The sequence below is a fragment of the Streptomyces sp. genome (assembly GCF_036524955.1).
Classification (GTDB): Bacteria; Actinomycetota; Actinomycetes; order Streptomycetales; family Streptomycetaceae; genus Actinacidiphila.
The window spans coordinates 1-52,520 of record NZ_DATDBG010000237.1 but is presented as its reverse complement, the minus strand read 5'-3'; the positions used below and the strand labels follow the sequence as shown (position 1 = coordinate 52,520).

Here is a 52,520-nt window from a genome sequence, read left to right as displayed (position 1 = left end):
CGCCACCAGCAAACGCTGGCCGACCATTCCGTGACCGACCAGCACGATCGTCGTTTTCGGCGCGCTCGCACCCATGGTCAGAAACCTCCGTCGTCGGTGAGCAGATGAAGCAGTGGTGCGGAGGGCAGGGGCTCGTCGCCCTCCCAGGTGCGGGCGACCGCGCCGACAGCGGCGAGATCGCCCAGCAGGATGCCCCCGACCAGCCGGTCCCCGCGGACCACGACCTTGCGGTACGCGCCGCGGGTGGCGTCCGCGAGCCGCAGGACGTCGTCGCCGGGGACGGGGACGGGGTCGCCGAAGGCGGCGAGGTCGAAGGGGGTGCCTGCGGCGCTGGGCCGGGAGGCGTTTGCGGGGGCGGCCCCGCCGGCCGGGCGGGGGGCTGCCCCGGGCGTCGGCCCGGACTCGGTTCCGGACGTCGGCCCGGTTCCGGCCCCGGGCGCGTTCCGCGTGGGGCGGAGGGTCAGCCGGGTCACGGCGCGGGTGCCCAGGTAGCGGGGGGCGCCCGAGCCGGCGCCCGGGGCGGCGGGGACGCCGGCGGCGCCGGCCGGAAGGCCGGAAGCGGGGCGCGCCTTCGGTTCCCCCGGCGCCGGTTCGGAGGCCGGCTCGTACGCCAGGACGCGCGCGAGGACGTCGGCCTGGTCGCGGGCCGCACCCGCGAGGCCGTACACCGTGCCCGCGTGCTGCGCGCAGTCGCCGATCGCGAAGACGGCCGGGTCGCTGGTGCGCAGCTCGTCGTCGACGACGATGCCCCGGGCGACATCGAGGCCGGCCGCCCGGGCGAGTCCGGTGCGCGGACGTACTCCGCAGGCCAGCACCACCAGATCGGCGTCCAGGCAGTAGCCGTCGGCCAGTTCGACGGACTGTACGGCGCGGCCGGCCGGTCCCGGGTGGGGCCGGGTGCGCAGGCCGCGGACGCGGCACTCGGTGTGCACCTCGACGCCCTGCGCCTCCAGGTGGGTGCGGAGCAGCGCGGCGGCGGGCTCGTCCAGGTGCCGCTCCATCAGATGCTCGCCCTGCTGGGCGACCACCACCTGGGCGCCGCGGACGGCCAGCGCCTGGGCGGCCGAGACGCCGAGCAGTCCGCCGCCCACGACGACCACGCGCGCGCCGTCCCGCACGGCCTCCGACAGCGCGAGGCAGTCGTCCATGGTGCGGAAGGCATGCACACCGGCGGGCAGGTCGTCGGCGCCCTCCTCGAACAGGCCGCGCAGCGGCGGCAGTACGGGGTTGGAGCCGGTCGCCAGCACGAGGCGGTCGTAACGGATCACGGAACCGTCGTCGCAGATCACAACCTGCTCGGGGCGGTCCACGCGGACCGCCCGTGCGGGGTGCGGGGTGCCGGCGGCGGGCAGGGCGATCGTCTCCGGACCGTAGCGTCCGGCCAGCACCTCGGCGAGCAGGACGCGGTTGTACGCGGGGTGCGGTTCCTCGGTGACGAGGGTGAGGCGCGCCGCTTCGTACGGCGCGAGCTGCTGCGCGAGGCGGGCCCCCGCCATGCCGCCGCCGATCACCACGATCTCCATGCCCTTGAGCGTGCGTGGCCGCTGTTTCCCGTCCGCATCCCCGCCATTACCCGGGAGCAACGGTGCGCTCATCGTTGTGGGGAGCCGGGTGTGAGCCGATGGGCGGGTGGCGACCGGATCATTCCGGGGCGGGGCGCGTTCGTGTCTACCGGCGGGGCGCCAAGGCAGGCCAGGATCGGGGGCATGACCGAGAACACGAACGGCGACGCGTACGGCAGCGCGAACGGCGACTCGTACGGGAACGCGCCCGCCGACACGCGCCACCCCGCGCACAGCGCCTCCGCCCTGATCGTCATCGACGTGCAGGAGTCCTTCCGGCAGCGCGAGAGCTGGCAGGCCGCCTCCGACCCCGAGGTGGCCGTGCAGGTGGGGCGACTTGTCGACTTCGCCCGGGAACGCGGTGACCTGGTCGTGTGGGTGCTGCACGCCGAGCCCGGCACCGGGACCGTCTTCGACCCGGCCCTCGGCCATGTCCGGCTGATGGCGGGGCTCGTCGCGCGGGACGGGGAGCCGGTGCTCACCAAGACCTCGCACAACGCGTTCACCACCACCAACCTCCAGCAGATCCTCACCGGACGCGGCATCCGCTCGCTGATCACCTGCGGGGTGCGGACCGAGCAGTGCGTGGAGACCACCACGCGGCTCGCCTCCGACCTCGGGTACGACGTCACGTTCGTCGTCGACGCGACCGCCACGGAGCCGATCCCGCACCGGGACGCGCCCGCCGGGCGGCCTCTCGCCGAGGTGCTGGCCGATCCGCGCACCCTGCTGCCCGGCGACGTCATCGAGCGGACGCAGTACGCCCTGGCCGGACGCTTCGCCACCGTCACCACCGTCAAGGAACTGACCGGATCGTGACCGGGGTGGTCTTCCTGCTCGTCCCGCGGCTGCACCTGCTGGACCCTTGCCGGTCCGGCCCCGGTGTTCTCCACCGCGGCCGACCACGGTCTCGGCTACACGCTGCACCACGTGGCCGAGCGGGAGGACGTGCCCACCGCGCGGGGCGTCGCGCTGCGGGCGCGCGCCGAGCGGCCGGTGCTCGGCGCGGACGACCTGATCGTCGTCCCGGGCCGGCGGTCACCCACCCGCGGGACACCGGGGCGCTGGAGCCGGCCACCCCGCGGTGGCTGCGGGACCACCACGCCGGCGGTAGCACGGTCGCCAGCGTCTGCGCGGGCCCCGACGCGCTCGGCCGGGCCGGACTGCTCGACGGGCGGCGGTGCACCACGCACCACGACGCCAGGAGGAACCGGTCCAGCGGTTTCCGCGCGCGACGGTCGTACGGGACGTGCTGCACGTCGTCGACGGGCGGGTGGTCACCTCCGCCGGGATCGCCTCCTGCGTCCGCGTAGCGAGGGTACGCGGGGGGTGCACGCGGGGTGGGCGACCCAACCGCGCGTGCGCCCACCCGCGTGCCCGCACTATGCGGAAGGGGCAGGGGCGGCCAACGTCACGACTCCCTCGTGGTCCACCGGAAAGTTCACGGAGTTCGCGATGAAGCACACGTCATGGGCCTCGGCGTGCAGCGCGACCGCCTTCGCGACCATCTCCGGGGCGGCCACCTCGACCACCGGGTGCAGCGTCGCCCGGGTGAAGTGCCCGGAACCGCCGGGGGTCTCCTGCATCGTGCCGCTCGCACGGTCGGTGTACGCCGTCACGGTCACCCCGTTCACCGCGCACAGGTGCAGGTACGCCAGCATGTGGCACTGCGACAGCGCGGCCAGCAGCAACTGCTCGGGGTTCCAGCGGTCACGCTCGCCCCGGAAGGCGGGATCGGACGACCCCGGGATCGGGGGGACCCCGGGCGCCCTCACCTCGTGCGTGCGGCCGTAGGAGCGGTAGGTACTGGTCCCCGTCCCGAGGTTGCCCGTCCAGACGACCTCGGTCTCGTACGTGTGCTGCCCGGCTGCCGCCATGGTGGCGCGCTCCTCCTCCGACGTTCGGCGGTGCTCACTGCCCGCACCGCCACGGTACGCGCCGCGGGCCCGGGAAGGATCCCGGTACCCCGGCCGCGCGTCCTGTGCGGTACGGGACGCGGTGCGGGAGGATGAAAGCAGGGTGCGCGGAGAACCGCTTCCCCGGCCGGGGCGGTGCGCCGGCGGCACGACCGCGGCCCTGACGACGCCGGCGGTCGGCCCGAGTGCGGAACGAGGGAGGATGGACATCAAGAACGCGGCCCTCGCGGTTGCCGGGGCGATCCTGCTGGTGGCCGGAGTGGCGCTGCTGGTGCTTCCCGGCCCGGGTCTGCTCCTCGTCCTGGCCGGCATGATCGTGCTGGCTCGCGCTTTTCCCCGGCTGGAGCGCCATGTCGAGCCGGTCAGGGCGCGCGCGATTCAGGCGGCCGAGGACAGCGTCACCTCACGCTGGCGGCTCGCCGGTTCCGTACTCACCGGTGCGGTCCTGGTCGGCGCGGGTGTGGTGTGGGGCCTGATGCCCGATCTGCCCTCCGGCGGCTGGCCCACCGGTGCGGCGCTGATCCTGTCCGGCGTCCTCCTGTTCGCCCTGCTGGTCCAGAGCTATCGGCGGGTCCGAGGCCGGGCGGACGCACCGGACCGCTGACCGGCCTCGGCTCCCCCTCTTACGCCTTCTCCACCCGCACCGCGCACACCTTGAACTCCGGCATCCGCGACGCCGGGTCCAGCGCCGGGTTGGTCAGCGTGTTGGCCCGCCCCTCACCCGGCCAGTGGAACGGCATGAACACCGTGTCCTGCCGGATCGCCGCCGACACCCGCGCCGGGGCCACCGCCCGCCCGCGCCGGCTGGTCACCGCCACCGGCTCCCCGTCCGCGACGCGGAGCCGTGCGGCCAGCCGCGGGTGGAGCTGGACGAAGGGTCCGGGCGCGGCCTCGTTCAGCTCCCGCACCCGCCGCGTCTGCGCGCCCGACTGGTACTGGGCCAGCACCCGCCCGGTCGTCAGGTAGTACGGATAATCCGCCGTCGGCTCCTCCGCGGCCGGCCGGTGCTGCACGGGAGTGAACCGGGCCCGTCCGTCCGGCGTCGCGAACCGTTCGAGGAAGAGCCGGGGCGTGCCGTTCCGCCCGCCCACGCGGTCGTCCCGCTCCTCCGCCGGCCGAGGTTCCCGTCCCTCGTCCTCGCCGCACGGCCAGAACACCCCGTCCTCCGCGACGATCCGCTCGTACGTGATCCCGGAGTAGTCCGCCGGCCCGCCCGCCGACGCCCGCCGCAACTCCCCGAAGACCTCCTCGGGGTCCGCCGGGAAGCCCTTGTCCCAGCCCAGCCGCCCCGCCAGCGCCTCCAGCACCGCGAGGTCGGACCGCACCCCGGGCGGCGGGTCCACGGCTTTGCGCCGCAGGATCACCCGCCCCTCCAGGTTGGTGGTCGTACCCGTCTCCTCCGCCCACTGCGTGACCGGCAGCACCACATCCGCCATCGCGGCCGTCTCCGACAGCACCACATCGCACACCGCGAGGAAGTCCAGGGCCGCCAGCCGCTGCGCCACATGCCCGGCGCGCGGCGCGGACATCACCGGGTTCGACCCCATCACCAGCAGGGCGCGTATGTCGTGGCCGAGCGCGTCCAGCAGTTCGTACGCGCTGCGGCCCGGCCCCGGCAGCTCGTCCGGGTCCACCCCCCACACCGCGGCGACGTGCGCGCGGGCCGCCGGGTCGTCCAGCTTGCGGTAGCCCGGCAACTGGTCGGCCTTCTGGCCGTGTTCGCGTCCGCCCTGGCCGTTGCCCTGCCCGGTCAGGCACCCGTAACCGGAGAGCGGGCGCCCGGCCCGCCCGGTCGCCAGACACAGGTTGATCCAGGCACTGACCGTGTCCGTGCCCTTCGACTGCTGCTCGGGGCCGCGGGCGGTCAGCACCATCGACTCGGGCGCGTCGCAGAACATCGCCACCGCCTGCCGCAACTGCGGCACCGGCACCCCGGTGATCCGCTCCACCAGCTCCGGCCAGTGCGCCATCACGCCGGGCAGCGTCTGCTCCCACCCGCTGGTGCGGTCGGCGATGAAGCGCCGGTCGAGCCGGCCCTCGGCCACCACCAGGTGCAGCAGGCCGAGCGCCAGCGCCAGATCCGTACCCGGCCGGGGCTGGAGGTGCAGGTCCGCCTGCTCGGCGGTGCGCGTCCGGCGCGGATCGACCACGATCAGCGTGCCGCCGTTCTCCTTCAGCTCGGTGAGGTAGCGCAGCGCGGGCGGCATCGTGTCGGCGAGGTTGGAGCCGACGACGACGACGCAGCCGGTGCGGGCCACGTCCGCCAGCGGGAAGGGCAGCCCCCGGTCGAGCCCGAACGCCCTGTTGTGCGCCATCGCCGCGGACGACATGCAGAAACGGCCGTTGTAGTCGATCTGCGAGGTGCGCAGCACCACCCGGGCGAACTTGCCCAGCGCGTAGGCCTTCTCGTTCGTCAGCCCACCGCCGCCGAACACGCCGACCGCGTCCCGCCCGTACGTGGCCCCGGTTCGGCGCAGCCCTTCGGCGACCCGGTCCAGCGCCTCGCCCCAGCTCGCCGGCCGCAGCGTCCCGTCCTCGCCCCGCACCAACGGCTCCGTCAGCCGCACGGCCGGGTCCAGCACCTCCGCGGAGGCCCGCCCCTTCCCGCACAGCCCCCTTGTTCACCGGGAAGGCCGTCCGCTCCACCACCTCGGTCCGCCCGCCCGCGCCCGCCCGCAGCGTCATGCCGCACTGGAGCGCACAGTACGGGCAGTGGGTGTCCACGTCGGCGCGGGGTCCGGACGCCTGCGGGTCGGCGGTGGCCGCGGGTGAGCTCATGCGCCCAGCCTGCGCGGGGTCTGTTTCGGAGTACGGCCCGGAGGGTTACGCGGTGGGGACCGGGAGCTCAGCGGCCCGGAGCGCGCGGTGTGAGGACGTGCGGTGTGAGGACGTGCGGTGGGGCGGGGTGGGCGTGGGGGGCCAGAGGACGACCTTGCCCCGGGGCACGCCGTGCGCGCGTACGGGGAAGCCGTGGCGGGCGCAGCCGGACGCGCAGCCGCGCGGGCCAGGTCCTCCCGGTCGGCGTGCCCATCATGGTCCCCCTGCCTGTCGCGCTGCCGGATTCGCCTTCCGGCCGCCGGTCTCCTGTGATCGACTCTCCTGTGGCCGACGCGAGGGCGGCGCCGCGGTTGCCGTCCCCGCCGACGCCGTCGGCCCACGGTGTGAACCACCGCAGAACCCCCGCGGAGGGCTGACGCCCGAGCTCCCGGAGTGGGCGAGGAACGAGGCCACCCGCGCGGGGAGCGAGCAGGAAGACCGACCGACCACCACTGACAACGCGTCCCCGGAGGCCCCGTGACCCCCCGTCACCTGCCCGTCTTCGTCTACGGCACCCTGCTCCCCGGCGAGCGCAACCACCACCTGCTGCACGGCCGTACGGTCTCCTGGACGCCCGCCGTCCTGCCCGGCACGCTGCTCTTCCACGGACCCGGATACCCCTACGCGGTGCCCGACCCGGACGGTGCCGGAACCGTGCACGGAGAAGTCGCGGTGATCACCGAAGAGGTGTACGGGCAGGTGCTGGCGGAACTCGACAGGCTGGAGGACTACGTTCCCGGAAACGCGGCGAACCTTTACGAAAGGGTGGCCGTGCAGGTGCGTACGCCGGGCGGCGAGGTACATGCATGGGTCTATATCGCCGCCGACCGTATTACTCGTGAGCTGCTGGTTTCCGGTGTGCGAATAGAGGACGGGGACTGGCTGCGGCGCCCCGTGAAGTGATTCCTGGAATTCATAAAGGCGCCCCACCGGAAATTCCGGCAAGAACCCTCACAGTGCCTCCGTTCGGCGGTGAGTGCACCGACATGAGCCGTTATTCACCCGCAACTCCACCGCAATGTCGGCGCCGCAGGATCGCCGTATGGAAAGCCGAACGGAGGCCCGTATGGAAACGCCGGCGGTACCGCGGCCCACCCTGGTGGCGGTCGCGCACGGCAGCCGTGACCCGCGGGCCCTGTGGACCGTACAGGCGCTGCTGGACCGGGTACGGGCCCGGCGGCCCGAGCTCGACGTGCGCCTGGGCCATGTCGAGCTGAACGAGCCGCTGCTCGACGACACCCTGGCCGGCCTGCGCGGCGATGCGGTGCTGGTGCCGCTGCTGCTCGGTCGCGGGCACCACGTCAAGCGGGACCTGCCCGCGGCGCTGGCGGGCGCGCCGCACGTCAGGGGCGTGGTGGCGGCGCCGCTCGGCCCGCATCCGCTGCTCGCGGAGGCGCTGGACGCCCGGCTCGCGGAGGCCGGGTGGCAGGCGGGCGGCCAGGCGGTGGTGCTCGCCGCGGCCGGTTCCCGCGACCCCGACTCCGCCGTGGACACCGGCCGTACCGCGGCCCTGCTCAGCGCCCGGCTCGGCGGCGTCCCGGTACTGCCCGCGTACGCCTCCGCCGCCGCGCCGACCGTGCCCGAAGCGGTCGCCGCGCTGGCCGCCCGAGGGCTGCGCCGTGTCGCGGTCGCCTCGTACTTCACCGCGCCCGGTCTGTTCGCGACGCAGGCCGCGAGCGCCGCGCCGTGGATCGTCGCAGCGCCGCTCGGCGCCCACGAGGCGATGGCCCGGCTGGTGCTGCACCGCTATGACGAAGCGGCCGGGGCCGCCCGTGCCGCCCTCGGCCCGGGCGTCACCGCGTCGTACGGCGGCCCGGTGCGGCGACTGCTCGGTCGCCGGGCGTAGCTGACCCGTACATCGGGGTGTCACCGTACTGTCGGCGTGGCCGGTTACCGTCGTTGGCATGGAAGGGAACAACCACCAGCCGCCCCGCGCGGCATCCGCGCTCCCGGGACCGTACGAGCCGTACGGGCTCTACAGCGAAGCGGACGTGGAACGGTACGTGCCGGAGCCGGACAAGCGGCCCGGCCGTACGGCGTTCCAGCGCGACCGGGCGCGGGTGCTGCACTCGGCGGCGCTGCGCAGACTGGCCGGGAAGACGCAGGTGGTCGATCCGGGGGGCGCCGGGAGCGCGGTGACGGACACCAGCCCGCGGACCCGGCTGACGCACTCGCTGGAGTGCGCGCAGGTCGGGCGGGAGTTGGGCGCGGTGTTGGGCTGCGATCCGGACCTGGTGGAGAGCGCGTGCCTCGCGCACGACCTGGGGCATCCGCCGTTCGGGCACAACGGGGAGGTGGTGCTCGCCGAATTCGCCGAGGAATGCGGGGGGTTCGAGGGGAACGCGCAGTCGTTGCGGGTGCTGACCAGGCTCGAGCCGAAGCGGTTCGTGGACGCGGGGGGCGCCGCGGGCGGGGGAGAAGCCTCGGACCGGGCAGCCGCCCCGGACGAGAGGCTGGTGAGCGTCGGGCTCAACCTCACCCGGGCCGCGCTGGACGCCGCCACCAAGTACCCGTGGTCGCGCGGCGAGCACCCCACAGCACCCGGCAGCCCCAAGTTCGGGGTGTACGAGGACGACCTGCCGGTCTTCCGCTGGCTGCGCAAGGGCGCGCCGGACGGGCAGCGGTGCTTCGAGGCGCAGGTCATGGACTGGGCGGACGACGTCGCGTACTCCGTGCACGACGTGGAGGACGGGTTGCAGGCCGGGCACATCGACCCGCGGGCGCTGCTGGCCGGACCCGAACGGGCCGAGGTCTTCGGGTGTGCGGCGGCCCGTTACGCCCCGCCCGGCACGGACCCGGCCGAACTGGCTGCCGCACTCGACCGGTTGATCGCCCAGCCGTGGTGGCCGCGGCGGTACGACGGCTCCGCCCTCGACCAGGCCCGGCTCAAGGACGCCGCCTCCCAGCTCATCGGCCGCTTCTGTCTCGCCGCGGAGGGCGCCACCCGGCGGCGCCACGGTACGGCTGGGCTCACGCGGTACGGTGCGGAATTCGTCGTGCCGCGCGAGCAGCGTCTGGAGTGCGCGGTGCTCAAGGCGGTCGCCGACCGTTACGTCATGCAGCGCGCCGCGCAGGCCCGGCGGCGGGCCGAGCAGCGAGTGGTCATCGGCGAGCTGGCGCAGGAGCTGATCGCCCGCGCCCCGCACGGCCTCGACCCGCAGTTCCGGGCGATATTCGACGCGGCCGACGACGACCGGGCCCGGCGGCGGGCGGTGGTCGACCAGATCGCGTCCCTGACGGACGCGGCGGCGACAGCGCTGCACGCGCGGCTGATGGGGAGGGGTTGAGCGGTCGTACGGGTGGCTGTCTCCTCGCCGGGGGTGGCCCGGCGGCGGGCGGTGGTCGACGAGGTCGCGTGCTTGGCGGACGCGGCGGTGTCGGCGCTGCACGCGCGGCGGATGGGGAGGGGTTGAGCGGTCGTACGGGGTGGCTGTCTCCTGGCCGGGGGTGGGTCGGCGGCGCGGGCGGCCGCAGCGCGCGTCGGATCGGCCTGGTCGATGCCGGTGGCGTCGCCGATGTCGGTGCCGACATCGAGGTCGCGGTGACGATGTGTACCCGGAGCCGGTACGGGCGCGCGTCGGCCGGTTCACCGCCACCGCACCACTGGCCGGAACGGGCCGCCGCCCTGGTCTGGCGCGCGGTCGGCGGCACCGTACCCGCTGCCGGACCGGAAGCTGAACGCGACGCCCGGACCGGATTCCGGACCGGAAGCTGAACGCGACGCCCGCACCGGAATCCGGGCCGTAAGCTGAACGCGAGGCCGTGCTGGAATCCGGCCGGGAGCCGAACCGGAGCCCGCCCCCGGCGCCGATCGCGGGCCCGGACCCGCGGCCGAACCCGGGTCCGAACCCCAGGCGGAACCCGCTTCAGCCCCAGATTCCGCACCCCCGCCCCGTAACCCCACACCCCGCCCGAGCCGTTGAGCAGGCATAAAAGTCCGCTCAGCAGACGAGCGGTGGGACAACGGACCGGCGCGGCGCTCTTCCGGACGGCCCTGACGTGCGGGACGCTCGCGTATAACGAACGACCGGCAGGGGAGGCGCACCGTGGTGGACGCACACCAGACCTTCGTGATCGTCGGAGCAGGGCTCGCCGGGGCGAAAGCCGCGGAGACGCTGCGCTCCGAGGGATTCACCGGCCGGGTGATACTGATCGGCGACGAGCGCGACCATCCCTATGAACGCCCACCCTTGTCCAAGGCGTACCTGACCGGCAGCGCGGACCGCGACTCCGTCTTCGTGCAGCAGACCGGCTGGTACGCCGAGCACGACATCGAGCTGCACCTCGGCCAGCCCGTGGTCCACCTGGACCGGGCCGCCCGGACGGTACGGCTCGGCGACGGCACCGTCCTGCAGTACGACAAGCTGCTGCTGGCCACCGGTGCCGAGCCGCGCCGCCTGGACATCCCCGGCACCGACCTGGCCGGCGTGCACCACCTGCGCCGCCTCGCCCACGCGGAGCGGCTCAAGCGCGTACTGACCAGCCTCGGCCGGGAGAACGGCCACATCGTGATCGCGGGAGCCGGCTGGATCGGCCTGGAAGTGGCCGCGGCGGCCCGCGGCTACGGCGCGGAGGTCACCGTGGTGGAGGCCGCGCCGACCCCGCTGTACGGCGTGCTCGGCCCGGAGCTGGGTGCCGTCTTCACCGACCTGCACGCCGAGCACGGCGTCCGCTTCCGGTTCGGGACGAAGCTCACCGGGATCACCGGGCAGGACGGCATGGTGCTGGCCGCGGTGACGGACGACGGCGACGAGCACCCCGCGCACGACGTGCTCGCCGCCATCGGCGCCGCCCCGCGCACCGCCCTCGCCGAGATGGCCGGGCTCACCCTCGCCGATCCGGCCCTGGGCGGCGGCATCGCGGTGGACGCCTCGCTGCGCACCTCCGACCCCGACATCTTCGCCGCCGGCGACGTCGCCAACGCCCAGCACCCGCTGCTCGGCGTCCGGCTGCGCGTCGAGCACTGGGCGAACGCCCTCAACGGCGGTCCAGCGGCCGCCCGCGCCATGCTCGGCCGCCCGGTGTCGTACGACCGCATCCCGTACTTCTTCTCCGACCAGTACGACCTCGGCATGGAGTTCTCCGGGCACGCCGCCCCGGGCACGTACGACCAGGTGGTGGCCAGGGGCGATGTCGGCAAGCGGCAGTTCATCGCATTCTGGCTGCGCGAGGGCCGGGTGCTGGCGGGCATGAACGTCAACGTCTGGGACGTCACCGAGACCATCCAGCACCTGATCCGCGCCGGCCGTCCGGTGGACCCCGAGGCACTGTCGGATCCTTCGGTCCCCCTCACCTCTTTCCTGGACTGACGAGGACAACCCCAGGGCGGACATTCAGGACAGACCAGGACAGGCACCCCGCATGTGGACCGCTGCCGGGCCGGTGAGGAGATCCTCACCTTCCGGTGGGCGGTGCCGTGCACCGGGACGCCGCGCGAGGCCCCCGTCCATCCGGAGGACTCGCGCGGCGACACCTTCCCACAGCCGCTTCCCACCGCCGCGTACGACCGGCCGAACAGGTAGAACGCCGGCAGCCCCGGCGCGTTCATGTCCAGCGCCGGCTGGGGCCCCCGCTCGCCGGACACGCCCGAATACCCGGACGCCAGCCCGCCGCCATGCCCCGTCGATCCACCCCGTCGATCCACCCCGCCGTCCCTTCCCGGCCGTCCCTGTCCCACCCGAGCCGTACACTTCCCCCGTGGCCGGCAGGATCAGGGACGAAGACGTAAAGGCAGTACGGGACGCCGTCCCGATCGACGCCGTGGTCTCCGAATACCTCCAGCTCAAACCGGCCGGCGGCGGCAACCTCAAGGGCCTGTGCCCCTTCCACGACGAGAAGTCCCCCTCCTTCCAGGTCAGCCCCAGCAAGGGCCTCTACCACTGTTTCGGGTGCGGGGAAGGGGGTGACACGCTCGCGTTCGTGATGAAGGTGGACCACCTTTCGTTCACCGAGGCGGTGGAGCGGCTGGCCGGGCAGGCCGGGATCACGCTGCGGTACGAGGAGGGGAGCCATGTCGGGCGGCAGCAGGGGGAGCGGATCCGGCTGGTCGAGGCGCACCGGGCCGCCGCGCGGTTCTACGCGGAGCAACTGGGCGGTGCGGAGGCCGAGATCGGGCGGCAGTTCCTGGCGGGGCGCGGGTTCGACCAGGCGGCGGCCGAGCGGTTCGGGGTGGGGTACGCGCCGGCCGGGTGGGATCACCTGGTGCGGTACCTGCGCGGCCAGGGCTTCTCCGACAAGGAGCTGATCGTCTCGGGCCTGGCCTCGGAGAGCCGGCGCGGCGGCGCGATCGACCGGTTCCGGGGTCGGCTGATCTGGCCGATCCGCGACATCACCGGCGAGGTGATCGGCTTCGGAGCGCGCAAGCTGCGCGACGACGACCAGGGACCGAAGTACCTCAACACCCCGGAGACGCCGCTCTACAAGAAGTCGCAGGTGCTGTACGGGATCGATCTGGCCAAGAAGGAGATCGCCAGGACCGGGCGCGCGGTGGTCGTGGAGGGGTACACCGATGTGATGGCCTGCCACCTCGCCGGGGTGACGACCGCGATCGCGACCTGCGGGACCGCGTTCGGCGGGGAGCACATCAAGATCCTCCGGCGGCTGCTGATGGACAACTCCCGCTCCGAGGTGGTGTTCACCTTCGACGGCGACGCGGCCGGCCAGAAGGCGGCGCTGCGCGCCTTCGAGGACGACCAGAAGTTCGCCGCCCGCACGTCGATCGCCGTCACCCCGGACGGCATGGACCCCTGCGAACTGCGGCTGGCCAAGGGCGACTCGGCGGTGGAGCAGGTGGTCGAGGGCCGCACCCCGCTCTTCGAGTTCGCCATCCGGTCGGCCGTGGAGAGTTACGACAACGCCTCGCCGGAGGGGCAGGCCGCCGCGCTGGAGGCGTCCGCGCCGATCGTGGCCCGGATCAAGGACCAGGCGGTCCGCCACAAGTACGCGGTGATGCTGTCGGGCCTGCTGGGTTATGTGACCGACACGCAGTTCGTGGTCCGCCGGGTCTCCCAGCTCGCCCGGTGGGAGTACGACCGCAGGCAGGGTCAGAGCGGCGGCCAGGGCCGGGGCGAGGGAGTGCGTACGGGGAGCGTGCCGCCCGCGCGCGCCGCCGCCGGCTCGTACGGACCGCCCGGCGCCGCCCCCCGCGGCCCGCGCCTCGACCTGCGCAGCCCCGCCCACCGGGTGGAGCGCGAACTGCTCAAGCTCGCCCTCCAGCACCCGCACCTGGTCTCCCCGGCCTTCGACGCGTACGGCGAGGACGAGTTCACCGGGCCGCCGTACGCAGCCGTGCGGCGCGCGATCAACGAGGCGGGCGGCGTGGAGCGGGCGGACGAGGACTATCTGGTCCGGGTCCGCGAGGCCGCCCCGGACGACATCGTTCGGATGATGATCACCGAACTCGCCGTCGAACCGGTGATGCACAAACTCCCGGAGATCTACGCGGGCGAGGTCCTGGTCCGGGTGCGGCTGCTGGCGGTCGACCGCCGGGTCGCCCAGGTGCTCGCCACCCAGGCGCGGCTCACCGCTCAGGGCGTCTCCCCGGCAGCCCCGGAGATGTCGGCGGTCCAGGGCGAGGTGTGGGCGCTCCAGCAGTACGGTCAGCGGCTGCGCGAGCAGGGCGCGGCGGCGCTGTAGCCGCGCGGCGGGTGCGCCGGGACCGGACTGCGGCGCCGCGCTGAGCCCCGACCGCGAGGTCGCGCCGGGACCGGTCTCGGACCGCGCCGGCACCGGGCCGCAGGCCGGACCGGAACGCGCCGGGACGCGCTGAGCCCGGGCCGCAGGCCGGACCGGGAACGCGCCGGACCGCGAGGCCGCGCCGGGCCGCAGGCGGGACCGGGACCGGGCCGCAGGACGCGCTGAGCCCGGGCCGTGAGGCCGACCCGGGCCGCCGCGCCGGGACCGGGCCGCAGGCCGGACCGGAACGCGCCGGGACGCGCTGAGCCCGGACCGCGAGGCCGCGCCGGGCCGCAGGACGCGCTGAGCGCGGACCGCGAGGCCGCGCCGTACGCGCCGGGACCGGGTCCCGGCGCCCCCGATCGCCCGGGACCGGATCCCTGAGTGCCCGCGCCCGGACCGCATCCGCGTCCGGCAATTGCCATTGCGTCACCGGATGGCCCTCGATGGTGACGTGGCGTGAAAAATGGCCCGCACGACCCTCGTAGTGGGGGTACGTCGTGGGCCAGACTGGGTGACGGCGCCAGAGCCCTCTTGAGCCCAACGTCGCGCTCACCGCGGAGGTCGCTTCCGTGCAGACCCAGATCCAGCCGGACGTCCAGCCGTCCGGCACCCAGACCGGCATCCCGACCGACGTCCCCCCGCAGTTCCCGGCTCTTCCGGCCGTGGCCGACGTGGCGGCGGTGCGGCCCCCGTCGCAACCGCCGGGCCGGCTCGCCGGGCCCCGCGTGCCCGAACAGCGCCGGGACGGCCCGGGCGACCGCCCCGGCGACGCCGACGGACCAGCCGACGGACCAGCCGAGGGACCCGGCACCGTACCACCGGCACCGGCCGGGGCGGACGGGCCGGGCGCCCTCGTCGGCGAGCCCGCGTCCGTGGCCCCCGCCCTGGCCCCCGCCCTGGCCATCCCGGACGAACCCGAGGACGGGTTCCGGCCGTTGCGGGAGGAGGCGGTGGGGCCGTCCGCCGACCTGTTCCGGCAGTACCTGCGGGAGATCGGCCGCATACCGCTGCTCACCGCCGCGGAGGAGGTGGAGCTGGCGCGGCGGGTCGAGGCCGGGCTGTTCGCCGAGGAGAAGCTGACCGCCTTCCCGGACCTGGACTCGCAGCTCGCCGTCGACCTCGACCGCCTGGTGGTGCTCGGCAGGATGGCCAAACGCCGACTGATCGAGGCCAACCTCCGCCTGGTGGTCTCTGTGGCGAAACGTTACATCGGCCGCGGCCTGACCATGCTCGACCTGGTTCAGGAGGGCAACCTCGGCCTGATCCGCGCGGTCGAGAAGTTCGACTACGCCCGTGGCTACAAGTTCTCCACCTACGCGACCTGGTGGATCCGCCAGGCCATGACGCGCGCCCTTGCCGACCAGGCCCGTACCATCCGGGTGCCGGTCCACGTCGTGGAGCTGATCAACCGGGTGGTACGCGTCCAGCGCACCCTGCTCCAGGAGCGCGGGCACGAGCCCAGCACCGCGGATGTCGCCGCCCGGCTCGATCTGCCGGAGGAACGGGTCTGCGAGGTGCTGCGCCTCGCCCTGGAACCGGTATCGCTGCACGCGCCGGTCGGCGAGGAGGACGACGTGGCGCTCGGCGACCTCATCGAGGACGGCGACGCCGCGTCCCCGGTGGAATCCGCCGCGTTCCTGCTGCTGCGGGAGCACCTGGACGCGGTGCTGTCCACCCTCGGCGAGCGCGAATGCAAGGTCGTCCAGCTGCGGTACGGCCTGATGGACGGCCGCCCGCGCACCCTGGAGGAGATCGGCCGGATCTTCGGCGTGACCCGCGAACGCATCCGCCAGATCGAGTCCAAGACCCTCGACAAGCTGCGCGACCACGCCTTCGCCGAGCAGTTACGCGGCTATCTGGAGTGAGCGGGGACCCCGATCAGGCGCTGATCTGCTGAATCGCCGTCACCTCCGCATCGTCGTTACTCCGGAACCGCCGCCGGGCACCGCGCTGAGGGACCCTGTCCTGGCGATCACCGGCAGACCAGACCGCCAGAGGTGCCGGACGGCGTCGATGTCTTCGCGTCCGGGGAAGCCGTGCGGACGGCCTCTCCGAAGGGGATCGCTGCCTGGGGCCCGGCGACCTCCGCGGCGTTGGGGATCACGGGATTCGTCAGAGGCCGTCGGGCAGGAGCCGGAATGCCTGGTGGCCGGTGGGCCGGCGTAACGCTGGGAAGTCGCGCCGGTCCAGGGTGAGTGCCCATTCGGTTGCGTACGCTTCGGCAAGGGACCCCGCTCAGTCCACCTCCGCCACCGCCTGCGCGAACTGTGCCGCGTACAGCCGGGCGTACGCGCCGTCCGCCGCCAGGAGCTCGTCGTGCGTGCCCTGCTCCACGATCGACCCGGACTCCATGACGAGGATGACGTCCGCGTCGCGGATGGTGGAGAGCCGGTGGGCGATGACGAAGCTGGTACGGCCATGGCTGAGCTTGGCCATCGCCCGCTGGATCAGCACCTCGGTACGGGTGTCGACCGAGCTGGTCGCCTCGTCCAGGACGAGGATCACCGGGTCGGACAGGAATGCCCGGGCAATGGTGATCAGCTGTTTCTCGCCCGCGCTGACCCCGGTACCCTCGTCGTCGATCACCGTGTCGTAGCCGTCCGGCAGGGTCCGGATGAAGCGGTCCGCGTGCGCCGCCCTGGCCGCCGCCTCGATCTCCTCGCGGGTGGCCCGCTCGCTGCCGTACCCGATGTTCTCGGCGATCGTGCCGCCGAACAGCCAGGTGTCCTGGAGCACCATCCCGATCGAGGAGCGCAGTTCCTCCCGGGACATCGCGGAGATGTCGGTGCCGTCCAGGGTGATCCGGCCGCCGGAGACCTCGTAGAACCGCATCAGCAGATTGACCAGCGTGGTCTTGCCGGCGCCGGTCGGGCCGACGATCGCCACCGTGTTGCCGGGCTCCACCTTCAGCGACAGGCCGTCGATCAGCGGCTTGTCCGGGAGGTAGCGGAAGCTCACGTCCTCCAGCGCCACCCGGCCGCGCAGCTCCGCCGGGCGGACCGGGGACGCGGGCTCGGCGGACTGCTCGTCGGCGTCGAGCAGTTCGAAGACCCGCTCGGCCGAGGCCACCCCCGACTGGATCAGGTTGGCCATGCTCGCGACCTGGGTGAGCGGCTGGCTGAACTGCCGCGAGTACTGCACGAACGCCTGCACGTCGCCGATGGACAGCGCGCCCGAGGCGACCCGCAGGCCGCCGACGACGGCGACGAGTACGTAGTTCAGGTTGCCGATGAACATCATCAGCGGCTGGATGGTGCCGGATATGAACTGGGCCCGGAAGCCCGACCGGTACAGGTCCTCGTTCTCCCGCCGGAAGATTTCCGCGGACTCCTTCGCCCGGCCGAAGACCTTCACCAGGGAGTGCCCGGTGTACATCTCCTCGATGTGCGCGTTGAGCCTGCCTGTGGTCTTCCACTGCTGCACGAACTGCGGCTGCGCGCGCTTGCCGACCTGCGTGGCCACCACCAGCGTCACCGGCACGGTCACCAGCGCCACCAGGGCGAGCAGCCAGGAGATCCAGAACATCATCGCCAGCACGCCGACGATGGTCAGCACGGAGTTGACGAGCTGGCCCATGGTCTGCTGCATGGTCTGGCCGATGTTGTCGATGTCGTTGGTGGCCCGGCTGAGCACCTCACCGCGCGGCTGCTGGTCGAAGTACGACAGCGGCAGCCGGGACAGCTTGGCCTCGACGTCCTCGCGCAGCCGGTGGGCCGTGCGGTTGATGATCTTGGTGGCGGTACGCATCTGCGCCACGCCGAGCAGCGCCGCGAACAGGTACACGCCCAGGGCCAGCAGCAGCACCGAGCCGATGGCGCCGAAGTCCATGCCCCGGCCGGGGGTGAAGTCGACGCCCGAGAGCATGTCGGCGACGCCGCCCTTGCCGTGCTCCCGCAGGTTTTCCAGGGCGCCTTCCTTGGACGTGCCCTCCACCTGGCGGCCGACGACGCCCGCGAAGATCAGGTCGGTGGCGCGGCCCAGGATGAGCGGACCGGTCACGGCGAGCGCGACGCTGGCGGTGCCGAGGGCCAGCACCGTCCAGAGGAAGAAGCGGTCCGGCCGCATCAGGCCGACCACCCGCTTCAAGGACCCCTTGAAGTCCATCGACCGCTCGATCGGGCCCCCGCTCATGAACCGCGCCGGCCCCGCCATGGGCGGCGGCCCCCGCCGCGTGGGGGCCTTGCGCACACCGTCGTCGCTCACGCTGACCCTCTCTTGTTCGCTTCTGCGCCCGCTCGGCGGTTTCGCGGGTTGTTGGCCGGCTGTGGCCTGGTGGCCTCGCGTGCGTCGCTCACGCGGCGGCCTCCTGCTCGGTCAACTGGGACAGCACGATCTCCCGGTACGTCTCATTGGCCGACATCAGCTCGGTGTGGGTGCCGGTGCCCACGACGCGGCCCTCGTCCAGCACGATGATGCGGTCGGCGTCGCGGATCGTGGAGACCCGCTGGGCCACGATCACCACCGTGGCGTTCGCGGTCTCCCGGGACAGCGCCCGGCGCAGTGCCGCGTCGGTCGCGTAGTCCAGCGCGGAGAACGAGTCGTCGAACAGGTAGATCTCCGGCCGCCGCACCAGCGCCCGGGCGATCGCGAGGCGCTGCCGCTGACCGCCGGAGACATTGCTGCCGCCCTGCGCGATCGGCGCCTCCAGGCGGCCGTCCAGCGTCTCCACGAACTCCTTGGCCTGCGCCACCTCCAGTGCGTGCCACAGCTCCTCGTCGGTCGCGTCAGGTTTGCCGTACCGCAGGTTGGACGCCACGGTGCCGGAGAAGAGATACGGCTTCTGCGGCACCAGCCCCACCGTCTCGGCGAGCAGCGCCGGATCGAGGTCGGCCACGTCCTCGCCGTCGATCAGCACCCGGCCGCCGGTCGCGTCGTACAGCCGCGGGATCAGGCCGAGCAGGGTGGACTTGCCGCTGCCGGTGGAGCCGATCACCGCGGTGGTCTCGCCGGGGAGGGCGAGCAGGTTCACCCCGCGCAGGACGGCCGCCTCGGCGCCCGGGTAGGCGAAGTCGACGCTGAACAGCTCCAGCTCGCCGCGGCGCCGCAGCGTGGTCACCGGGGCGGTGGGCGGTACGACGCTGGACTCGGTGCTCAGCACCTCCTCGATGCGCTCGGCGCACACCTCGGCGCGTGGCACCATCATGAACATGAAGGTGGCCATCATCACCGACATCAGGATCTGCATCAGATAGCTGAGGAACGCGGTGAGCGCGCCGATCTGCATGCTGCCGCTGTCGATGCGGTGGGCGCCGAACCACAGCACGGCCACGCTGGCGACGTTCACGATGGCCATCACGATCGGGAACATCAGTGCCAGCAGCCGACCGGTGGCCAGCGACACCTCGGTGACCGCGTCGTTGGCGAGCCGGAAGCGCTGCTTCTCGTAGTCGTCCTTGACGAAGGCGCGGATCACCCGGATGCCGGTGATCTGCTCGCGCAGCACCCGGTTCACGGTGTCCACCCTGGTCTGCATGGTACGGAACAGCGGGCGCATCCGGCTGACGATCAGGGTCACCGCGACGCCCAGCACCGGCACCACGGCCAGCAGCAGCAAGGACAGCGGCACATCCAGGCCGAGCGCCATGAAGATGCCGCCGAAGCACATGATCGGCGCGGAGACCATCATGGTGAAGGTCATCAGCACCAGCATCTGCACCTGCTGGACGTCGTTGGTGGTGCGGGTGATCAGCGAGGGCGCGCCGAACTGCCCCACCTCGCGGGCGGAGAAGCTCTGCACCCGGTCGAATACGGAGGCGCGGATGTCCCGGCCCACCGCCATCGCCGTCCGGGCGCCGTAGTAGACCGCGCCGATCGCGCACCCGACCTGGACCAGGGTCACGCCGAGCATGGTGGCGCCCACGGCCATGATGTAGCCGGTGTCGCCCTTGACGACACCGTTGTCGATGATGTCCGCGTTGAGGGTCGGCAGGAACAGGGCGGCGATGGTCTGCACGAGTTGCAGCAGCACGAGCAGGCCGATGGGGCGCTTGTACGGTCCCAGGTGGGGCCGCAGGAGTCGGATCAGCACAACTGACTACCTCGGGATCGGCGGAAGAGCCGGGTGTGGCCTGGACGCTTTCACCGCGGAAGGACGCAGGGGCCCCGGGCCGGGTTGACGGGGGGTGGGGTCCGACGACCAGCGCGCAACCCTATCTTCCGGCATGGGCGGAACTCATGTGGTGAACAGACGGCCGAATTGACGTAATGCTGACGAAGGGGGCTGACCGGCGCCCGGCTCGGCGGGTCGGCGGGGAGGGCCGTTCAAGGCCGGTGCCGCCGATGGCCGTGCTCCCGCGGCCGTGTGGCCGGTCGCCGTGCTCCCGCGCGGACCGAGCATCGTTTGCCTCAGCCCGCGCGGCCGAGGATCGTCTTGCCTCGGCCGCGCGGGGCGGGTGCACCGTCTCGCCGCTGCCGCTGCCGCTGCGCTACAGCGCCGCGAAGGCACCCGGGTGGGTGTGTTCGCGCACGGCGATGTACTGCTGCCGCACGGCCTTGCCCACGGCCGCCTCCTCACCGGGCTCCAGCAGCCGCGCATGCGCCTGTGGCCACCGCGGCGGCTCGGCCTGCGACTGCGAACCGAGCACCGCTCCCAGCGACCACGCCGCCTGCCGGGCCGCGCCGAGCGCCGCGTACTCCGCGGCCGGCGGCACGACCACCGGCGTGCCGAACAGCGCCGGCGCGATCGCCTGGACCGCGGGCAGTTCGGCCGCCGCACCCAGCAGGAACACCCGGCGCACCGTGACGCCCTTGTCCCGCAGCACGTCCAGCGCGTCGGTCAGACCGCACAGCATCCCCTCGAACGCCGCCCGCGCCAGGTGCTCGGGCTTCATCGACTCGCGCCGCAGCCCGGTCAGGGTGCCCGCGGTATGCGGCAGGTCGGGGGTCCGCTCGCCCTCCAGATACGGCAGCAGGACCAGGCCGTACGAACCCGGCGTCGATCGCAGGGCCAGCTCGGAGAGGCCGGCCAGATCCGTACCGAGCAGGTCGGCGGTGCCGCGCAGCGTCCGTACCGCGTTGCGCACCTGGATGAGCGGCAGGTGGTGACCGGTCGCGTCGGCGTACCCGGAGACCGTGCCGGTCGGGTCCTTCAGCGCCTCGTGGTGCACGGCGAACACGGTGCCGCCGGCGCCGAGCGAGACCACCGCGTCACCCGGGTCGAGCCCCAGGCCCAGGGCGGCGGCCATGGTGTCGCCGGTGCCGGCCGAGATCAGCAGGCCCTCCGGGGTCTGACCGGCCGGTTCGGCCGGGGCGAGCACGTCGGGGACCTGGACCCGGTGGCCCAGCGCCCGCTCCACCAGGTCCATCCGGTACTCGCCGGTGACCGCCGACCAGTAGCCGGTGCCGGAGGCGTCACCGCGGTCGGTGGTGCGGCGGGCGGGCCGGCCGAGGAGCTGCCAGACCAACCAGTCGTGCGGCAGCAGCACCTGCGCCACACGCTTGGCCGTGGCCGGTTCGTGCTGCGCGAGCCAGCGCAGCTTCGCCACCGGGTACGCCGCCTTCGGCACCGCGCCCACCGCGTCCGTCCAGCCGGCCGCCCCGCCCGCCTCCTCCACCAGATCGGCGGCCTGCACCTGCGCCCGCCGGTCGCCGCGCAGCAGCGCGGGCCGTACGGTCACCCCGCCGGCGTCCAGCGCGAGCAGCCCCTGCTGCTGCCCGGAGATCCCGATGGCCTGCACGCCCTCCAGCACCCCGCCGGTGGCCGCCTCGCCCAGCGACAGCAGCCACGCCTGCGGGTCCAGTTCGGTCGGCTTCTCCCCCTCGCCCAGCGGGTGCGGGGCGTGACCCTGCCGGAGCACCGCACCGCTGTCGCTGTCGCAGACGACGATGGTGGTGCCGGTGGTGGAGCTGTCAATCCCAGCGACTTTGCCCATGGGGCAGATGATGCCGCACGGGAGGGGCGCGGGGCATTGCGGGTTGGGCTCGGGCTCGGGCTCGGGCCTGGGCTCGTGCTCGGGATTCGGGCTCGGTCCGGGGTTCGGGTACGGCGTTCGGCTGTCCGGGCCCGGGCCCGGGCTTCGCCGCTCGGCGGTCCGGGTACGGCGTTCGGCTGTCCGGGTTCGGGAGGAGGGGTGGGGCGGGGCCGACGGCGCCCGGCGGGGCGCCCGGCGATCGGTGCCGGACGCCCTCGCCGTCAGGTGTTCGACGTACCCCAGTCGTCCTCGGGAGCGTTGCCGTTGCGCAGCGACCGCACCTTGTGGGCGAGGGCGTCCGGTAGCCGGTCGCCGACCTTCGAGGACACCGTGTCCGCGGCCTTCGCGGCGGACTTGCGCCCCTGCAGGACCGCGGCCTCCGCGGTGTTCCGCACCGCCGGGTTCTGCGCGAGCTTCTGCGCCACCGCGCGCAACTGCTCGTACCGCTCGCGTCCGGCGCGGGCGCCGAGCACGTAACCGACCAGGGCCCCAGTGATGAAGATCAACCGGTAGCGCATGGCTCCACCCTTCCTCGTACCTTGCGGGCTGTACGGCGCCTACCCTGCGCATGCGGGCCACAACCCCCGGCGCAAGTGGTTGGCGGAGCACCCCCCCACTTGCGCTAATGTATGTGTCGCACCGGCCGTGCGCCTTCCGGGGAGACCTCGGAGGGTGCATTCGGTGCACGCAGAGCGATCCTCCGTAGCTCAATTGGCAGAGCAGCCGGCTGTTAACCGGCAGGTTACTGGTTCGAGTCCAGTCGGGGGAGCTCGGTCCTCCGTAGCTCAATTGGCAGAGCAGCCGGCTGTTAACCGGCAGGTTACTGGTTCGAGTCCAGTCGGGGGAGCGCCAGGATCAGGACCCCTCGGGGTCCTTTTTCGCACTCCCGGGAACCGATTGCCCACCCCGGCGAGTCCACCCGATGACGCGTCTGTGACCCGCGAGGGCGACAGATCGTATGAGCAGCTATGCTGCGGCAGACGGCGCGCACGGCGCACCGTACGGGGCGGTAGCTCAGCCGGTTAGAGCAGCGGACTCATAATCCGTCGGTCGTGGGTTCGAGTCCCACCCGCCCCACCCTGGCCTCACCCTGATGGGTGGCCCTGGCCAGCGGCGGAGGCCCGGAGCGGCGGGGTACGCGGACCCGCGGAGTGAGCCGTTTGCTCGGCCGGTGCTCGGCCGAAGTGCGGTGTGACGATGCCTGCCGGATCATGCCGCACTAGTCCTTCGAGTCACGTTTGCTGACGGCGCGCAGGGCCTCGGCCCACACCACCACGCGGGTGCCACCCACCATGAAGGTCGGCACGGGCAGGTCCCCGGACATCAGCAGTCGGCGGTACGCGGCCGGGCTGATTCCCCAGACCGCGCAGATCGTCGACTCCGCCGTGCTCACCGGGGGCAGTCTCTGCGGGACCGCAGTCCGCGAAGGGCGGCCCTCCTGCTGTCGTGTTGCAGCGGCGCCGGCCGCCGGTCTCAGGCCCACGGCTCACCGCCGTGTGTCGCGCGCTGCGCGTGCCTGCCCCGGAGTGGCGGACTGGATTCCGTGGTGCCCGCGATGCAGGCGGAAGAGATGCACACTGCGGTGCGCAACACGAGCCCTTGTGGTAGATGCAGCGATGCCATTCCGTCCCTCGCCCCATGGTTGATCTTTGCGAGGACATTACGATGACGACACCTTCCGTGGGGCATCTTGGCTCCGCTTTGCGCCAGATCAGAAGATACTCGCGAGTAAACAGAATGTTATTGCGCACAGTGACCATGTGAATGCATTGTGTATTCACCTGGGGGTGAAGTGACCGACTGTCAGGTTTCTTTCCCACGTGTCGCACCAGGCGCACGCCAGGCAGAGCGACGCGACTTCTGGACGGCATACTCAGATGGCGTGCTTCACGCCGATTACAGCTTCCCGAACGGGCTGAGGGTCCAGCCCCGCTCGATCCAGCAGCGCACCGCCCGCTACACACTCCACACGCTGGTGGACGTGGGCCACCACGCCAGGCACACCGCCCGCCACGTGCGCCAGGACCCCGACGAGCGCTACCGCGTATTCGTGCCGATCAGCGGAATGGCCATGGCCGGACACGGCAACGATGACGGCCTGATAACCCCCGGGGCCGCCACGCTCACAACACCCAGCATGCCCATGGAGTTTTCTGCATCCGGACTGCGAGGTTACGTTCTCAAACTCCCCGTCCGTGATATCAGCGAGCCCCTAGGCTTAATTTCTCCCCTCTCTGCCCAGATCGATCTCCGCTCCGGGTACGGCATGATGCTCGTCGATATGATCCAAAACCTCTCCAAATGGCGAGACACGCTCACCGGCTGGGATTTCAACACCAGATGTGCGGACTTGGCGGTCTTGATCTGCAAGGCCCTGGGTGGAGACGCCCACCTGTCCTGCGCTGAGAGAGGACTCCTGGCGTCCCTCGCACGCCAGCGGATGCGTCAGCGCATCCACGCAGACGGGGGCCGGACCCTGAGCCTGGCCGGCCTCGCAGTCGGCCTCGGGTGGTCGGTCCGGACGGTCCAGGCTGCCATGGCCGAGGCGGGCACACGTACAGCGAGATGCTGCGGGAAGAGCGGCTGGAGGAGGCGTACCGGCGGCTGAGCAGTCCGCAATTCGACCATCAGACGGTGGCGAGTATTTCCGATGCGTGCGGATTCTCGTCGCCTGGGCAATTCAGTACCGTATTTCGGCATCGGTATGGCGAGACGCCGAAGGGGCTTCAGCAGCGCATGCGGTTCGCTTCGCTTGGGGCCCGCTGAGCGGCGGGCCCGGTCGCCTTCCTCCGCCGGAGGCCGAGCGCCGCGCCGCCTTACGGCCGGAGTTACGGGGTCCGGGCATCGCTCTTGGGCCCATGCCAGTGTCCGGCACGGGCCCGGGGTAAGGCGGCGGGTTACTTGGTGTCGTCGCGCCGGAGGGATTCCATGGATTCGTCAGCCTTGCCCTTGGCGTCATCGGCGGTTTTCTTGGTGTCGCCCTCGACGCGGTCGGCCTCGCCTTCGGAATCCGTCCGCTGGGCACCCGCCGCCTTCGCCTTCTCGGCCTCTTCCCTGGCCTTGGCTTTGGCCCTGTCCACCCTGTCGTCGTCTTTCACGATCACTCCCAGGATTGGCGGAGTCCTACTCGTCCAACGTAGAACGGACCGGGCGGGCTCGCACGGCCGACTGGTGCCGAGTCCCGGTCCGGTCCGCACGTGGGCCGGACTCTTCGTGAGGTGCAGACATGGCGAGGCCCCGGCCGTTTTGCTCCGGCCGGGGCCCGCCTACCGCCGTACCGCCCGCGGGGGCACGCGGTACGGGCGTCCTACACCCCCGCGAGGGCGGATGCCGGGACCAGGTCCGGGTCGGCCATGTCCTCAGCGGTGCCGCTGTCGGCGGGCTCGGTGGCGGCGTCCTCGGCGGCGCCCGAGCCGATCATGAATCCGGCTTCGGCGTCGGGCAGGTCGATGACGCCGCCCGGCGCCGGCCCGTCCTGGCCGTCGCGGGTGCCGGAAATCTGGATCTTCATGCGCACGCGCATGCTGTGCCTCCTGTCGGGTGAGAGGATGCGGGGGCCCGCGCTGCCGGGCGGGCCCCGCGGTTGGGCTCAGGCCGCGTTGCCCTGGAAGACCTTGATCGAGCCAGTGGTGTCGACCAGGTCGCCGTCGGCGCGGACGACCGCCCGGTACGACACGAGGTCGGTGTTGAACGCGTAGTCGTCGGAGCGCTCGAAGCGCAGGGTCTCGACCTGCCGCACGAAGTACGTCGAGAAGTCCCCGAACACCACGGACTTCGCCGACAGCGCGACCGCGGCCACGTTCGGGTCGGTGACCAGCGGCTTGCCCAGGACGGTGTCCGGGGCCCCGGCGGTCAGCCCAGGGGCCCACAGGTACTGGCCCGTGGTGTCCTTGATCTTGCGCAGGCCCGCGATGGAGGAGTCCTTCATCATCCACGCGCACGAGGAGCTGTTCCGGTACGGCGCGATGACGGAGTAGAACAGGTCGATCAGGTCGTCGCCGGTGAACATCCCCGCCACGCCGGCGCCGCCGGTCTTGCCGACGGTCGCCGCGGTGACCACACCGTTGGGCTGGTTGGTGCCGGTGCCAACCACCAGGCGCCCGCCGAGCCAGTTGCCCAGCGCCCGCTCGGCCTGCCGGGCGAGGTACCCGGCCAGGTCCACACCGGTGTCGTTCAGCAGCTCGTGGGAGATCTGGAGCAGGATGCCGTACTTGTAGGCGTCCAGCGGAACCTGCCCGAACGTCGGGTCGGAGCTGGCGAGCGTGCCCGCTTCGGCGATCGGCGCGCCGGACGGGGAGGAGTGTGCGGTCGTCTTGGGGACCTGGATCTGCTCACCGGAGGCGGTTCGCAGCAGCGTCTGCAGGACGCCCGACACCTCGATCATGTGCTCGACGAGCCGGTTGTAGAAGCTGATCGGGACGGTGTTCGCGCCGGCCGCCGCAGTCAGCTTGGACAGGTCCGGAAGTCGTGCGGGGTGGTGGCGTCCGGGCGGACCTCGAACTTGCGCTGCCCGGACTCGCCGGTGAAGAACGCCCGCAGCTGCGCGGAGGTGTCGTCGGGCTTCTTGCGGGCGTCGGCGGGCTTGGCCAGCAGTCCGGCGAACGCGGCCTCGGCGTCGGCGGCGCGCTGCTCGGCCTCGACCAGGTCCTTCACGCGGGCGTCGATCTGGTCGAGGTCCGCGCTGAGCCGGGTGTAGGTCTGCTCTTCCTCGGCCGTCAGGTCGCGCTTTGCGGCCTCGGCGCCATCGAGCAGGGCCTTGGTCTGCTCCCACACGTTGAGGCGGCGTTCCTGGAGACGCTTGATGAACTCGGCAGGCATCTGCCCTCCTGGGCATGACGACGACACCCACACGGCCAGGCCGGGGGTGTCAGGTGATGGTGGTGTCGAGGTGGGGTTCGCCCTGCCTCAGAAGGTGACGCGGCGCCGGTACAGCTCGGCGCGCCGCTGCCGCAGCGTCACCAGCGGGTGGGTTTCGCCCTGCCCGCCCCGTGACGCGAGATCGATAACGGTGCCGTCCGTGTCGTCGTGGTTGTAGCGGGCCATCGCCTCCGGCCAGCCGTCGCCCTCGGACTTGGCGAAGAAGGCGGGGTCGATCCGCTCGACGAACCCGCCCAGGTTCCGCGACAGCTTGTTGAACTTCGCCGTGTACCCCCCGATGCGCATCGTCCGGGATTCCCCGGCGGTGGCGCGGACCTCGACCAGGCCGCGCGTGAAGCGCCGCTCAGCGGTGCTGCTCATAATGCCTCCTTGCGCGGCAGCGCCGGCGCACTCGCACCCGGCGCGTAGATCTGGCCCTGCCCGCCCGGAAGGGGCGACAGGTCTTCGATGGCGCGTACCTCGTCCCGGTTGCGCCACCCCTGCTCCAGCGACATGCCGTGGGCGGTGTACCGCTCGATCAGCGACGTGCGCAGCATGGCGTCGACGTTGAAGCGGACGAACTCTTTGTCGCCGCCTTTGGCGACGGGGATGAGGTGATCGGCGGCGTCGGCCCCACTGCTCACCTCCGGACATGCGTCGGCCCGGCCGCGCGGGTGGCGGGCCGGGCCGGGTGGTCACTTGCAGAAGGTTGCCTCGATAGCTGCGGCGATGCGTTCGGCCTTGGCGTCGTCGATGTGGGCGTTGCCGCCGTCGAATCGGAGGGCGATGGTGTGCACTGCGGCCTTGCGGTCCGGGTTGGTGTGCAGGGTCTCGCAACTGTTCACGGCTCGGCGTATGGCACGGTCGGGGCTGACGGTCAGGCCGGGGTCGATGCCGGTGAGCTTGCCCAGGAGCGCGGTCTGTTGGGCGGCGTCGGGGCTGGGCACGGTGGGCGCGCTGATCGGGGGCGCTGTCGCGACCTTGGTGCCGGGAGGGAAGCCGGGCTTGGATTCGTCGGTCGACGAGCAGGCGGCCAGGGCAAGTAACGCTGCGGCGGTGAGGGCCGCGGTGGTGAGTCTGGTGTGCATCGGGCCAGCGTGCCGGATGCGGTGCCGGTGGGTGGGCGCTGTGGCGGTGCTGTGACAGACGGGGTCAGGCACCGGGAGTGAGCAGGGCGAGCACCGCGCCGGTGTCGTAGTAGCGCTGCCTCGGGCTGCCGCCGGCGGGGGTCAGCTTGCCACGGTGGACGAGGGTGCGTAGCCCGGTGAGGGTGATGCCGAGGGTGGTGGCGGTCTGGCGGGCGGTCATGTGGCCGGCGGGGACGTACAGGGGCTCCATGGGTCCATGATGCGTGGTCGTCACGGGGGGCCGTATGTGCCGAAGCGTCTCGATTAGCGGGTGTTCATGGGGTGTTTATCGGGGGCGTTGAGAGTGTTCATGTCACATTCGCTTGATTCCCAGGGGGGGACTCAACGATGAAGCACCTTGCAATGACGGCTGCGGCGGTTGCGGCGGTCGGGACTCTGTTCGCCGCGCCGAGCGCGGTCGCCGCACCGGGCCAGGGGGCCGGGAGTGCGTTCACGCCCGCGTCCGGGGCGTCCCAGCAACACTCCGCGTCGGCCAAGGCGCCGACGGCTGCATCCCTGGCCGCCGCGTACAACGGCGCCTGCGGCTCCGGGTACGGCGTGATCGACTCACTGCCGATCTCCACGCTCGGCACGGCCTACCTGACGTACAACAGCTCCACCGGCAAGAACTGCGTGGTGACCGTCCGGGCCAACCCGGGGACGGCGATGTACATGGCGGCGGCCATCAGGCTGGCCGGGAACAGCGCGTCTGAGGTCATCGACGCGGGCAACTACACCACCTACGCCGGTCCGGTGTACCTGTACGCCGCCGGCAAGTGCATCGACTGGGGTGGTCAGATCGGCTCGGTCTACAACCAGGAGTTCGGCTCGCACTGCGGGTGATCCGCTGACCTCCTGAAGTAGGGGCGGCCCCGGAGGGTGTTTCCCGTCCGGGGCCGTCGTGGTTCACCGGGCGCCTGAGCGGTCAGCTCGATGGTGGCGGCGGCGTACCGGGACTCGGCCTTGAGGGTCATGCCGCTTGCCCCGGAGCGGTAGAACACGGCGTCGGCGGGGATGCCCAGGGCGTCGCGCCACGCCTCGAACGCCCCGAGGTTGTCGTGGAGGCGGATGAAGAGCCGGTCGGGGTAGACGCTGCTGATGTCGATGTTGGCGGCGGGCAGGTGCCCGAGGCTGACCGCGATCTGGGTGAGGGCGGACAGGGCGGGATGCTGCCCGGCGAGGTTGGTGGGCGTCTCGATCACCGTGCCACCTCCGACCGGATGCTGCCGGTGATCCCGGCGGGGGTGAGGGCTCGCCACCGGCGCCGTCGAAGGTGCCTGCCGCCACCTGATCGCCGACCGCCTCGACATCACCGGCGCCCGCTGGGGCCTGCCGGGAGCGGAAGCCGTCCTGCGGCTGCGTGCCGTCGTCTCCAACGGAGACCTCGACCCTACTGGCGCTACCACGCCGCCCGCGAGCACGAACGTCTCTACCCTGCTTCCAACCAGCGAACTCATGTCCTCAGTGCTTGATCGCGGCCTTCACTCGAAACGAACCGCACCCCCTCCGGCAGGCGGTCCTCTAGCGGTGGGCCGCAGTTCCTGGCCTCAGGACTCTGCTGCTGCGGGGTCAAAGTCGCGGCCTGCGACTCATCCGGCGAGGCCGCCTCGCCCGCGTCGGCGGCACCCCCGCCGGCCCCGGGACGACACCGCTGAGGTCCTCACGATCCTCGCCCAGAGCCAAGCCGCTTGACACCAGGTCACAGCCGGTGTGACGTTCTTTCCGAAGACTTATGCCCGAAGGCCCCTCGCTCCCCGAGCAAGGGCCTTCGGGCATATCACTCGCCCTTGAGCGTGGGCTGCTTCTCAGACGACGCCTTACGCCGCTTGCGCACCACCAAAGCGAGGACGACAAGCGCCGCGAAGATCCCCGCAAGGATCAGGCCGAGCCACCACGGCCCAGCCGCGCCGCTTCCGTCCCCAACAGTCCCTCCACCGTGGACCGACCTCGGACCGCGTCCGCCGCGGCGGCTGAGTAAGAATGCGCTGAATACGTGCAACGTGACCCCCTCCTGAGGGCACAACTCCAGGGGCCCACCGCCTTGGACATGCCACAGCTCCGTCACAGCGGCCAAGCGGCATACCCGGCTCCGGCCACCTCGCCGACGCCCTGCGTCGCGCTCCCTGCCCGAAGTAGCCGAGGCCACGATCAGCGAGGCAACAGATCTCCTGCGGCCGGATCGCCTGCTGCCGGGGCGCGGCCGGCACGATGCCCAGCGACACCGCGGGGGGCACCGGGCTCGTCACTTCACAGAGCCGGCCATCACACCTTCCACGAAGTGGCGCTGGAAGGCGAAGAAGACAGCGAGCGGGACGATCAGCGACAGGAACGCTCCCGGAGCGAGCACGTCGATGTTGGCGCCGAACTGCCGTACCTGGGACTGGAGTGCGACGGTCAGCGGCTGGGAGCCGCTGTCGGCGAAGATCAGCGAGACCAGCATGTCGTTCCACACCCACAGGAACTGGAAGATCGCCAGGCTGGCGATGGCAGGACGGCCCATGGGCAGGATGAGCCGGAGGAAGATCGTCCACTCGGAGCCACCGTCCATCCGAGCGGCTTCCAGCGTCTCGCGCGGAATCTGTGCGAAGTAGTTCCGCAGCAGGAAGACCGCGAACGGCAGGCCGTAGGCGATGTGGAAGAGGACCACGCCCGTGATCGAGCCGAAGATGCCGATGACGCCGAAGAGTTTCGCGATCGGCAGCAGCCCGATCTGCACCGGTACGACAAGCATGCCGACGACCAGCAGGAAGATCCAGTCACGGCCCGGGAACTCCAGCCACGCGAAGGCGTAGCCCGCGAGGGCGGCGAGGATGACGACGCCCGCCGTGGCCGGAACCGAGATCAGGACGGTGTTCCAGAGGGCCCGGGTGATGCCGCTGTCGTCCAGAAGGTGGGAGTAGTTGTCGAACGACAGCCCTCCCGGGTGGGCCAGCGCCGTCCACCAGCCGCCCTCGTCCTGGTCGGCCGACGACCGCAGCGACGCGACGAACAGGCCGACCGTCGGCGTGAGCCAGACGAGTGCGACAACGATCATGACCGCCTGGGCGAGGCCGCTGCGCAGCCAGTTGCTGACCCGGCTCGCCACGTCCCCCAAGGGACGCCGTGGTGAGTGCGCCGACAGGGCTTCGCCGGTGCTGACGGCCGGCTTCACGGGCGACACCCGGTCGGTGGTGCTGTGGACGGTCATCAGCGACTCCTGAGGAAGCGTCGGATGTTCAGGACCATCGCGGGAATGACCAGGAGCAACAGGACCACTCCGATGGCGCTGCCGAGCCCCTGGTTGTTCCCGCCGCCGAAGGACACGAGCCACATCTGGAGTGCCAGGACGTTGGCGTTCTGCTGCACGGGGCCGGGGGCGATGATGTAGACGAGGTCGAAGATCTTCATGACGTTGATCACCATGGTCACGAAGACCACGCTCAGCACCGGTGCCAGCAGCGGGACGGTGATGCGCCGGAAGACGTTCCATTCGTTGGCGCCGTCCATGCGCGCGGCCTCCAGCGTCTCCCGTGGCAGGGAGGAGAGGCCGGCGCCGATGAGCACCATGGCGAACCCGGTCCAGATCCACAGGTAGGCGCCCATGATCGCCGGGGTGACCAGGGCCGCGCCGAGCCAGGAGATGCCCGCGTACGGCGCGGAGAAGTTCTTCGCCGGAAGCCGGACATGGTACGTACCGGGCTTGACGTCCTGGAAGCTGAAGGATCCGTCGGGCCCGCTGGTGGCCTTGCCCACGGTCCTGCCGTCCTGCGTCAGCTGCACGGATACGCCGGGCAGTCCGCGTTCCCTGGGGTCGACCCGGTTCGGGTGGCCGCCGCCGCCCGGTGAGAAGTCCAGGTAGACCACGCCCGTCACCGCGTCGGGCTTCACCGCGGCAGCCGGGTCCACGGCCTGCACGGCCTTGGCCGGGATCGATGCGGGCGGCAGCCCGACCAGGCCGAGGACGACGCTCTGGCCGGGCCGGGCGGTGCCCACGGTGTCGTAGGCGCCGCCCGGCCCCTTCTTGAGCACCACTGTGTCGCGGGGACGTGCCCCCGGGTAGCCGGACGATCCGGAGAAGGCGTCGTGGATGCCGACGGTCGCCGCGTTGAGCACGCCGCGGTGCGGGTCGTGGTCGTAGACGAGCCGGAAGGTGATGCCGGCCGCCAGGAAGGAAACCGCCATCGGCATGAAGATCAGCAGTTTGAACGCGGTCGCCCAGCGGATCTTCTCGGTGAGCACTGCCAGGATCAGCCCCAGGCCGGTCAGCAGCGCGGGGACCACGATGACCCACATGGCGGTGTTGCGCAGCGCGGTCTGCGTCGACGGGTCGCGGAACAGCTCGCTGTAGTTGCCGAGCCCCACGAAGCGGCTGCCGTCCGCGTCGAACAGGCTGCGGACGACCGAGTAGATGATGGGATAGCCGACGAGCGCGCCCAGCAGGGCCAGCGCGGGGAGAGCGAAGACCACTGCTGTGATCCTTGCCCTCCTCCTGCGCCGCCGGGCGTCGAGGGCGGGCCCGCCCGCTTGCGCGGGCGGGCCGGAACGGGCGGCGATGGTGGACATGATGGCGATCAGCCCTTGTATGCCTTGGCCGCGGCGGCTTCGAGCTTCTGCGCCGTGCCCTTCGGGTCGGACGGGTCGGCCAGGAAGTCCTGGAGGATCTTCCACTCGCCGGTGCCGGCCGTGCCCCCGAAGGCGGCCGGCGTCTGGTCGGACATGTCGAAGCGCACGCCGTCGCCCGCGCTGACCAGAGACTGGGCGGCCTGGCGAATCGTCGGATCGGTGTACGTGGACAGCGGCAGGGCCTTGTTGGGCGAGAGGAAACCGCCGGCCTCGGCCCAGATCGCCGCGGCCTGCGGGGTGGCCAGGTACTCAAGGAGCTTCATGCCGCCCGACGCGTTCTTGCCCCCCTTGAGGGCGACCGCAGCGTCACCGCCGCCGACCACGGGCTTCGCGCCGCCGTCCACCGAGGGGAACGGGAAGAACTTCGCGTCCGTGCCGACCTTCTTGTGCAGGTCGTTGGTGACGATGCCGCCGACGAAGTCGCCCTCGTAGGTCATCGCGGCCTTCGGACTGTCGCCGAACACCTGGGTCACGGAGGTCGGGAAGTCGGTCTGGAGGGCGCCCTTGGCACCGCCCGCGATCAGGTCGTTCTGCTTGAAGAGGGTGCCCAGGGTGGTGAGCGCCTTGACCACGGTCGGATCGGTCCAGGGAATCTGGTGCTTCGCGAGCTTGTCGTAGCTGGCGGGACCGGCCTGTGAGAGGTAGATGTTCTCGAACCAGTCGGTGAGCGTCCAGCCGTCCTGGCCACCGATGGCGAACGCGGGCAGACCCGAGTCGGAGAGCGCCTTCGCTGCGGCCGTCATCTGCTCGTACGTCGTGGGAGGCGTGACTCCCGCGTTCGAGAACGCCGACGGGCTGTACCAGACCGTCGACTTGTCCGACGCCTTGAAGTACAGGCCGTAGTACGTACCGTCGACGGTGCCGTAGTCCTGCCAGACCTTGGCGTAGTTCTTCGCGGCGCTCGCCTTCACGCTGTCGGACAGCGGGGCCAGCCAGCCCGACGTGGCGAACTGCTGGATGACGCCCACCTGCGGGACCATGACGACGTCGGGAGCGTCGCCGCCCTCGATCTTGCTGCCGATCACGGTGGAGACGTTGTCACCGGTCGAGATGAACTGGACCTTCGCTCCGGTCTTCTTCGAGAAGCCGTCGAGGACCTTCTTGAAGTTGGCCTGCTCCTCGCCGGTCCAGACGGCCGCGACCGTCACCGTCTGGCCCTTGAGCTCCTGGCTGCTTGACGGAGCCGACGACGACGTGCCGCCGCTTCCTCCGCAGGCGGTGGTCGTGAGTGCCAGCCCGCATATCACGCTGGTGGCTACGACGGTGCGGTTCATCTCGATGGGTCCCTTCGTTGTGCCGTGCGCCTGTGCACGGCGGAACGTGTGCGGGTTGTATGACGGGTGTTCGGACGGGTGGGGACCGGCCCGCCGGAGCCGGGGAATCCGGTCGGCGGGCCGTGTTTTTTCGGGGGTCGCAGGTCTGGTCAGTGAGTCCCGGGGGCGTGTGTCCACCACGCCGCTGTGTTGGCGGGCAACGTGCCCGGGGCGCAGGGAACGCTGGACAGCAGCGCGGCGCCGGGGACGGGGGCCGGTACGGCCTCGTCGCCGAAGTTGACCGCGCACACCAGTCCGTCACCGCGCATGAAGGCCAGCACGCCGGGCGGGGACTCCAGCCAGCGCAGGGTGCCTTCGCCCAGCTGCGGCAGCCGGGCGCGCAGGCTGAGGGCGTCCCGGTACAGGTGCCAGAACGAGCCGGTGTCCAGGAGCGCTCGGTCGGTGGTGTGTTCGGCGAACCAGGCCGGCTGCGGCAGCCACGGCTGGGCAGCGCTGCCCTCCGCCATGAAGCCGAACGGCGAGGCGTGACCGGACCACGGCAGGGGCACCCGGCAGCCGTCGCGGACGTAGCGGCGGCTGCCGGTCCTGCGGAAGATCGGGTCGGTCAACGCCTCGTCGGGCAGGTCGACGACCTCGGGCAGACCGAGTTCCTCGCCCTGGTAGACGTACGCGGACCCGGGCAGGGCCAGCATCAGCAGGGCGGCGGCACGGGCGCGGGCTGCACCCAGGGCACCGGTCTCGTCGCCGTACCGCGTGACGCTTCTGACCTGGTCGTGGTTGTTGAGTACCCAGGTGACGGTGGAGCCCGTACCGGCGATGTCGCGCAGCGCGTCGCCGATGGTCTGCCGGAAGGAGTCGGCGTTCCACGGGGCGCTCAGCAGGTGGAAGAAGAAAGCCTGGTGCAGCTCGTCCGGGCGTACGTAGAGAGCGTGTTCGGCCGCGGTCGGCACGGAGACCTCGCCCACCAGCAGCCGCTCCCGGCCGTCGCGGGCGGTGTACTCCTCGCAGACCGCCCGCCAGCGGCGCCACACTCCGTGGACCTCGGGCTGGTTCCAGGCCAGGGGGTTGACGGAGTCCCGGGTGCGCTCGTCGGCCTCGGGGTCGGGGGAGTCGGGCAGGTCCGCGTGACGGAACAGGCCGGCCGCGACGTCGATGCGGAAGCCGTCCACCCCTCGGTCGAGCCAGAAGCGCAGCACCTGTTCGAAGTAGTCGCCGACGCGCGGGTCACGCCAGTTGAGGTCGGGCTGCTCCGGGGTGAACAGGTGCAGATACCACTGGCCTGGGCTTCCGTCGGGCTCCGTGACCCGTGACCAGGCGGGGCCGCCGAACATCGCCCGCCAGTTGTTCGGGGGCAACTCGCCGTTCTCGCCGCGGCCGTCGGCGAACTGGTACATCGCCCGCTCCTGGCCGCCGGGGCGGCCGGCCAGCGCGGCCCTGAACCACGGGTGTTCGCTGGAGCTGTGGTTGGGGACGATGTCCACCACCGTCCGCAGGCCGAGCCGGCGCGCGTCCGCCACCAGGAGGTCGAACTCGTCGAGGTCGCCGTAGAGCGGGTCCACCCCGCAGTAGTCGGCCACGTCGTAGCCGTGGTCGTGCTGGGGTGAGGGGTAGAAAGGACTCAGCCAGAGGCCGTCCACGCCGAGCTTGCTGAGATACGGCAGGCCCGCCCGGACGCCCGCCAGGTCGCCCACACCGTCTCCGGTGCTGTCCAGGAAGCTGCGGACGTAGACCTGGTACACCACCGCGTCACGCCACCACTGCCGCCGCTGGGCGGAGTCACCGTTGACTGCTTGTCTCGGTGGCTCGTCCGCCAGAGGAACTGTGAACACCCGTCACCATCCTGAATCAGGGCGCACGTGCAGGGCCGGCGCATAGGGGGTTGAGTAGGAGCGACGCTCGGGGAAGCGCGCATCGACGGTCGCGAACCACGCCGTCGCTGTTATGCATGCATGTTAAGTAGTGGAAACCGGCCAATGTCAACGCCGTTGCCCAACGTTTGTGGTGAAGATGGCCCAACTGGGCCGATGAAATCGTGATTTGTCATGATTTGGCAGGCTGCGACTTCTACCTAACAAGTAAGTAGTTCTTGCTGTGTCGCGCGTTCGTGGAGGTGTCACCGGAGGGTCCGGCGAGGTGTGAGCCGCAGGCACGTCGGGACGACCGTGCGCAGATCCCGCACACTCAGGGGCCAGGGCGGCCGGTGGGGCGACGCGGCGTCAGCCGCCGCGGACGATCCGCCGCAGTTCCAGGTTCAACCGGGAGATCGCCGCATCGGTCGACGAGTGCTGTTGCAGCGCGTCACTGGTGATCGCGGCCACGGCGAGACTCACCTGCTCGTAACGGGCGCTCTTCGGCCGCGGTCTGGCCGTCTTCACGCTCTGCTCCAGCACTGGCAGGTAGGGATATCTGCCGATCAGGGCCGGATCCCGGTACAGGTCCGCCCAGACTGGAGGGAGCGAGCCCCTGGTGAGCACCTGCCGCTGCACGCCTTCGCTCGTCATGTACGTCAAGAAGTCGGCGGCGGTCCGCGGATGCCGCGAGCGCGCGTTGATCGCCAGGTTGGAGCCGCCCAGCACGCTCGACCCCGGGCCGTCCGGGCCGGGCAGCGGTACCGCCCCGAACCTGCCCGCCACCTTGGAGCCCGGCGCGGAGGCGAGGTCGTACACGTAGGGCCAGTTGCGCAGGAACAGCAGCCTGCCGTTCTGGAAGGACAGCCGGGACTCTTCTTCCTTGAAGGTCAGCGCCTCGCGCGGGATCCAGCCGTCCTCCACCCCGCGGACCAGGAAGCCCAGGCCGTGGCGGGCGGCGACGGAGTCCACCGTCACCCGGTCGCCGTCCTTGCCGAGGATGGACCCGCCGGCCGACAGCACCGCCTCGTCCACGTTGACGGTGAGCCCCTCGTAGGGCAGGAACTGTCCCCCGTATCCCGCGATGCCGTACTTCGGGGCGATCGTGGCCGCGGCGTGCTCCAGTTCGGCCCAGGTGCGCGGCGGCTTCACGCCTGCCTGGTCCAGGATGTCCTTGCGGTAGTACAGCAGTCCGGCATTGGTCACATAGGGCATGGCGTACAGCCCGCCGCGGAAGGTCGCGGTGCCCACCACGGAGGGCAGTACGCGGTCCAGTGGCACGCGGCGGGAGTCGATCCGGGCGATCCAGCCGGCGCCCGCCATCTCCGAGGTCCATGCCACGTCGATGTTGAGCACGTCGAAGCGGCTGCTGCCCGAGCGCAGGCTGTCCACCATCTGCGCGTGCACCTCGTCGGCGGTCTCGGGCAACTGGACGAGTTTCACTGTCTCGCCCGGGTGGGTAGTGTTCCAGCCGTCCAGCACACGCTGGAGGTAGCCGGTCAGATCGCGGCCCGTCGCCAGCGTGATCGGGCCCCTGCCGTCATCGGAGTCGGCGGACGGCACACCGGCGCCGGCGTACGCTGCCATCACCAGGGCAGCGGTCAGCAAGCCTCTGCGTGCGGCCCGCATCCACCGCATCCGTCCTCCTTTGGACGTGGGCGCCTCAGTCGCGCCACCGACGTGTTATCCATACCTGCTGGGCATGCGTGATACTAGGGGCGCGGCAGGCACGTCGCGCGGCGGCCGGAGCGGGAGGAGGCTGAGGGCACGTGCGTCTTCCGTTGATGGCGCTCCTGGCCAAGGGGCCCGTACACGGATACGAACTCAAGCAAAGCCTTGAGACCCTCTTCGGCTCGGCCTATCCTCAACCCAACGTGGGACAGATCTACGTCACATTGTCCCGGTTGGAGCGTGCGGGTCTCATCACAGGGCAGGATGTCACCCAGTCCGGAAGGCCCAACAAGCGCATCTACGAACTCACCGAAGCGGGCCATGAAGCGGTCGCAGCCTGGTTCGAGGAGACATCGGACGAGCCGCGTGTGCGCGACGAGTTCTTCATGAAGCTGGCACTCGCCCCGGCGGCCGGTGTCACCGACCAGATCGGACTGATCAACAGGCAGCGCCGCCACTATCTCAACCTCATGCGGGCGATGGCCCGGCTGGCAGCAGCCGAGGACCGGGACAACCGTGTGGCCCAGCTGCTCATCGAGGGTGCCATGCTGCATCTGCAGGCCGACCTGGACTGGTTGGAGAGATGCCAGGAGGAGATGGAATGAAGCGGAGGGAGCCGTCCTCCCCCCAGGCACCGGCGGACATGCTGCTGGTCGAGGGGCTGGTCAAGACCCACCGGGTCGATGGCTCTGCCGCGCACGCGGTTCGCGGTATAGACCTACGGATACGGCCCGGCGAGTTCGTCGCCGTCACCGGACCCTCGGGCGCCGGGAAGTCCACCCTGCTGCACCTGCTCGGCGGACTCGAACGGCCCGACAGCGGTCGGATTTTCCTCAACGGTTCCCGCGTCGACGGTCTCAGCGAGGCCCGCTGGGCGGTACTGCGCCGCCGGAGCGTCGGCATCGTCTTCCAGTTCTTCAACCTCGTCTCCACCCTCACGGTCGCCGACAACGTCGAGTTGCCCGGCCTGCTCGCCGGCCTCCCGCCCGGCAAGGTCAGGGCACTGCGCAAGGAGCTGCTGGCCGAACTCGGTCTGGAGGGCAAGAAGGACAGCACTCCCAGCGACCTGTCAGGCGGCGAGCAGCAGCGTGCCGCGCTGGCCCGCGCCCTGGTCAACAGTCCCGGCCTGCTCCTCGCCGACGAGCCCACCGGCAGCCTGGACAGCAAGGGCACCCGCGAGGTGCTGCGACTGCTCTCCCGCTATCACCAGCGGGGCCAGACCATCCTGCTGGTCACCCACGACGCCAACGTGGCGAGCGTGGCGGACCGCGTCATCAGCCTCTTCGACGGCCAGGTCGTCGACGACATCTCCTTCGACGACCCGCCCGCCCGTACTCAGGCCGCCGCGGACGTCGTCCGGCTCATGGGCTGACACGGATGCGAGCCATCTGGCGCTGGGCGCTGGCGGACCTGCGGACTCACCGAGGCCAGGCGGTGTCCATCGTCCTCGCCACCGGCGGTATCACCGCGGCCCTGCTGTTCTCGGTCGCCCTGCTCGTCTACGCGGCCGACCCTTGGCAGCGGCTGTTCGCCTCCACCCGGGGCGCTCACGTCTGGCTGCGCGTGGACAGCGGAGCCGACACCTCCGCACTGCCCCACCTGGCCGGGGTCACCGCGGTTTCGGGACCGTTCCGCACGGTGTCGATCACCGCCCGGCACGGCGCCGACAAGGCCGTGCTCGGGCTGCGGGCCTCCGGGCCCCGGCCGCCGGACGTGGGACGCCCCGAAGTCGGCAGCGGACGCTGGCTCGACGGCCGGGCCGCGGACGGGATCGTGCTGGAGCAGTCGGTGGCCACCGCGCTGTGGGTCGAGCCCGGCGACCGGCTCACCGTGTCCGAGAACGGAGTCCAGGCAAGCCTGCGCGTCGTCGGCATCGCTGAAAGCGCGGAACCCCGCTACGGCCCCGGCGGCCCACCCGGCATCGGTTGGGCGTCCAGCGCGGTCGTCGGCGATCTCGCCCGCCTCACCGATCACGTCAGCGAGACCGTCGGCCTGCGGCTCGCCGACCCCGCAGACACCCACTTCGTGGTCCAGCGGGCCGTGACCGCGGTCGGCCCCGACCGGGTCGTCGACGTCGCGACGTGGCGCGACGCCCGGTCGGACGCGGAGGGCGGCAACCACCTGCTCGGGATGCTCATCGGGCTGTTCGGGCTGGGAGCCCTGCTGGCGGCGGCGATCGCGGTCACCGGCGGCATCGGCGCCCGGGTGCTGGCCCACGTCCGGGACATATCCGTGCTGAAGGCAGTGGGCCTCACTCCTCGCCAGGTCGTCGGTATGTTCCTGACCCAGCACGCCGTGCTCGCCGTCGTGGGGGTGCTGTGCGGGGTCGCTGCCACCGAGGTGCTCGGCACCCGCGTCCCCGGCTCACTCAGCCAGGCGATGCAGGTCTGGCGCGCCCTGCCCGCGCACGCCTGGACAGTGCTGGGCATCTCGGTCGCCACCGTCCTGGTGATCGCCTCGGCGACCGCGCTCGCCGCGTGGCGGGCGGGCAGCGTACCGCCGATACCGGCCGCCCGCACCGACGCCCCTGGCCGCCACGGGATGTCGGGGGCGGCCAGGATCGCGCTGCGGGCGCACCTTCCGGCAGCCCTGGTACTCGGCGGGCGTGCCGTCCTGTACCGGCCGGGACGTTCGGCGGGCGCTGTGCTGCGGCTCGCCCTGCCCCTCCTCATGATCACGGTGAACCTGAGTGCATGGGCCACCCTGGACCGATTCGAGGACAGTCCGGCACAGGTCGGCCTGGCCGGCCAGCTCACCGCGCGCCCCAACCGGCTGCCCGATGACGACGCCCGGCAGTTCCTGGCCAACAGCCCGGGCGTCGAGGCCGTCCACCCCGGTGCCGAACTGACCGCGCTCGCCCCGGGCCAGGCCGGGTCGGTCACCCTGAGGGGCCTGGGCACTCTCGCGCACGCCTACCCGTTCGCCGTGGTCTCCGGCCGGGCGCCCACCAGGCTTCACGAGGCCGTCGCGGGACAGGGCCTGCTCGACACGCTGGATGTGACGGTCGGCCAGTGGATCCGGTTGACCGTGGGCGGTACTCCCCACATCCTGCACATCGTGGGCCGCTGCCTGGAGACCGAGAACAACGGCCGGGTCGTCTCCACCACCTACGACACACTGCACGCCCAGGACCCGGACATCCGCCCCGCGTTCTACAGCCTCGTGCTGCGCCACGGAGCGGAGCCGGCCGTGGTGCGCGACACCCTCAACGCCTCCTCGCACGGCACGTTGGAGGTCCGCGAGGTCACCGACTCCGTGTCCCGGCAGCTCTCCCCGGTCCGCGGGGCGATCACCGGGCTCGTCGTGGTCCTCGCGCTCATCGGTCTGGCGGAGCTCTGCACCGCGATCGCCGCAGCTGTCCGCGACCACTCCCGTGACCTGCGCGCCTACCGCGCCGTGGGCCTGACACCCCAACAGACCGTCGCGACCCTGGTCACCAACATCGCCCTGATCGCCCTGGCCGCGGCACTGGTCGCCACCGGGCTCGGCATCCCGCTCTCCCACTGGCTGATCGACCTCCAGGGCAGATCCAGCGGCATCGGCGCGGGAATCGCGCAGACCCCGCCGTGGGGCGTGCTGCTGCTGGTCGTCGGCGCCGCGGTGACCGGTGCCGGGGCCGCCTGCCTGGTGCCCGCCACCCGGGTCACCGTCGACCGTGCGTCGGAGGCTGTGGCCCACCCGGCATTCCGTACGTAACTCGCGGGGCCGGACGCTCGCCGGCCATCGCTGATCACCGCGGGCCGGGGTCATCACAGTGCAGGTCTACGAGGTGTCGGTCGCCTCAGAAGCGCATGGCGGCAGGACGTCCTGCGGGAAGTGACGCGACGTCAAGAGGCGGCACACTGTGCCGGCCGCCCGGCCAGGTCCCCGCGGGCGGAAGGCGATCAGGCGGCGGCCGGAGGGCGGGCCGAACCCGGGCCGGGACAGCGGGCCGGGCCGGGACGGCGGGTCAGGCGCCGGGTGCGCGGTATTCCACCTTGCGGCGGACCGCCTCGTCGATCTCCTCGGGCGACAGCAGTACGACCGTGCTCGTCCGTACGCCACCGGCCGCCGACGTGACCAGACCGATGGCCACGGCGGTGGTGTTGTCCGGCAGGCTCACCGTCAGGTAGACGTCCTCGTCCCCGAAGGCCCAGTACATCGACTCGAGCCGGCCCCCGAGGTCGCTGACCATGCGTTCGACGACCTCGCGTCGTGCGGTCCCGCCCTCTTTGAGCAGGCCCTTCAGCCCGTCCACGGTGAGCTTGGCCTTGATCAGGTAGTTCGGCATCGGTCGCCGCCTTTCCGGTACGTCCCCTTGACCACCCTTGCCTCCCATGGTCGTTCCGGCCGGCGCCCCCGTCGCGAGGACAGCGGCCATGTGGCGTACCGTCCTCCTTTCGCGACGGGCACAAGCCCGCCGCGAGGGTGCCGACGTGGTTCCGGTCCGTTGGCCTCGGCCCCGGTCCGGCGTACGGGCCCGCCAAAGGGGCCGGCTCCGCGCCCACGTCCGGGCGTCCGCTCGCCACGGGTTCGACCAAAACGATCGGCCGTCGGCCGCGGGGCACGGCCGGCCCATGGCGCAACGGCGTCATGCCGGAGGTGTGGATTCCCGGTGTGAGGTCCGGTCAGGAGCTCTCGGCGGCAGGAGCGGCGCCCCGGCCTGCGGTTTGGACGTGACGGGGTCGGCACGGCGGAGTTACCGGACAAAGCCATGACAAGCGGAATGCCGGGCTTTCTTCCCGGCGCGGACCTCGCATAGGGTCCTTGGGCCATGGATTACTGCTACGCGTGCCGACGCCACCTCAACGGCGCTTTTTCGTGCCCGGGTTGCGGGACTCCGGCGGACCAGCTCACTCTGCCCGGCGAGACCGACACCGCCGCGCTGCCCGCCGTGACGGACACGGGAGGCGGACCACCGGGCGCCGGGCGGGCCGCGCGACGCGCCGAGGGGCAGCGGGCCCGGGCCCGGCGGGCGCGCAGCGGGCGGCAGCGTGCCGCGGTGTACGGGGTGGGCGCCGTCGCCGTGTCGGGCGCACTGGCGATGTTCTCCATGGCCGCCCTGTCCGGCGGTGCGAGCGGCGGCACCGAAGACCCCGGGCCCCGGGTGACCAACGCCTCGCCGGAGGCGACCACACCGGGCGTCTCGTACGCCGACGACCCGGGTACGCACACGACCTCGCCCGCCACCGGCCACCACGGGTCCGCGTCGGCCACCGCCTCCGGGCCTGCCTCGCCCTCCCCGACGGCAGCCCGGACCACCACCCCGTCCCGTACGCCGGCGCCGACCGGGCCCCCGGCGACCGCCACCGCCAAGGTGACCCACCGGCCCACCACCCCGCCCCCGACCACCACCGCGCCGACTCCGCCCGCGCCGACGCCGTCGAAGCCGTGCGAGCCGGTGCTGTGGTGGTGCAAGTAGCGCCCTCAGCGAGAGCCCCGGGGTTTCAGTCCTCCAGTCCGGCCATCCGCTTGAGCAGGTCCCGCAGCGCGGCGCGTTCCCGCGCGGACAGGGCCGCGAGCGGTTCGCGGGCGAAGTCCAGCGACTCCCGCACCCGGGCCGCTGTCTCCACCCCCGCGGGCGTCGCCGCGGCGAGCTTCACCCGGCGGTCGGCCGGGTCGGACCGCCGCTCGGCCAGTCCCTGCGCCTCCAGGCGGTCCACGATCCCCGTCACGTTGGACGGCTCGCACTTGAGCCGCTGCGCGATCTGGCGCATCGGCATCGGCCCGCCGGACAGCAGTGCCAGCACGCGGGCCTGTACGCCGGTCAGGTGGTGGACGGCGGCGGCTGCGTCGTACTCCTGGTGGAAGCGCGCGACCACGGTGCCCATGAGGTCGACGACCTCGGCGGTCAGGGGGTCCATGCGGCGGGTCATGTGCCCAGGCTACTCCGTTGCTTGACAAGCAAAAACATTAAGGTTCATGATTATTAAGTTCCTTAATCATTAATCGCACAGGGCGGCCGGCCGGCCCCCGTCTCCCGGAGCAAGGAGAACCCGTTCATGACCATCCAGTCGGTAGACGTCCTCTACACCGCCGTCGCCACGGCCGAGAACGGCCGCGACGGCCGGGTCGCCAGCGACGACGGCAAGCTCGATGTCGTCGTCAGCCCGCCCAAGGAGCTGGGCGGCAGCGGCTCGGGCACCAATCCCGAGCAGCTGTTCGCCGCCGGGTTCAGCGCCTGCTTCCAGGGCGCGCTCGGCGTCGTCGCCCGGCAGGCCAAGGCCGACATCACCGGCTCCAGGGTGACCGCCAAGGTCGGCATCGGCAGGACTGCGGCCGGCGGTTTCGGGCTCACCGTGGAACTCGCCGTGTCCATACCCACGGTGGACGAGGCCACCGCCAAGGAGTTGGTGGCACAGGCGCACGAGGTCTGCCCGTACTCCAACGCGACGCGCGGGAACATCGCGGTGGAGCTGACGATCGTCTGAGACCGAACGGGTCCCTGCCTGCCCGTCGTACGGGCGAACCCGGGCGGCAACCCCGGGACTGGGTCCGCCCGAACGCTGGGCATACCCGAACGCTGGGCATACCCGGACGCTGAGTCTGCCCGGACACTGGGTCTACCCGAGCGCGACCCCTGAAAGAATGCGGGCCAACCGTGCCTGGCCTCGCTCGTTCGGGTGGAACCAGTCCCACGTGCTCAGCTCGTCCGTGCCGAAGCGGTAGTCGAAGACGGCGCCGCCGTCGTACCGGCACCGGGCGTACGCGGCGCACACCTGGCCGAGGGCGGAGTTGTAGGCGACCACCCGGTTGCGTACCGCCGTGCGCCGCTGCTCGGCCGCCGTGCTGCGGGAGTCGGCGTCGCGCAGCATGGACGGGCACAGGCCGAGCTTCCAGATCTCCTTGCCGATGGGGTTGGTGACGCCGACCGACCAGAGCCGCTTCAGGTCCGGGATGCTGGCCACCAGGATCTGCGTGGCGGGCAGGACGCGGTGGAGATAGGCCAGCGCGGCGCCGAACTCGGCCCGGAACTCGGCCACCGGTGTCATGGCGTCCTCGGACGGCCTGCAGGCGTCGTTGGCGCCGATCAGCACGGTCACCATGGCCGGGCGGTGCGCGGCGGCCGTACGGGCCTGGTCCGGCAGGTCGGCGACCCGGGCGCCGGACTCGGCCACGTTCCAACTGCGGGTGGCGGGCGCGGTGGCGGCGAGGCGCTGCGAGAGGCTGTCGACCTTCGTACGGGAACCGGTCGCCCAGGACGCCTCGGGGCAGTCCGTGAGCGGGTCGCAGGCGTTGAAGCCACGGGTGATGGAGTCGCCGAGGGCGGCGACGGACGGCGGGTGGACGTTCCAGGGGCGGGCCGGCTCGGGTGCGGCCCGGCGCTCGGTGCCGGTGGAATGCGAGATGTGTGCGGTGGGCGTCGCCCTGCCCCCGTCCGGCGGCGAGCCGCCCCCGCCGCATCCCGCCAGCACAATGGCTCCGAGCGCGAGTGCCAGGCCGCGGCGCGGCAGCGGTCGCATGGGGCGCTCCCCTCCGACGAGTGGGTGACATCTGATATCAGCCCGACCGTACGTCACTCCCCGGAAGACGTCGCACGGTAGCTTTTTACCTGACACCCCGGAGGAACTGACGGGAGGTCGGCACTGACCGGGCGTCATATGCCCAAGGTTGTCCCGTTTGATGTGAATAGTGCAGAATGTCTCATGTTGCCCCTGGTTCAGCCGGTTCGGGTGTGAGGCCGCTGGGGAAGGCGAACCTCGTCCCACACTGGAGGTACCGGTGACGACACGTGGAGTTCTGTACGTGCACGCCGCACCACGCGCGCTCTGTCCGCATGTCGAGTGGGCCGTCGCGGGTGTCCTCGGCGTGCGCGTGACACTGGACTGGATCCGCCAGCCGGCCGCCCCGGGCACCTGGCGCGCCGAGTTCTCCTGGCAGGGGCAGCCCGGCACGGCCTCGAAGCTCGCGTCGGCGCTGCGCGGCTGGCACCTGCTGCGCTTCGAGGTCACCGCGGAGCCCTGCCCCGCCGCCGAGGGTGAGCGCTACAGCGCCACCCCGGAACTCGGCATCTTCCACGCGGTCATCGGCATGCACGGCGACATCCTGATCCCCGAGGACCGGCTGCGCGCCGCGATGCTGCGCGCCCAAAAGGGTGAGGCCGACCTCGAAAGCGAACTCGACCGCCTGCTCGGCAAGCCCTGGGACGACGAACTCGAACCCTTCCGCTACGCGGGTGAGGGCGCCCCGGTCCGCTGGCTGCACCAGGTGGTGTAGCGCCAGGGGTCTCAGCCGGATGGCCGGACCACCTGTCCGGGGCCTTGCGCGCGCCGGGGCGGGGCGGCATAGCCTGCGGGTATGTCCACTCCCCCCGCCGACTCCCCTTCCGCCGCCTCGTCAGCCACCGCGAGGCCGCTCACCGTCGCGGTGCTCGGCACCGGCATCATGGGTGCCGGGATGGCCCGCAACCTGGCCGCCGCCGGGCACGCGGTCCGCGCCTGGAACCGTACGATCGCCCGCGCCCAGCCGCTCGCCGACGACGGGGTGCGGGTGGTCGCCGATCCCGCCGAAGCCGTGCGCGGCGCCGACGCCGTGATCACGATGCTGCTCGGCGGCCCCTCCGTACTCGACGTGATGGATACCGCGGCGCCCGCGTTGGGGCACGGCGCCGTCTGGGCGCAGAGCAGCACGGTGGGCCCGGCCGCCCAGGCCGAACTGGCCGCGCTCGCCCACGAGCACGGCGCCCGCTTCGTCGACGCGCCCGTACTCGGCACGAAGGCGGCCGCGGAGAGCGGGCAGCTGACCGTACTGGCCGCCGGGCCCGCCGCCGCCCGGCCGGTCGCCGAACCGGTCTTCGACGCGATCGGCCGCACCACCCTGTGGGTCGGCGAGGACGGCACGCAGGGCGTGGCCAGCAGCCTCAAACTCGTGCTCAACAGCTGGGTGCTGGCGGTCACCAACGCCACCGCCGAGGCGATGGCGCTCGCCAAGGGTCTCGGCGTCGACCCCGAGCGCTTCTTCGAGGCGATCGACGGCGGCCCGCTGGACCTGCCCTACCTGCACACCAAGTCCGCGGCGATCCGCAGCGGCGACTTCACCCCGAGCTTCACGGTCGAAGGCGCCTGGAAGGACGCCCGACTGATCGTCGCCGCGGGTGAGCGCGCCGGAGTACGGATGGACCTCGCCGCGGCCGGCGCCGAACGCTTCCGCCGCGCCGCCTCGCTCGGCCACGGCGACGAGGACATGGCGGCGTCCTACTTCGCCAGCTTCGACCGCGACCCGGACGAGTAGCCGGACCAGAGGGTTGACGCCCGGGCTCCTGGAGTGGGCGGCCGAGGGACGAGGCGGCCCGCGCGGGGAGTGAGCAGGAGGACCGACCGAAAGCCGAGCACGCCGGAGGGCGCGGACACCGATCCGCGCTCTCCGGCGTCACAGCAGTCCCGAGGCACCCCCCGGGAAGCACAGCCCTCAGCGGCTCATCGCCCGGAAGGCCAGAACCACGTTGTGGCCGCCGAAGCCGAACGAGTCGTTGAGGGCCGCCACCGTGCCTTCCGGGAGCTCGCGGGGCTTGTCGCGGACGATGTCCGCGTCGGCCTCCGGGTCCGGGTTGTCCAGGTTGATCGTCGGCGGGGCGATCCGGTGGTACAGGGCGAGCACCGTGGCGACCGTCTCGACACCGCCGGCGCCGCCCAGCAGGTGGCCGGTCATCGACTTGGTGGCGGACACCGCCATGTGGTCCACGTCGTCGCCGAACACCCGCCGGAGCGCCTTGATCTCCGCGACATCGCCCTGCGGGGTCGACGTGGCGTGCGCGTTGACGTGCGCGATGTCGGCGGGCTTGAGGTCGCTGTTCTCCAGCAGCTGGTGCAGCGCCGCGGCGATGCCGCGGCCCGACGGCTCCGGTTGCGTGATGTGGTGCGCGTCGGAGGAGACGCCCTGGCCGACCGCCTCGCAGTAGACCCGGGCACCGCGGGCGGCGGCGTGCTCGGCCGACTCCAGGATGATCACGCCGGCGCCCTCGCCGAGCACGAAACCGTCCCGGCCGGCGTCGTACGGACGCGAGGCGCCCTGCGGGTCGTCGTTGTTCTTGGACATCGCCATCATGTTGCCGAAGGCGACGATGGGCAGCGGGTGGATGGCCGCTTCGGTGCCGCCGGCCACCACCACGTCGGCCCGGCCGGTACGGATCATCTCGATCCCGTAGCCGATCGCCTCGGCGCCGGACGCGCACGCGCTGACCGGCGTGTGCACACCGGCCCGGGCGTTGACCTCGATGCCGACGTTCGCCGACGGGCTGTTCGGCATCAACATGGGCACGGTGTGCGGGGACACCTTGCGGACGCCATGGTTCTTCAGGACGTCGTACTGGTCGAGGAGCGTGGTGACGCCGCCGATGCCGGAGGCGATCACCGTTCCGAGCCGGTCGGGGTCGACCACCGGGTCCTCGCCCGCCCTTCCGGTGAACCCCGCGTCCGCCCATGCCTCACGGGCCGCGATCAGCGCGAACTGAGCGCTGCGGTCCAGCTTGCGGGCATGCGGACGTGGGATCACCTCTCCGGGCTCGACGGCGATCTGCGCGGCGATCCGTACCGGCAGGTCTGCCGCCCATTCCTGGGCCAGCGAGCGCACGCCGGAACGGCCGGCGAGCAGCGCTTCCCAGGTCGACGCGCTGTCGCCACCCAGCGGTGTGGTTGCTCCGATACCGGTGACGACCACAGTGCGATTGGTCGGGCTCACAGGAATTGTCTCTCCACGTCTAGAAGGGCGGGCGACAGGCGCGTCGTCCGGTGGTTCGGGCGGCCGGCGGCCGGCTCGGCCCGGGGCGGGTCAGCCCTGGGCGGTCAGGATGTAGTCGACGGCGTCGCCCACGGTCTTGAGGTTCTTCACGTCGTCGTCCGGGATCTTCACGCTGAACTGCTCCTCGGCCGCCACCACGACCTCGACCATGGACAGCGAGTCGACGTCCAGGTCGTCGGTGAAGGACTTGTCCAACTGGACGTCCTCGGTGGGGATACCGGCGATCTCGTTCACGATGTCGGCAAGACCGGCGACGATCTCTTCCTTGGTGGCCATGCGGCGCTCCTTGTTGTTGTGACGATGCCTGGGTGGATCGCCTTGACGTTCGGTGAATCGGGTGAATCGGGTGAATCGGTGTAGCGGTGTAGCGCCTTACGGCGTGCCGTCCGGACGGCGACGCCGCGAGGATGTGACTAGGGGAGAGTAACGACCGTGGCCGCGTACACCAGACCCGCCCCGAAGCCGATGACCAGCGCGGTGTCACCGCTCTTGGCCGCACCGGTGGCGAGCAGCCGCTCCATGGCGAGCGGGATGGACGCCGCGGAGGTGTTGCCGGTGGTCTCGATGTCGCGGGCGACCGCGACATGGTCGGGCAGCTTCAGCGCCTTGATCATCGAGTCGATGATCCGCATGTTCGCCTGGTGCGGGATGAACGCGTCGAGCTGGTCGGCGGTGATACCGGCGGCGTCCAGCGCCTCCTGGGCGACCTTCGCCATCTCGTACACCGCCCACCGGAAGACGGCCTGGCCCTCCTGGGTGATCGCCGGGAAGCGGATCTCGTCCGGGCGCGCGTCCCGGTAGAGGTCCCAGGGCACGGTCTGCTTGATCGTTTCGGCCTTGTCGCCCTCCGAACCCCACACCGCGGGTCCGATGGCGGGCACCTGGGACGGGCCGACGACGACCGCGCCCGCGCCGTCCCCGAACAGGAAGGCGGTGGCGCGGTCCTCCTTGTCCGTCAGGTCGCTCAGCCGCTCCACACCGATCACCAGCACATGGCCGGCGCTGCCGTCCACGACCATGCTCTTGGCGAGGGTCAGACCGTAGGTGAAGCCCGCGCAGCCCGCCGACACGTCGAAGGCGGCCGGCTTGCCCGCGCCGATCCGGTGCGCGATCTCGGTCGCGACCGCCGGGGTCTGCATGAAGTGCGAGACAGTCGCGACGACGACCGCGTCGATGTCGGAGGCGCTGATCCCGGCGTCCGCGATGGCCTTGCCCGCGGCCTCCAGCGACATCTCGGCGACGGTCTCGTCCGGCCCCGCCCAGTGCCGGGAGGCGATGCCGGACCGGGACCTGATCCACTCGTCGCTGGAGTCGATGTGCTCCAGGATCACCTCGTTGGGCACCACGCGGGTCGGCCGGTAGCCGCCGACGCCGAGGATCCGCGCGTAGGGCGCGCCCTTGCTGGGCCTGATCTTCGCTGTCATCTCTGTAAGCGCTCCTCTTCGGCCCTATTCGGCTTCGGCTTCGGCTGCCGCGGCCTCGGTCACCTCGGCGACCAGGGCGCGGGCCGCTTCGAGGTCGTCGGGGGTCTTCAGTGCCACGGTCCGCACCCCGGGCAGCGCCCTCTTGGCCAGGCCGACCAGGGTGCCGCCCGGCGACACCTCCACGATCGCGGTGACCCCGTGCTCCTGGAAGGTCTCCATGCACAGGTCCCACCGCACCGGACTGGAGACCTGCGCGACCAGCCTGCGCACGACTTCCGCGCCGCTGGTCACCGTGTGCCCGTCCGCATTGGACACATACGGCAGTTTCGGGTCGGAAACCGCCAGCGCGGGCGTCAGCGCGTCCAGGGCGGCGACCGCGGGGGCCATGTGCGCGGTGTGGAAGGCGCCGGCCACCTTCAGCGGCATCACGCGGGCTTTCTCCGGCTTGTCCGCCGCCAGCGCGGCCAGCTGCTCCATGGTGCCGGCCGCGACGATCTGACCGGCGCCGTTGATGTTCGCCGGGGTCAGCCCGAGCCCGTCGAGGTGCGCCACGACATCCTCGGGGTCGCCGCCGAGCACCGCGGCCATGCCGGTCTCGGTGACCGCGGCGGCGTCCGCCATCGACCGGCCCCGGGCGGCGACGAAGCCCATCGCGTCCTGCGCGGACAGCACCTGGGCCCAGACGGCCGCGGTGATCTCACCGACGCTGTGCCCCGCGACGGTGTCCGGAGTGACTCCCAGCTCGCCCGCGGACAGCAGACCCGCGGCGACCAGCAGCGGCTGCGCGACCTTGGTGTCGCGGATCTCGTCGGCGTCGGCCTTCGTGCCGTAGTGGGCGAGATCGAGACCGGCGGCGTCCGACCAGCCTTCGAGGCGGTCTGCGGCACCGGGGAGTTCGAGCCAGGGAGTCAGGAAGCCGGGCGTCTGGGCGCCCTGGCCGGGAGCGACGAGTACGAGCACCTTCACACTCTCTCTCGCGGGTGGTGGGACCGCTCGTGGGGACGTGGACCAAGAACTGTCAGGTGATTTGTGGGTGTCCAACAAAAGACTTACCGGGGCCGGTCCGATTGCGAGAGTCGGCCCAGGATGAGCGCGATGCGCAGGGTGAATGCGGATCGTACATCGGAGGGTGACCATCCGGTGACGTCCGTCACACGTCGTAGCCGGTAGCGCACCGTATTGGGGTGCACAAACAGCATTCGGGCCGCTCCTTCGAGGGACGACGCCTGCTCCAGGTAGACACTCAGCGTTTCCAGCAGCGCGGAGCCGGCTTCCTCCAGGGGCCTGTAGATCTCCTCCACCAATTGCCGGCGGGCATAGCGGTCTCCTGCCATCGCCCGCTCCGGCAGCAGATCGTCGGAGAGCACGGGCCGCGGCGCGTCCGGCCAGGCCGCGCACGCCCGTAGTCCGGCCGCCGCGGCCTGTGCGGACCGGGTCGCCGACAGCAGGTCGCCGACGACCGGCCCGGCCACCACCGGACCCGGCGCGAACGGCCCGATCAGCGCCTTCGCCACCCGGATGGGATCACCGTCCCCGCCTGCGACGACGACCAGACGCTCGCCGAGCACCCCGGTCAGCACCTGGAGCTTGGCGTGCCGGGAGGCGCGGCGGATCGCCTCGACGGTCAGCTCGCTGTCGCCGTTGGGCGCCGTGCCCAGCACCACCACGATCTTGTCCGGCGAGTTCCAGCCCAGCGCGGCGGCCCGGGACAGCACGCCCTCGTCCGCCTCGCCCGACAGCACCGCGTTGACCACCAGCGACTCCAGGCGCGCGTCCCACGCGCCGCGGGCCTCCGCGGCCTGCGCGTACACCTGCGCGGTGGCGAAGGCGATCTCCCGGGCGTAGACGAGCAGCGCCTCACGCAGCACTCTCTCGTCGCCGGGGGCCGCCACCTCGTCGATCGCCGCCTCCATCACCTCGATGGTGGTGCGGACCATCTCCACGGTCTGCCGCAGCGAGATCGCCCGGGTCAGCTCGCGGGGCGCGGTCCCGAACACGTCCGTGCTGATCGCCTGCGGCGCCTCGGGGTGCCGGAACCACTCGGTGAACGCGGCGATACCGGCCTGTGCGACCAGGCCGATCCAGGAACGGTTCTCCGGTGGCATCGCGCGGTACCACGGCAGTTGCTCGTCCATCCGCGCGATGGCGTGCGCGGCCAGCCGGCCGGCGGACTTCTCCAGCCTCAGCAGCGTGGCGGAGCGGCTCCCGCCGACTTCGGCGGCGGGATACGAGTGGCTCCCGCCGGGTTTGGCCGGTGGGTACGGGGGGCGCGGGGCGTCGGGCACGAAACCAAGCCTGCACCATCGCGTGCGCTGAGCGGTGCTGGGGTGTACGGAACCGTCGTACGAATCTCTGCCCTCGAACGCCGGGCGGGCCGGTTCCGGGTGACGGCGGCCGGTGTGCGGAGCCGGGCGTACCTGCCTGCCCTCGAACGCCGGGTGGGCTTGACCCGGTTGCCCGGCGGTCTGAACGGGCGGGCTCCGTACGCTCGTTCGCCCTCGAATCGCCGGGCGGGCCCGGACGAGGGCCCGTCGGGCCCGGTCGCGGGTGCGGATGGGGGTCGGCCGGGTTCGACGCGTGCGGGCCATTTTGTACGGTGGGCACATGATCGACGTGCGGCGCGGTGAGGACCGTTGTTCCGGGGGGGAGCCGGGGGCGGGGATCGAGACGCGTCATGCGTTCTCGTTCGGGGGGCACTACGACCCGGACAATGTGCGGTTCGGGTTGCTGCTGGCCTGCAACGAGGAGCGGTTGGCGCCGGGCGCGGGTTTCGCGGAGCACGCGCACCGGGACACGGAGATCGTGACGTGGGTGGTCGAGGGGGAGCTGGAGCACCGGGACGGCGGGGGCCGGGCGGCGCGGCTGAGGGCCGGCGACGCGCAGCGACTGAGCGCCGGGGGCGGGGTGCGGCACGTGGAGCGGAACCGCGGGGCCGGGGTGGTGCGGTTCCTGCAGATGTGGCTGCATCCCGAGGTGTTCGGGGGGACGCCGGAGTACACGGTCGCCGCCGCTCCGGCCCCGGCCGGTCCGGGGCTGACCCTGCTCGCCTCGGGTGCGCCCGGGGCGAGCCCGCCGCTGCGCCTGCGGCAGTCGGCCGCGGCGCTGTACGTGGGGCGGCCG

47 protein-coding genes, 3 tRNA genes and 3 pseudogenes are annotated in these 52,520 nt (G+C 71.8%); 24 read left to right on the top strand and 29 right to left on the bottom strand.

What is annotated here, in order from left to right; translation table 11 throughout:
- Nucleotides 1–77 precede the first annotated feature (77 nt).
- The gene (locus tag VIW71_RS19240; protein ID WP_331623584.1) at nt 78–1,523 is read right to left on the bottom strand and encodes an NAD(P)/FAD-dependent oxidoreductase; all 1,446 of its coding nucleotides are present in this window, start codon (nt 1,521–1,523) and stop codon (nt 78–80) included.
- 183 nt (nt 1,524–1,706) lie between these two features.
- On the opposite strand from VIW71_RS19240, the gene VIW71_RS19235 reads away from it, so the two are divergent.
- On the top strand, nt 1,707–2,381 hold the full coding sequence (locus tag VIW71_RS19235; RefSeq protein ID WP_331623583.1) for a cysteine hydrolase family protein: 675 nt from the start codon (nt 1,707–1,709) through the stop codon (nt 2,379–2,381).
- Nucleotides 2,378–2,877: pseudogene (locus VIW71_RS19230) on the top strand (DJ-1/PfpI family protein); the annotation flags it as partial. The gene VIW71_RS19235 and the pseudogene VIW71_RS19230, both read left to right, overlap by 4 nt.
- Before the next feature lie 67 nt (nt 2,878–2,944).
- Here the strand turns inward: VIW71_RS19230 and VIW71_RS19225 are convergent.
- Entirely contained in the window at nt 2,945–3,439 is a 495-nt protein-coding gene (locus VIW71_RS19225; RefSeq protein ID WP_331623582.1) for an OsmC family protein, read from the bottom strand.
- A 241-nt stretch (nt 3,440–3,680) separates the two neighbouring features.
- Between VIW71_RS19225 and VIW71_RS19220 the strand changes: the two genes are divergently transcribed.
- Nucleotides 3,681–4,082: a PGPGW domain-containing protein gene (locus tag VIW71_RS19220; protein ID WP_331623581.1), complete on the top strand. Its 402-nt coding sequence runs from the start codon at nt 3,681–3,683 to the stop codon at nt 4,080–4,082.
- A gap of 19 nt (nt 4,083–4,101) precedes the next feature.
- On the opposite strand, the pseudogene VIW71_RS19215 reads toward VIW71_RS19220, so the two are convergent.
- Nucleotides 4,102–6,256: pseudogene (locus tag VIW71_RS19215) on the bottom strand (molybdopterin oxidoreductase family protein).
- A 516-nt stretch (nt 6,257–6,772) separates the two neighbouring features.
- On the opposite strand from VIW71_RS19215, the gene VIW71_RS19210 reads away from it, so the two are divergent.
- The 6 genes from VIW71_RS19210 to VIW71_RS19185 all read left to right on the top strand — a co-directional run bounded on the left by VIW71_RS19210 (nt 6,773) and on the right by VIW71_RS19185 (nt 15,837).
- Complete coding sequence (locus VIW71_RS19210; protein WP_331623580.1) at nt 6,773–7,198, top strand: gamma-glutamylcyclotransferase family protein; 426 nt, start codon at nt 6,773–6,775, stop codon at nt 7,196–7,198.
- A 139-nt stretch (nt 7,199–7,337) separates the two neighbouring features.
- On the top strand, nt 7,338–8,141 hold the full coding sequence (locus tag VIW71_RS19205; RefSeq protein ID WP_414720783.1) for a sirohydrochlorin chelatase: 804 nt from the start codon (nt 7,338–7,340) through the stop codon (nt 8,139–8,141).
- Between the two features lie 58 nt (nt 8,142–8,199).
- Nucleotides 8,200–9,582, top strand: coding sequence for a deoxyguanosinetriphosphate triphosphohydrolase (locus VIW71_RS19200; protein WP_331623578.1), 1,383 nt, complete (start codon nt 8,200–8,202; stop codon nt 9,580–9,582).
- A gap of 759 nt (nt 9,583–10,341) precedes the next feature.
- A complete protein-coding gene (locus tag VIW71_RS19195; protein WP_331623577.1) occupies nt 10,342–11,604 on the top strand; it encodes an NAD(P)/FAD-dependent oxidoreductase in 1,263 nt (420 codons plus the stop codon).
- A gap of 388 nt (nt 11,605–11,992) precedes the next feature.
- On the top strand, nt 11,993–13,930 hold the full coding sequence (gene dnaG / locus VIW71_RS19190; protein ID WP_331623576.1) for a DNA primase: 1,938 nt from the start codon (nt 11,993–11,995) through the stop codon (nt 13,928–13,930).
- A gap of 611 nt (nt 13,931–14,541) precedes the next feature.
- Nucleotides 14,542–15,837 (top strand): RNA polymerase sigma factor, encoded by a 1,296-nt coding sequence (locus VIW71_RS19185; RefSeq protein ID WP_331623575.1) that lies wholly within the window; start codon nt 14,542–14,544, stop codon nt 15,835–15,837.
- Nucleotides 15,838–16,207: 370 nt separating this feature from the next.
- Here the strand turns inward: VIW71_RS19185 and VIW71_RS19180 are convergent, their stop codons facing one another.
- The 4 genes from VIW71_RS19180 to VIW71_RS19165 all read right to left on the bottom strand — a co-directional run bounded on the left by VIW71_RS19180 (nt 16,208) and on the right by VIW71_RS19165 (nt 22,400).
- Complete coding sequence (locus tag VIW71_RS19180) at nt 16,208–18,124, bottom strand: ABC transporter ATP-binding protein (protein ID WP_331623588.1); 1,917 nt, start codon at nt 18,122–18,124, stop codon at nt 16,208–16,210.
- 139 nt (nt 18,125–18,263) lie between these two features.
- On the bottom strand, nt 18,264–20,000 hold the full coding sequence (locus VIW71_RS19175; RefSeq protein ID WP_331623574.1) for an ABC transporter ATP-binding protein: 1,737 nt from the start codon (nt 19,998–20,000) through the stop codon (nt 18,264–18,266).
- Nucleotides 20,001–20,397: 397 nt separating this feature from the next.
- Complete coding sequence (locus VIW71_RS19170) at nt 20,398–21,843, bottom strand: FGGY family carbohydrate kinase (protein ID WP_331623573.1); 1,446 nt, start codon at nt 21,841–21,843, stop codon at nt 20,398–20,400.
- A gap of 260 nt (nt 21,844–22,103) precedes the next feature.
- A complete protein-coding gene (locus VIW71_RS19165; protein WP_331623572.1) occupies nt 22,104–22,400 on the bottom strand; it encodes a YtxH domain-containing protein in 297 nt (98 codons plus the stop codon).
- Between the two features lie 178 nt (nt 22,401–22,578).
- On the opposite strand from VIW71_RS19165, the gene VIW71_RS19160 reads away from it, so the two are divergent.
- The 3 genes from VIW71_RS19160 (at nt 22,579) to VIW71_RS19150 (ending at nt 22,959) form a co-directional block, all read left to right on the top strand.
- A tRNA-Asn gene (locus VIW71_RS19160) sits at nt 22,579–22,651 on the top strand.
- Nucleotides 22,652–22,656: 5 nt separating this feature from the next.
- Nucleotides 22,657–22,729: transfer RNA gene (locus VIW71_RS19155), tRNA-Asn, on the top strand.
- A gap of 156 nt (nt 22,730–22,885) precedes the next feature.
- Nucleotides 22,886–22,959: transfer RNA gene (locus VIW71_RS19150), tRNA-Ile, on the top strand.
- A 142-nt stretch (nt 22,960–23,101) separates the two neighbouring features.
- Here the strand turns inward: VIW71_RS19150 and VIW71_RS19145 are convergent.
- Nucleotides 23,102–23,275 carry a hypothetical protein gene (locus tag VIW71_RS19145; RefSeq protein WP_331623571.1) on the bottom strand — a complete coding sequence of 58 codons (174 nt, stop codon included), beginning with the start codon at nt 23,273–23,275 and terminating at the stop codon, nt 23,102–23,104.
- 489 nt (nt 23,276–23,764) lie between these two features.
- On the opposite strand from VIW71_RS19145, the gene VIW71_RS19140 reads away from it, so the two are divergent.
- Together VIW71_RS19140 and VIW71_RS26640 are read left to right on the top strand one after the other, a co-directional pair.
- Nucleotides 23,765–24,490 carry a hypothetical protein gene (locus VIW71_RS19140; protein WP_331623570.1) on the top strand — a complete coding sequence of 242 codons (726 nt, stop codon included), beginning with the start codon at nt 23,765–23,767 and terminating at the stop codon, nt 24,488–24,490.
- The gene (locus VIW71_RS26640; RefSeq protein ID WP_414720782.1) at nt 24,448–24,648 is read left to right on the top strand and encodes a helix-turn-helix domain-containing protein; all 201 of its coding nucleotides are present in this window, start codon (nt 24,448–24,450) and stop codon (nt 24,646–24,648) included. The genes VIW71_RS19140 and VIW71_RS26640 overlap by 43 nt, the downstream gene beginning before the upstream one ends.
- Nucleotides 24,649–24,779: 131 nt before the next feature.
- On the opposite strand, the gene VIW71_RS19135 is transcribed toward VIW71_RS26640, so the two are convergent.
- The 7 genes from VIW71_RS19135 to VIW71_RS19105 all read right to left on the bottom strand — a co-directional run bounded on the left by VIW71_RS19135 (nt 24,780) and on the right by VIW71_RS19105 (nt 28,077).
- Nucleotides 24,780–24,980 carry a hypothetical protein gene (locus tag VIW71_RS19135; RefSeq protein ID WP_331623569.1) on the bottom strand — a complete coding sequence of 67 codons (201 nt, stop codon included), beginning with the start codon at nt 24,978–24,980 and terminating at the stop codon, nt 24,780–24,782.
- A gap of 209 nt (nt 24,981–25,189) precedes the next feature.
- Nucleotides 25,190–25,405 carry a hypothetical protein gene (locus tag VIW71_RS19130; RefSeq protein WP_331623568.1) on the bottom strand — a complete coding sequence of 72 codons (216 nt, stop codon included), beginning with the start codon at nt 25,403–25,405 and terminating at the stop codon, nt 25,190–25,192.
- 66 nt (nt 25,406–25,471) lie between these two features.
- Entirely contained in the window at nt 25,472–26,716 is a 1,245-nt protein-coding gene (locus VIW71_RS19125) for a phage major capsid protein (RefSeq protein WP_331623567.1), read from the bottom strand.
- Nucleotides 26,717–26,787: 71 nt separating this feature from the next.
- The gene (locus VIW71_RS19120; RefSeq protein WP_331623566.1) at nt 26,788–27,120 is read right to left on the bottom strand and encodes an HK97 family phage prohead protease; all 333 of its coding nucleotides are present in this window, start codon (nt 27,118–27,120) and stop codon (nt 26,788–26,790) included.
- On the bottom strand, nt 27,117–27,383 hold the full coding sequence (locus tag VIW71_RS19115) for a hypothetical protein (protein ID WP_331623565.1): 267 nt from the start codon (nt 27,381–27,383) through the stop codon (nt 27,117–27,119). The genes VIW71_RS19120 and VIW71_RS19115 overlap by 4 nt, the downstream gene beginning before the upstream one ends.
- Nucleotides 27,384–27,434: 51 nt before the next feature.
- Nucleotides 27,435–27,827 (bottom strand): hypothetical protein, encoded by a 393-nt coding sequence (locus VIW71_RS19110; RefSeq protein WP_331623564.1) that lies wholly within the window; start codon nt 27,825–27,827, stop codon nt 27,435–27,437.
- 64 nt (nt 27,828–27,891) lie between these two features.
- The gene (locus VIW71_RS19105; RefSeq protein ID WP_331623563.1) at nt 27,892–28,077 is read right to left on the bottom strand and encodes a hypothetical protein; all 186 of its coding nucleotides are present in this window, start codon (nt 28,075–28,077) and stop codon (nt 27,892–27,894) included.
- Nucleotides 28,078–28,214: 137 nt separating this feature from the next.
- Here VIW71_RS19105 and VIW71_RS19100 point away from each other — a divergent pair, with 137 nt between their 5' ends.
- On the top strand, nt 28,215–28,709 hold the full coding sequence (locus tag VIW71_RS19100; RefSeq protein ID WP_331623562.1) for a spore-associated protein A: 495 nt from the start codon (nt 28,215–28,217) through the stop codon (nt 28,707–28,709).
- Here the strand turns inward: VIW71_RS19100 and VIW71_RS19095 are convergent.
- The gene (locus VIW71_RS19095; RefSeq protein WP_331623561.1) at nt 28,676–29,068 is read right to left on the bottom strand and encodes a hypothetical protein; all 393 of its coding nucleotides are present in this window, start codon (nt 29,066–29,068) and stop codon (nt 28,676–28,678) included. The two genes, VIW71_RS19100 and VIW71_RS19095, sit on opposite strands and share 34 nt — an antisense overlap.
- Nucleotides 29,069–29,117: 49 nt before the next feature.
- On the opposite strand from VIW71_RS19095, the pseudogene VIW71_RS19090 reads away from it, so the two are divergent.
- Nucleotides 29,118–29,338: pseudogene (locus VIW71_RS19090) on the top strand (ISKra4 family transposase); the annotation flags it as partial.
- 770 nt (nt 29,339–30,108) lie between these two features.
- On the opposite strand, the gene VIW71_RS19085 reads toward VIW71_RS19090, so the two are convergent.
- The 5 genes from VIW71_RS19085 to VIW71_RS19065 form a co-directional block, all read right to left on the bottom strand.
- On the bottom strand, nt 30,109–30,900 hold the full coding sequence (locus VIW71_RS19085; protein ID WP_331623587.1) for a carbohydrate ABC transporter permease: 792 nt from the start codon (nt 30,898–30,900) through the stop codon (nt 30,109–30,111).
- A 152-nt stretch (nt 30,901–31,052) separates the two neighbouring features.
- Nucleotides 31,053–32,411 carry an ABC transporter permease subunit gene (locus VIW71_RS19080; protein ID WP_414720784.1) on the bottom strand — a complete coding sequence of 453 codons (1,359 nt, stop codon included), beginning with the start codon at nt 32,409–32,411 and terminating at the stop codon, nt 31,053–31,055.
- 5 nt (nt 32,412–32,416) lie between these two features.
- On the bottom strand, nt 32,417–33,742 hold the full coding sequence (locus VIW71_RS19075) for an ABC transporter substrate-binding protein (protein WP_331623559.1): 1,326 nt from the start codon (nt 33,740–33,742) through the stop codon (nt 32,417–32,419).
- Between the two features lie 149 nt (nt 33,743–33,891).
- Complete coding sequence (locus tag VIW71_RS19070) at nt 33,892–35,556, bottom strand: glycoside hydrolase family 13 protein (protein WP_331623586.1); 1,665 nt, start codon at nt 35,554–35,556, stop codon at nt 33,892–33,894.
- A 402-nt stretch (nt 35,557–35,958) separates the two neighbouring features.
- The gene (locus VIW71_RS19065; RefSeq protein WP_331623558.1) at nt 35,959–37,227 is read right to left on the bottom strand and encodes an ABC transporter substrate-binding protein; all 1,269 of its coding nucleotides are present in this window, start codon (nt 37,225–37,227) and stop codon (nt 35,959–35,961) included.
- A gap of 131 nt (nt 37,228–37,358) precedes the next feature.
- Here VIW71_RS19065 and VIW71_RS19060 point away from each other — a divergent pair, with 131 nt between their 5' ends.
- Genes VIW71_RS19060 through VIW71_RS19050 form a run of 3 tightly spaced genes read left to right on the top strand, consistent with a single transcriptional unit; the run spans nt 37,359 to nt 40,956 of the window.
- Nucleotides 37,359–37,865 carry a PadR family transcriptional regulator gene (locus VIW71_RS19060; protein WP_331623557.1) on the top strand — a complete coding sequence of 169 codons (507 nt, stop codon included), beginning with the start codon at nt 37,359–37,361 and terminating at the stop codon, nt 37,863–37,865.
- The gene (locus VIW71_RS19055) at nt 37,862–38,632 is read left to right on the top strand and encodes an ABC transporter ATP-binding protein (RefSeq protein ID WP_331623556.1); all 771 of its coding nucleotides are present in this window, start codon (nt 37,862–37,864) and stop codon (nt 38,630–38,632) included. The genes VIW71_RS19060 and VIW71_RS19055 overlap by 4 nt, the downstream gene beginning before the upstream one ends.
- A 5-nt stretch (nt 38,633–38,637) precedes the next feature.
- Nucleotides 38,638–40,956, top strand: coding sequence for an ABC transporter permease (locus VIW71_RS19050; protein WP_331623555.1), 2,319 nt, complete (start codon nt 38,638–38,640; stop codon nt 40,954–40,956).
- A 253-nt stretch (nt 40,957–41,209) separates the two neighbouring features.
- Here the strand turns inward: VIW71_RS19050 and VIW71_RS19045 are convergent, their stop codons facing one another.
- Entirely contained in the window at nt 41,210–41,530 is a 321-nt protein-coding gene (locus VIW71_RS19045) for a GYD domain-containing protein (protein ID WP_331623554.1), read from the bottom strand.
- 483 nt (nt 41,531–42,013) lie between these two features.
- Between VIW71_RS19045 and VIW71_RS19040 the strand changes: the two genes are divergently transcribed.
- A complete protein-coding gene (locus VIW71_RS19040) occupies nt 42,014–42,661 on the top strand; it encodes an SCO2400 family protein (RefSeq protein ID WP_331623553.1) in 648 nt (215 codons plus the stop codon).
- Between the two features lie 25 nt (nt 42,662–42,686).
- On the opposite strand, the gene VIW71_RS19035 is transcribed toward VIW71_RS19040, so the two are convergent.
- A complete protein-coding gene (locus VIW71_RS19035) occupies nt 42,687–43,115 on the bottom strand; it encodes a MarR family winged helix-turn-helix transcriptional regulator (protein ID WP_331623552.1) in 429 nt (142 codons plus the stop codon).
- 126 nt (nt 43,116–43,241) lie between these two features.
- Between VIW71_RS19035 and VIW71_RS19030 the strand changes: the two genes are divergently transcribed.
- Complete coding sequence (locus VIW71_RS19030; protein ID WP_331623551.1) at nt 43,242–43,670, top strand: organic hydroperoxide resistance protein; 429 nt, start codon at nt 43,242–43,244, stop codon at nt 43,668–43,670.
- 132 nt (nt 43,671–43,802) lie between these two features.
- Here the strand turns inward: VIW71_RS19030 and VIW71_RS19025 are convergent, their stop codons facing one another.
- Nucleotides 43,803–44,702: an SGNH/GDSL hydrolase family protein gene (locus VIW71_RS19025; protein ID WP_331623550.1), complete on the bottom strand. Its 900-nt coding sequence runs from the start codon at nt 44,700–44,702 to the stop codon at nt 43,803–43,805.
- 259 nt (nt 44,703–44,961) lie between these two features.
- Between VIW71_RS19025 and VIW71_RS19020 the strand changes: the two genes are divergently transcribed.
- Together VIW71_RS19020 and VIW71_RS19015 are read left to right on the top strand one after the other, a co-directional pair.
- Nucleotides 44,962–45,456: a DUF3145 domain-containing protein gene (locus tag VIW71_RS19020; protein ID WP_331623549.1), complete on the top strand. Its 495-nt coding sequence runs from the start codon at nt 44,962–44,964 to the stop codon at nt 45,454–45,456.
- Between the two features lie 81 nt (nt 45,457–45,537).
- Complete coding sequence (locus VIW71_RS19015; protein ID WP_331623548.1) at nt 45,538–46,470, top strand: NAD(P)-dependent oxidoreductase; 933 nt, start codon at nt 45,538–45,540, stop codon at nt 46,468–46,470.
- Nucleotides 46,471–46,647: 177 nt separating this feature from the next.
- Here VIW71_RS19015 and fabF read toward each other — a convergent pair whose 3' ends face one another.
- The 5 genes from fabF to VIW71_RS18990 all read right to left on the bottom strand — a co-directional run bounded on the left by fabF (nt 46,648) and on the right by VIW71_RS18990 (nt 51,685).
- Nucleotides 46,648–47,916 (bottom strand): beta-ketoacyl-ACP synthase II, encoded by a 1,269-nt coding sequence (fabF, locus tag VIW71_RS19010; RefSeq protein ID WP_331623547.1) that lies wholly within the window; start codon nt 47,914–47,916, stop codon nt 46,648–46,650.
- 90 nt (nt 47,917–48,006) lie between these two features.
- Nucleotides 48,007–48,252, bottom strand: coding sequence for an acyl carrier protein (locus VIW71_RS19005; RefSeq protein WP_331623546.1), 246 nt, complete (start codon nt 48,250–48,252; stop codon nt 48,007–48,009).
- 137 nt (nt 48,253–48,389) lie between these two features.
- Complete coding sequence (locus tag VIW71_RS19000; protein WP_331623545.1) at nt 48,390–49,400, bottom strand: ketoacyl-ACP synthase III; 1,011 nt, start codon at nt 49,398–49,400, stop codon at nt 48,390–48,392.
- Between the two features lie 24 nt (nt 49,401–49,424).
- Nucleotides 49,425–50,360, bottom strand: a complete 936-nt coding sequence (locus VIW71_RS18995; RefSeq protein WP_331623544.1) for an ACP S-malonyltransferase — start codon at nt 50,358–50,360, stop codon at nt 49,425–49,427.
- Between the two features lie 89 nt (nt 50,361–50,449).
- Complete coding sequence (locus VIW71_RS18990; RefSeq protein ID WP_414720781.1) at nt 50,450–51,685, bottom strand: PucR family transcriptional regulator; 1,236 nt, start codon at nt 51,683–51,685, stop codon at nt 50,450–50,452.
- 319 nt (nt 51,686–52,004) lie between these two features.
- On the opposite strand from VIW71_RS18990, the gene VIW71_RS18985 reads away from it, so the two are divergent.
- Nucleotides 52,005–52,520: pirin family protein (locus VIW71_RS18985; protein WP_331623543.1), on the top strand; the 516-nt coding region annotated here is incomplete at its 3' end.

Coding starts and splice junctions, on each gene's coding strand:
- VIW71_RS19220 (WP_331623581.1), top strand. CDS start 3,681: ATGGACATCAAGAACGCGGCCCTCGCGGTTGCCGGGGCGATCCTGCTG.
- VIW71_RS19180 (WP_331623588.1), bottom strand. CDS start 18,124: ATGGCGGGGCCGGCGCGGTTCATGAGCGGGGGCCCGATCGAGCGGTCG.
- VIW71_RS19000 (WP_331623545.1), bottom strand. CDS start 49,400: ATGACAGCGAAGATCAGGCCCAGCAAGGGCGCGCCCTACGCGCGGATC.
- VIW71_RS19205 (WP_414720783.1), top strand. CDS start 7,338: ATGGAAAGCCGAACGGAGGCCCGTATGGAAACGCCGGCGGTACCGCGG.
- VIW71_RS19050 (WP_331623555.1), top strand. CDS start 38,638: ATGCGAGCCATCTGGCGCTGGGCGCTGGCGGACCTGCGGACTCACCGA.
- VIW71_RS19110 (WP_331623564.1), bottom strand. CDS start 27,827: ATGCACACCAGACTCACCACCGCGGCCCTCACCGCCGCAGCGTTACTT.
- VIW71_RS19170 (WP_331623573.1), bottom strand. CDS start 21,843: ATGGGCAAAGTCGCTGGGATTGACAGCTCCACCACCGGCACCACCATC.
- VIW71_RS19085 (WP_331623587.1), bottom strand. CDS start 30,900: ATGATCGTTGTCGCACTCGTCTGGCTCACGCCGACGGTCGGCCTGTTC.
- VIW71_RS19100 (WP_331623562.1), top strand. CDS start 28,215: ATGAAGCACCTTGCAATGACGGCTGCGGCGGTTGCGGCGGTCGGGACT.
- VIW71_RS19075 (WP_331623559.1), bottom strand. CDS start 33,742: ATGAACCGCACCGTCGTAGCCACCAGCGTGATATGCGGGCTGGCACTC.
- VIW71_RS19225 (WP_331623582.1), bottom strand. CDS start 3,439: ATGGCGGCAGCCGGGCAGCACACGTACGAGACCGAGGTCGTCTGGACG.
- VIW71_RS19040 (WP_331623553.1), top strand. CDS start 42,014: ATGGATTACTGCTACGCGTGCCGACGCCACCTCAACGGCGCTTTTTCG.
- VIW71_RS19130 (WP_331623568.1), bottom strand. CDS start 25,405: ATGCGCGTGCGCATGAAGATCCAGATTTCCGGCACCCGCGACGGCCAG.
- VIW71_RS19055 (WP_331623556.1), top strand. CDS start 37,862: ATGAAGCGGAGGGAGCCGTCCTCCCCCCAGGCACCGGCGGACATGCTG.
- VIW71_RS19015 (WP_331623548.1), top strand. CDS start 45,538: ATGTCCACTCCCCCCGCCGACTCCCCTTCCGCCGCCTCGTCAGCCACC.
- VIW71_RS19105 (WP_331623563.1), bottom strand. CDS start 28,077: ATGGAGCCCCTGTACGTCCCCGCCGGCCACATGACCGCCCGCCAGACC.
- VIW71_RS19035 (WP_331623552.1), bottom strand. CDS start 43,115: ATGACCCGCCGCATGGACCCCCTGACCGCCGAGGTCGTCGACCTCATG.
- VIW71_RS19030 (WP_331623551.1), top strand. CDS start 43,242: ATGACCATCCAGTCGGTAGACGTCCTCTACACCGCCGTCGCCACGGCC.
- VIW71_RS19240 (WP_331623584.1), bottom strand. CDS start 1,523: ATGGAGATCGTGGTGATCGGCGGCGGCATGGCGGGGGCCCGCCTCGCG.
- VIW71_RS19165 (WP_331623572.1), bottom strand. CDS start 22,400: ATGCGCTACCGGTTGATCTTCATCACTGGGGCCCTGGTCGGTTACGTG.
- VIW71_RS19120 (WP_331623566.1), bottom strand. CDS start 27,120: ATGAGCAGCACCGCTGAGCGGCGCTTCACGCGCGGCCTGGTCGAGGTC.
- VIW71_RS19065 (WP_331623558.1), bottom strand. CDS start 37,227: ATGCGGTGGATGCGGGCCGCACGCAGAGGCTTGCTGACCGCTGCCCTG.
- VIW71_RS19125 (WP_331623567.1), bottom strand. CDS start 26,716: ATGCCCAGGAGGGCAGATGCCTGCCGAGTTCATCAAGCGTCTCCAGGA.
- VIW71_RS19045 (WP_331623554.1), bottom strand. CDS start 41,530: ATGCCGAACTACCTGATCAAGGCCAAGCTCACCGTGGACGGGCTGAAG.
- VIW71_RS19005 (WP_331623546.1), bottom strand. CDS start 48,252: ATGGCCACCAAGGAAGAGATCGTCGCCGGTCTTGCCGACATCGTGAAC.
- VIW71_RS26640 (WP_414720782.1), top strand. CDS start 24,448: ATGCTGCGGGAAGAGCGGCTGGAGGAGGCGTACCGGCGGCTGAGCAGT.
- VIW71_RS19235 (WP_331623583.1), top strand. CDS start 1,707: ATGACCGAGAACACGAACGGCGACGCGTACGGCAGCGCGAACGGCGAC.
- VIW71_RS19025 (WP_331623550.1), bottom strand. CDS start 44,702: ATGCGACCGCTGCCGCGCCGCGGCCTGGCACTCGCGCTCGGAGCCATT.
- VIW71_RS19200 (WP_331623578.1), top strand. CDS start 8,200: ATGGAAGGGAACAACCACCAGCCGCCCCGCGCGGCATCCGCGCTCCCG.